This window comes from Actinomycetota bacterium, assembly GCA_030774015.1.
In the GTDB taxonomy this organism is placed as follows: Bacteria; Actinomycetota; UBA4738; order UBA4738; family JACQTL01; genus JALYLZ01.
Map to the genome: position 1 here is coordinate 1 of JALYLZ010000034.1, position 41,721 is coordinate 41,721.

Below are 41,721 nucleotides of genomic sequence, written 5' to 3' on the forward strand. Positions count from 1 at the left end.
AAGCGAGGATGTCTGAGCAGGCGGCCGCCCCCGCCCGGGCCCCAACCACCGACCGGGTCTTCGCCACAGCAGTCAAGGTCCACGGCAACCCTCCCTGCCAGCTGGGCCAGCGCATGGAGATCGGCCCAGGCGGCCCTCTCGAAGGAACCCTCGGCTGCGCGGAGTTCGACGCGGCGGCGGTGGCCGACGCCCCGGAGATCCTGCGCACCGGCCGTCCCGAGACCCGCACGTACCACCACGACCTGGGAGACATCGAGGTGTTCCTGGAACCGCACCTGGCCCCTCCCACCCTGATCGCCGTGTCGGCCACGCCGATCGCCCTGGAGCTCCTGCGGCTCGGTCACGCCCTCGGCTACCGGACGGTGCTGGTGGAGTCCCGGCCGGAACGGATCACCCCCGAGCACCGCGGCGCCGCCGACGAGACCCTGGCCAGCCTGGAGGGCGTCGAGCCGAACGGGCGGACCGACGCCGTCCATACCGACCACGACGCGCCCGGCGTGGCGGAGTCGGTGGCGCGGCTGCTGAAGTCGCCGGCCCACTTCGTGGGGGTGCTGGGGAGCCGCCGCCACGTCGGGCCTCACGTCGAAGCGCTGAGGCAGATGGGGTTCTCCGAGGAGGACCTGGCCCGGGTCCGCTCACCGGTGGGGCTGGACATCGGCGCGAAGAGCCCCGCGGAGATCGCCGTGTCCATCGCCGCCGGCCTGGTGGCGGCCCGGTCGGAACGCGTCGGCGGCTGGCTGGACCGTTGAGCCTTCCATCGCGCCGCGCCACGCGCCCATGAGCATCGCCCTGTCCGTGTTCGGCGTGATGTGCTGCCTCACCGGCGGCATCTGGATCTTCCAGGGCGTCGGCGTGCTGCACGGCAGCTTCATGACCGGCCAGTCCCTGTGGGCCTGGATGGGGCTCGTCACGCTCGCGGGGGGCCTCGCCTTTCTGGCCCTCGGGCGGCGAAGCGCGCGCGGTTCCTGACGTTCCCCCTGGGCGGACGGGGCGGCCCCACCCGCAGCCGCTCCAGCAGCAGGCCCGCGCCCCGCACGACGCAGGTCATCGGCTCCGGGTCCACGCGGACCGGCACGCGGGTCTCCTCGGCGAGCCGCCGGTCCAGCCCCACCAGGAGGCTCCCGCCGCCGGTCAGCGTGATGCCGCTCCCCGCCAGGTCCGGGACGACCTCCGCCGGGACGCGCTCCGGAGGCATGACGAAGCCACATGCGTATCGGATACTTGACCGGTCGTGCAGTCGCCCGGTCCCCTCTTCCGACCCCCTGCCAGCCGTGGCTTCGGGGCCAGGCGCCGCCGTCAGCGCTTCCGGCGCGGCTTCGCCGCCTTCCTGGTGGTCGTGCTGGCCCTCATCGTGTGGGAGGTCCACCCGTTCTTCGGCGGCAACAGCGAGAAGGCGGCGGGCGGCCAGGACAGCCCCTCAGGGGGTGCCTCGGGCGGGCCCAGCTCCGGCCCCACCCGGCTCCCCTCCGTGAACCCGATCAAGCACATCGTGTTCCTGATCAAGGAGAACCGGACGTTCAACAACTACTTCGGCCTGTACGGACACGGCGCGGTGGGTACGGACACCGGCGGCACGCTGGAGTGCTCGGGCAGCCCCAAGCACTGCGTGCCCGGCCCGCCGTACAAGCTGGCCTGGGCGCGCGACCAGCAGCCCCACGACATCACCCACGGTTTCTCCTCCGGCCTGTACTCGATCGACGACGGCCGGATGGACGGCTACAATATCATCGGGGCGGGCACCGACATGTCCGGCTACGTCGTGATGCACCGCGATTGCAGCCCCCCGAAGGGCTGCGTCCCCAACTACTACGCGTACGCGGACCGGTTCGTGCTGGCCGACCACTTCTTCACGTCGATGTACGGGCCGACCTTTCCGGAGCACCTGTACACCGTGGCGGCCCAGGCCGACGGCATCGTCGACAACAAGTCGACCACCGATCACCCGGGGAGCTACTGCACGGACCCCACCGAGTACACGCCGCATTTCAAGCCGAACCTCAGCCCCTCCGACATCAAGCAGATCCTGTATTACGAGGACCACGTCACGGCCGCCATCCCGGACAACCTCTACCGGATCTCCCGGTACTGGGAGGACATCCGGACCTGCATCAGCATCAAGACCGTCCCCCAGGAGCTCGAGCAGGCGGGGATCAGCTGGAAGTACTACGCGGACACCGACCAGTGGCAGAACGCCCTCCAGGCCATCCGTCCGGTATGGGACAACCCGAAGCTGCACGCGAACATCCAGCCGCCCGAGCAGTTCATCACCGACATCAAGGCCGGGAAGATGCCGGCGGTGTCGTGGCTGATCCCGCCGGAGCCCTACAACGAGCACCCGGGAAGCGGCGTCTCGGTGTGCGGCGGCGAGAACTGGACCGTCCAGCACATCAACGCGGTCATGCACAGCCCGTACTGGAAGAGCACCGCGATCGTGGTGGTGTGGGACGACTTCGGCGGCTTCTACGACGGGGTGCCGCCACCGCACTACGACATCATGGGCCTCGGTCCGCGCACGCCCGCGCTGATCATCTCGCCCTACACCAAGCAGGGGAACAACCCCGACGGCGGGTACGTGGACCACACCACGTACGAGTTCTCCTCCGTGCTGGCCTTCATCGAGAAGACCTTCGGCGTGGCGCCTCTCACCGACCGCGACCGCAAGGCCAGCCCGCTGGCGGGCGCGTTCGACTTCGCCCACCCGAACTTCGATCCGCTGGCCCTGAAGTACCGGCCGGACTGCCCCTACGGGAGCGACCTCACGCCCGAGTAGATCCCGCGAACCGCCCCATCAGCCTGCCCCGGCGCATCGGCAGCTTGACCTGGTAGTTCCCGTGGGTCCGGATCCGGCCCGCCGGCCAGCCCCACCACGGGCGGCCCGGCGCCGGGTACCGGGGGAGCAGCACCGGCGGACGCGGCGTCTGGTCGAAGTCGAAGTCCCGGCGGAGGTCGCCCAGGACGGGCGCGTTCTCCCGGACGTCCGGGCGCGAGTCCGGCCTGCCGTCAGTCCGCGGGTCCAGCCTCTGCCCGCCCAGGAAGTCGTCCTCGATGAACTTCAGGTAGGCGTCGAACGACAGCGTCTGGTGGTCGATGAAGCCCTTCCGGGCGTACGGGCTGATGACCATGGCCGGAACCCGGAGGCCGTAGCCGGCGCCGTCCACCCGGGGAGGGAGGACGTGGTCGTAGAACCCGCCCCAGTCGTCCCACGCCAGGAAGATGGCGGTGGAGTCCCACTCCGGGCTTTTCATGGCGGCGTCGATCACCCGGGTCACCCAGGCCTGGCCGGCCCGGATGGAGGCCGGGGGGTGCTCGCTGTCCCGGCCGTTCGGCACGACCCACGACACCGACGGCAGCGTTCCGGCCCGGGCGGCCCGGAAGTAGTTGGTCACGCTCTGGACGTTCCCGAGCTGATGGTCCTGCTGGACCGTGGAGAAGTCCGGGAGCGGGTTCCAGATGTCGGGCGTCGACGGTCCCTGCGGCTTGGGCAGGCAGAACATCGCGTCGTTGTCGCAGTCCGGCTGGGTGCCCGGCGCCACGTAGTAGCCCCAGCTCACGCCCGCTTGGTGCAGGAGGTAGGTGATGTCGGTCCAGGAGAACAGCGGCCCGCCGCGGCCCCCCGGACGCTGCCGGCCAGGATGGCCGAGGTTCGTGCGGCACGTCATGGGGTCCGTGGCCTTGCGGCACCGGGCCGACCAGCCGGACACCATGTACAGGTGGGCCGGGAGGCTCCAGGACCGGACCGGCTCGAACATGTGGTCCTGGAGGACGAAGTCCTTCGCGTAGGTCCAGTAGTTGGGGATCTCCCGCGCGTCGTGGTATCCGACGACGTCGGGCAGACCCGGGCGCCCCACCCGCTCGGTGCAGTTGGGGTTGAACGGCTGCTGGACGCAGAAGTCGTGGCGTCCCACCAGCGCGCTCCGGATGAACCCGTCCATCCGTCCGCGATTGACGTCGGACACGGAGTAGCCCGCGCCGTGCGGCCCGCCCTCGTTCACGAACGAGGAGTCGTGGAAGGGGCGGATGCATGCATGGAGCGTGTGGTCGGGCACGCACACGGTCGGCACACCCCGCTGCGCGGGAATCCCGTCGGCCCCGGGGTAGGTCCCGAAGTACGAGTCGAAGGACCGGTTCTCCTGCATGACCACGATGACGTGCCGGATCTTGTGGATGCCGGCGGCCGCAGGGGCCAGCCCCGCCGCGACGGGCCGGCCGGGCGCGCCTCCCGATGGCGAGGTGATCCCGCACGCCGCGGCCACCAAGGCGACGGCGACGGCCGGGGCGGCCAGAGGAATGAAGCGGCGCATGTCCACCCTTGGTTCGCTCCGGCGGACGGGAAGGTTCGAGCGGGACGACGCGAAGGCTTATGCGGCCGGTCAGGAGACCGGCTGCGGCGAGCCCGTCCCGAACGGGGGCGGCCACCCCGCCGTATCGCGGTAGGCCTTGAACCGCTCGCCCTGGCACCCCGGGACCTGCGGGCGGGGGTCGGGGTCCCGGGGCTGCTGCTTGAAGTCGAACACCTGGCGGTAGTTGGTGGTCCGGCTGACCCGATCGGTCAGGTGGGCCAGGCCCCAGTTGTCGGCGATGAACCGGTTCACCGAGCAGAACTCGCCCTGCTCGTGGTCCACCAGGCCCCGCCTGGCCAGTCCGCCGATCACGAGGAGCGGGACGCGGATGCCGAGACCCAGGTCATCCACCTTCGGCGGCGCCACGTGATCGTAGAAGCCTCCCCACTCGTCCCAGGTCACGAAGATGGCGGTGTGCTTCCACATGGGGCCCTGCATCACGGCGTTGACCACCTCGGTGACCCAGTTCTGGCTGTAGCAGGTGCTCCACGGGGGGTGGTCGGACAGCTCGTAGCGCGGCGTGACCCACGTGACCGAGGGGAGGTTCCCGGCCTTGATGTCGCGGACCAGGTTGTCCACCGGCCGGATGTGCCGGTCGAACTGGTCGCTGTGGAAGACGTGGTCGATCGCGGCGTAGGCGTTCCAGATGTAGCCCACCTGGTAGTCCTGGGCCGCGTAGAAGGCCCAGTCGACGTTCTGGTCCGTCAGCTGCTCGCCCTGGGTCTTGAAGGTGAAGCAGGGCGGTACGCCGTCGTCCTTGCCGGGGCGCGGGACTCCATTCGCCACGGCCACCAGCACGCCCTCGGGGGCGTCGCAGCCCCACGTCTTGGCCAGGCCCTCGTCCTCTCGCTCCTTGAGCTGTGCCTGGGTCTGGCCCGGCGCGTCGTAGGTGCCCCCCGACTGTCCGGCGATCATGTACAGGTGCTGGGGGAACGAGTTCCCGAGGGCCGACGCGAAGAAGTTGTCCGCCAGCACGAACTCCCTGGCCCAGTGCCAGTAGTTGGGGAGGTCTTCCTCCAGGTGCTGCGAGTAGGCGAAGGCCTGGGAGACGGGGACGGTGTCGTTCTCGGCGAAGCCGTCCATCGCCCCCCCGTCGATGTGGCGGAGGGACGCTCCGTAGTCGTGCGGGAGGTCACCGGGGAGCCACTGCGGGGCCCGGACCAGGGGGACCTCCACGCCGTTGGAGACGCCCGTGCTGGCCCCGTTCGCGCCCGGGAACGCCCCGAACATGTGGTCGAAGCTGCGGTTCTCCATCATCAGGTAGATGACCCGCTTGATGGGCCACTGGGTGTCGACATCCAAGGGGTTGGGCGTCGGGAAGGGGGACGTGGTCGCGCTGGTGCCGTGCGTGCAGGCCGCCAGCGCGGCGGCTGCGGCGGCGGCCATCGACGCCTGGAGGAACTCGCGGCGCCCGATCTCGACGGGAGGCATGGGCCTTCGACCCTACCAAGGCAGGTTCGAAACGGGCTTTGCGCTTCCTTCGAGGCGCGCCTTAGTACTGCCCTTCAGAATTACAGTAACGTGATTCCGACCGTTTCTTGAAGGTACGGTATCCTCCGACGAAGGGGGGTGCCCATGCCGCGGAGCAGTCCGCTCACGGTCCGTCTACGGCCAGAGGAGCGAGCCATCCTGGAGGCCCGAGCCCGCAGGTACTCGTTACCGTACCGTGAAGTCATCCGGGCAAAGATCGTGTTGTTGGCTTGTGAGGACGTCCCGGTCGAGGAGATCGCCCGGCGTCTGGACACCCCCCGGGAGGTGGTGTGGAAGTGGCGCCGCCGCTTCCTGGAGGAGGGACTGCCCGGTCTCGAGGAGCGCCCCCGTCGGGGCCGGCCGACTGCCTTTTCCCCCTCAGGTGATCGTTGACGTCAAGGCCATCGCCTGTGAGCTGCCTGGAACCCTCGGCCTGCCCCTGTCCCGGTTGCATGTTCCCGACATCCGGGCCGAGGTGATCCGCCGGGGTCTCGTGGCCACGATCTCGGACGCCACCATCTGGCGGTGGCTGTCGGAGGACGCCCTCCGGCCCTGGGCCCACCGGAGCTGGATCTTCCCCCGAGATCCCCACTTCGAACACAAGGCGTCGCGGGTCCTCGATCTGTACGCCCGCCGGTGGGAGGGGAAACCCCTGGACGGAGCGGACTTCGTGATCTCCGCCGACGAGAAGACCTCCATCCAGGCCCGGTCCCGGCGCCACCCCACCCTCCTTCCGGCATCCGGTCGGGTGATGCGGGTGGAGCACGAGTACCGCCGGGGCGGCGCTCTGCAGTACCTGGCGGCCTGGGACTGCCACCGCGCCAAGGTGTTCGGCCGGTGCGAGGAGCGCACGGGGATCGAGCCGTTCGACCGACTGGTTCACCAGGTCATGGCGCAGGAGCCGTACCGCTCGGCCCGCCGGGTGTTCTGGGTGGTCGACAACGGGTCCTCCCACCGGGGACAGGCCGCCGTCGAACGGCTCGAGGGCCGCTACCGGAAGCTCTGCCTCGTCCACCTCCCGAAGCACAGCTCCTGGCTGAACCAGGTAGAGATCTTCTTCTCGATCGTGCAGCGCAAGGTGCTCACACCGAACGACTTCACCGACCTGGCTGAGGTGGAGCACCGGCTCCTCGCCTTTGAGCGTCGTTACGAGGAAGCCGCCAAACCGTTCGAGTGGAAGTTCACGAGATCAGACCTAGCGAGATTCATGAAGCGCTTGGCCGAGCGGGACGCTCTGCTGCCAGCGGCCTGACCGGAGAGGACTCGTTACCGAACTTCCGACCCAGAGCACTTAGCTTAGAGTGTGGGCTTCCCGACCGGAGGGGGGATCGCTCGTGGTGCACCCGAACGAGGACCTGCTGCGCAAGGGCACCGACGCGCTCAACAACGGCGACATGGACACGTTCCTCGGCCTGCACGCCGACGACGTCGTCATCCACATCGCCGGCCAGAGCCAGTTCGCCGGCGACCATGAGGGGAAGGAGACGGCCTTCGGGGTCCTCCAGCAGCAGATGGGGATGCTGGATGGGCCGCCGCAGTTCGAGATGCACGACGTGCTGGCGAACGACACGCATGGCGTGATCCTGGGAATCCAGCGGGCCAGCCGGGGCGGAAAGCAGTTCGACGACCGCCAGGTGGTGGTCCTGCACATCGAGGACGGCAAGATCAAGGAGGTCTGGGTGAGCTCCGACGACCAGGCGGCCGAGAAGGAGTTCTGGAGCTAGGGGACCCGATCAGGCCGGGGCCAGCTGGGGCTCGCCGGCCCGGACCTGGGCCCGCCAGTACTCCTGCCCGCCCTCGGGCAGCGTGGAGATCGGGTCGTAGTATGGATACCGGCGGGTGAGCGCCTCCGGGTCGTCGAACTCGATGCCCGTGCGGTAGTTCTTGGTCCAGGAGGAGATGCCGCGCACGCGGTCGTACTCGGCGACCTGGTGCACCCAGCGCTTGCCCACGAACGGGACGTCGCACACCACCCGCGGCGTGGCGAACCCGGGAAGGTAGCCCAGGATGGCGTGCTGGAGCTCCTGGGCCTCCCACACGGAGGTCCGCCAGTGCTCCGAGTTGGGGATCATGTCGCACATGTAGAAGTAGTAGGGCATGACCTTGGCGTGATCGAGGAGCGTGAAGCACAGCTCCAGCAGCGCTTCCGGGGTCGCGTTCACGCCGCGGAGCAGGACGCCCTGGTTGCGCACGTCGCGGAACCCCATGTCCAGCAGCTTCCGAACCGCCGCCGCCACGAGGGGAGTGACCTGCTGGGCGGCATTGATGTGGGTGTGCACGGCGACGTCGACGCCGCGATCCACCGCCTTTCGGGCGATGCGCTCCAGCCCCTGGAGCACCTCGTCCTGGAGGAAGTGCTGGGGGATGCCCATGAGGCCCTTGGTGGCCAGGCGGACGTCCCGGATGTTCTCGATGTCGAGGAGCTGGGAGACGAATGACTCCAGGCGCTTGATGGGGACGTTGGCGATGTCGCCGCCCGAGACCACCACGTCGCGCACCGAAGGTGTCCGGCGCAGGTAGTCCAGCATCGCGTCCCACCGTTCCTGCTGCTTTTGCTCGAACTTGTACTTCAGGATCTGGGGCGTGTCGTTGCCCACCAGGTCCATGCGCGTGCAGTGTCCGCAGTACTGGGGGCAGGTCGACAGGAGCTCGGCCAGGACCTTGGTCGGATAGCGGTGGGTGAGGCCCTCCACCGCCCACATGTCCGCCTCGTGCAGGCTGTCCCGCGACGCCATGGGGTGCGATGGCCACTCAGGATCGCGCTCGCTGTAGGCGGGAGCCATGTACCGCCGCACCGGGTCGCCCCGGAGGTTCCGCTCGTCCATGGTGTTCACCATCTGCGGCGGGATCAGCATGGACATGGTGGCCCGCTCCCGCTGGTCCCGGGCGATGTCCTCCAGGAGGTCCTCGCTGAGGAAGGTCCCGAGGACCTCGGCGAACTCCGACAGGTTCTTCACGCAGTGCGCCCGCTGCCACTGCGCGCTCTCCCACTGTTCGCGGGTGACGTCGCGGAAGCCGGGCAGGCGGGTCCAGTCGGGCTCGACGAACTCCCGCTCCAGCGGATAGCGAAACGCCTGGGGCGCCGCGTGTGCCTTCGGCTGGCGGTGCGCGGGACGGCCGGCGGTCGGCTGGTCGGCGATCGACTGGTCGGAGGCTGGGTGGTCGGCGGTCATGGTCCTCCCGGTCGGACGAACGAATCGGGGGTGCAGCGGTCAGTCTAACGGATGGCATGCGGGGAAAGCAGCGCTCTGACGAACGTGGTTCGGCCCGCCGTGGGGCGATTTCGGCGGTGGTAGCGTGTCCGGCGTGCGATGGGCGACCTTCCTCGGCGGGGGCTCGGAGCAGCGCGTCGGCGTGGTGCAGGACCAGGAGGTCCTGGCGCTGCCGGCCGGGACCACGCTCCTCGAGCTCCTCGGAGACACCGGCGAGCGGCTTCGGGAGGCGGCGCAGCGCGCGCTGGCCGGGCCGGACGAGGTGTTCCCGCTGGCGGCGGTGACCATCCTCCCACCGGTGCCCCGCCCGCCGTCCGTCCGCGACTTCTACGCGTTCGAGCAGCACGTCCGCACGGCCCGCCAGCGCCGGGGCCTGGAGATGGACCCCGACTGGTACGAGCTCCCGGTGTTCTACTTCAGCAACCCGGCGGCTCTGGTGGGGCCGGGCGCGGACGTCCCGGTCCCGCCGGGGTCCGCGCAGCTGGACTTCGAGCTGGAGGTGGCGGCCGTGGTGGGGAGGGAGGGTGCCGACCTCGATCCGGTGGAGGCCGAGGGGTACATCGCCGGGTTCTGCGTGATGAACGACTGGAGCGCCCGCGACCTCCAGCGCCGCGAGATGAAGCTGTCCATGGGCCCGGTGAAGGGCAAGGACTTCGCGACGTCGCTGGGCCCGCTCCTGGTCACGCCGGACGAGCTCGAGCCGTACCGGTCCGAGCGCGCCTACGACCTGGCCATGCGCGCCTGGGTGAACGGCCGGGAGTACAGCCGGGCGTCGCTGGCCGACATCTACTGGAGCTTCGGGGAGATGCTGGCGTACGCCTCGCGGGGCACCCGGCTCGTGCCGGGCGACGTCATCGGGTCGGGGACGTGCGGGACGGGCTGCATCCTGGAGCTGTCGCTGGTGCACGGCGAGGAGGCCTACCCGTGGCTCCAGCCGGGCGACGTGGTGACCCTGGAGGTCGAGCACCTCGGCCGCCTGGAGAACCGGGTGGTGGAGGGCCGGCCCCTCCGCCCGCTGCGGCCGTCGTGAGCTCGCCGCAGGAGCTGATCGCCCGGGTGGACGCCGTGGCCGAGCGGCTGGAGCGGCTGGCGCCTCACCCACCTCCGGCAGGGCTGACCGATCCGGACCAGCCCGGTGGGGAACGATGGGAATGGGGCCAGGTGTGGGCGCACGTTGCCGAGTTCCCGGAGTACTGGCTCGACCAGATCGACGAGGCGTTCGCGTCGCCGGATGAGGGACCGGTCTCGTTCGGCCGGACCAAGGCCGATCCGCACCGGGTCGAGGCCATCGAACGGGACCGTCGGACGCCCCCGGCCGACCTCATGGCCCGCATCGAGCCCCAGCTGGCCAGACTCCGGGCCGCCGTCGTGGGGTTCACGCCGGAGCAATGGTCCACCCGTCGGTTCGCCCATCCCACGCTTGGCCAGATGGACCTGTCGAGGATCATGGAAGATTTCCTGGTGGGTCATCTGGAAGCCCACGCCGACCAGCTGGAGTCGCTGGTTCGAGGAGGGGAGTGAACATGGAGTATCGGACGCTCGGGGCGACCGGGGTCAGGGTCAGCGCGTTCTGCTTCGGGGCCATGATGTTCGGCGGGTGGGGCAACACCGACGAGGACGAGTGCATCCGCATGCTGCATGCGGCGCTGGACGGCGGGATCAACTTCGTGGACACGGCCGACGTGTACTCCGAGGGCCGGTCCGAGGAGGTCGTGGGCAAGGCCCTGAAGGGCCGGCGGGACGACGTGGTGCTGGCCACGAAGGTCCACGGCGAGATGGGGCCGGGGCAGAACGAGCGGGGCAACTCGCGCCTGTGGATCCAGCGCGAGGTCGAGAACAGCCTGCGCCGGCTCCAGACCGATCACATCGACCTGTACCAGCTGCACCGGCCGGACCCGGACACCGACCTCGAGGAGACCCTCGGAGCGCTCACCGACCTGGTCCAGCAGGGCAAGATCCGGTACGCGGGGTGCTCGACCTTCCCGGCCTGGATGATCGTGGAGTCGCAGTGGATGGCAGAGCGCCGCGGCCTGGTCCGGTTCCGCTGCGAGCAGCCGCCGTATTCCATCTTCGTCCGGCAGATCGAGCTGGACGTCCTGCCGGTGGCCCAGCACCACGGGATGGGGGTCATCACGTGGAGCCCCCTGGCCGGCGGCTGGCTCACCGGCAAGTACCGTCGCGGCCAGGACGTCCCGGCGGGGTCTCGGGCGGAGCGCTACCGGGGACGCCCGGTGTGGTCCCGGTTCGACCCCGACCGCCCCGGGAACCAGCGCAAGTTCGACCTGGTCGAGGAGCTCGACAAGATCGCCTCGAACGCGGGTGTGTCGATGTCCCACATGGCGCACGCGTTCGTGCTGACCCATCCCGCGGTGACGTCGGCGATCATCGGCCCCCGGACCATGGAACAGCTCGAGGACGTGCTGGCCGGCGCGGACGTGCGCCTGGACGCGGCGACCCTGGATGCCATCGACTCGGTGGTCCCTCCGGGAACCGTCATCGAGAGCTTCGACCGGGGCTGGGGGCCTCCCTGGATGGAGCCGCAGGCCCGGCGACGCGCCGAGCCCTGAGGCTCAATCCGAACGCCTGAACGGCCGACCGTACGTACCAGAGATGGAAGGCCGTTCCCTCATGCCGTCCGACCTGACCGCTGGGCCCTCCGCGGGTACTCCCGGCGTGCTCGGCTTCCTGACGTCCGACCCCGAGTCGTTCGCCAGGCAGTGGCGCCGGGCCCTGGCGCTGCGGATCGTGGGAGTCGCGCTCTCGGTGACCCTCGTCCAGTTCCAGGTCCACGACCCCGTCGCCCGCCATCTGTTCACGGTCCTGGCTGCCGGGATCTACCTGCCCATCTCGGTGCTGCTGTATGTGCTCCAGCGCCGCGACCCCACGCCGCCCAACCTGCGGTGGCTCGCCGTGACCATGTGCGACATCAGCATCATCGGGGTGACCCAGGCGCTCTTCCCTCGTCTCTCCGTCGCCTTCCTCGGACTGACGGCCATCGTGATGGTCTCCGCGGTCCTGGTGGGGCGGCGCTGGGCGCTGTACGTGGCGGCGATGTCCGCCCTCACCCTGCAGAGCGCCATCCTGTGGGGCGGCCCGGGTCAGATGGGCGAGCTCCCCGCCACGGTGGGGGGGCTCCTGCTCCTGGGCATGGCCTACCTGCTGGGGAGCCTGTCCGACGTGCAGTGGCGGTCGGCGGACCGGGCTCGCCGGCTGGCAGAGGCCATCGCCTCGGTCGGGTCCAGCCTCGATCTGTCCGAGATCCTGGAACGCCTGTGCTCCTCGGCGCGCCTGGCCACGGATGCCCGCTTCACCATCATCTTCGTGGCGGAGGAGGATCAGCTCGTCGTCGGGGCCGGCAGTGGCATGCCGACGACATTCCCGGGCGGCGAGATGCCTCTGGGCAGCCTGCTGGGGGACGATGCGTATCTCTGGTCCCCCCCGGCCCGGGCCCTCCGGAGCATGGCACCCGTCCGCATCGAGGACGTCCGGGCCGACGACAGCCTGGCCCCGCTGCTCCCTCTGGCCGAGCACGTCGGCTTCCGGTCGATGATCTCGGTGCCCATCGAGCGGTCTGGGAGCGCCGTCGGCGTCCTGAACGCGTACTTCCCCGGGGCTCGCACGTTCCGGCGGGGCGAGGTCGAGTTCCTGGAGGCGCTCGCGGAGCACGCCGGCCTGGCCATCGAACGGGCTCGGTTGTACGCCGCGGAGCGGGAGACCGCGGAGGGGCTTCGCGAGCTGGACCGCCTGAAGTCCCAGTTCGTGGCCACGGTCAGCCACGAGCTGCGGACCCCCCTCACCGCCATCCTGGGGTTCGCCATGACCCTCCGGCGGCGGTGGCAGGACTTCCCCGAGGGCATGCGCAACGAGTTCCTGGACCGCCTGGGCGACAACGCCCGCAGCCTGGAGCACCTCATCACCCACCTGCTCGACTTCGGACGGATGGAGCGTGGGGAGTTCGAGATGCAGCTGCGGCCCCACGACCTGGCCGGTCTGGTCCGCCGGCTGCTCGGGAACATGGTCCACGAGCTCTCCCACCACGACGTGCGGGCCGACGTTCCCGAGGGGCTGGTCGTGATGACCGACCCGTACGCGTTCGACCGGATCCTCGGGAATCTCCTGTCGAACGCGGCGAAGTTCTCACCGGCGGAGACGGTCATCGAGATCGCCGCGCGGCGGGAGGGTGACGAGGTTGCCCTCTCCGTTCGGGACCACGGGAAGGGGATCCGGGCCGGCGCCCGGGACCGCATCTTCGAGCTGTTCTATCGGGGCCCGGAGCAGGTGCGCGGCACCGGGATCGGGCTGGCCGTGGTCAAGGACCTGGTGGCGCTGCACGGGGGCCGGGTGGAGGCCCGAAACGCCGACCCCGGCGCGATCCTGACCGTGCACTTCGTGGCCGCTCCGGGCGCGGAGGCACGCGAGGCGCCCGAAACGGTCCACGCACGAGCCCAGGCTCGGTAGCGCGTCCCACTGCCGCGGGTCGCTGAGGATGGGGAACCAAAGTACGCTGCACGGCATGGCCGTGCCCGGCACCATGCGAGCGCTGCGCAAGCTCCGCCCGGAGCCCGGCGCGGAGCTGGTGGAGGTCCCCGTCCCCGAGCCCGGACCCGGCGAGGTGCTGATCGAGGTCGCCGCGGCGTCGATCTGCGGGACCGACGTGCACATCCACGACTGGAATCCGTGGGCGGCCGGAAGGCTCCGAACGCCCATCACGTTCGGCCACGAGGTGGCCGGTCACGTGGCGGCGACGGGCCCCGAGGTGCACCACATCGCACCCGGGGCCTTCGTCTCGGCGGAGGGCCACGTGTTCTGCGGGTTCTGCCCGCAGTGCCGCCGGGGCCGCCGGCACACCTGCGAGCGGATGCGGATCCTGGGTGTCGACTTCGACGGTGGCTTCGCGGAATACGTGCTGGTCCCCGAGCGCAACGTGTGGGAGGTGGACCGGCGGATCCCGCCGGACATCGCCTCCATCCACGACCCCTTCGGCAACGCGGTCCACACGGTGTTCATCGACGGGGGCGGCGACGTCGTCGGCTCGACGGTGGTGGTGCTGGGGTGCGGCCCCATCGGGCTGTTCGCCGTCGGGATCGCCCGGGCGGCCGGGGCGCGGCAGGTGATCGCCGTGGAGCCCAACGAGTTCCGCCAGGGCCTGGCCAAGCAGATGGGGAGCGACGTCGTGGTCGATCCGGGACGCGAGGACCCCGTGGCCGCGGTGAAGCAGGCCACGGAGGGCCACGGGGCCGAGGTCGTCCTCGAGATGTCCGGTGTGCCCGCCGTGATCGCCCAGGGAACCCAGATGCTGACGGGCGGCGGCCGCATGGCGCTCCTCGGGCTTCCCACCGGACCGGTGGCGCTCGACCTGACCGACCAGGTGATCTTCCGGGAGGCCCGCCTGTACGGCGTGACCGGCCGGGAGATCTTCCGGACCTGGGAGCAGACGTCGGTCCTGCTGGCGACGGGGATGGTCGATGTCACGCCGGTGATCACGCACCGGTTCCCGCTGGATGGGTTCCGCGAGGCGTTCGAGGTGGTGGCCTCGGGCCGGTCGGGCAAGGTGATCCTTCTTCCGTAGCGAACGCATGGAGGTCGAAGCGACGATGGCGCAGGGAAGCCTGGACTACCTGAAGGGCGAGCTGGCGAAGCTGGAGGCCGACGGGCTGGCCATCCACCCGCGGACCCTCGAGGGCGAGCAGCGGGCCCGGACCCGGTTCGACGGTCGGGACGTCATCAACCTGGCCTCGAACAACTACCTGGGCCTGGCCGCGCACCCCCGGCTGAAGGAGGCCGCCTCGAAGGCCGCCGCCGAGCTGGGCGCGGGGTCCGGCGCGGTCCGGACCATCGCCGGGACCATGAGCCTGCACCGGGAGCTGGAGCAGCGCTTCGCCGAGTTCAAGGGTGCGGAGGCCGCCCTGATGTTCCAGTCGGGGTTCACCGCGAACGCGGGCACCGTCGCGGCCATCCTCACCCCGGACGACGTCATCGTGTCCGACCAGCTCAACCACGCCTCGATCATCGATGGCGCCCGCCTCTCCAGGGCCGAGATCAAGGTGTTCCCGCACAAGGAGGCGGCCGCCGCCGACCGGCTGCTCCAGGAGACCAGGCGCGAGGGCCGGCGCCAGCTGCTGATCACCGACGGCGTGTTCTCCATGGACGGCGACATCGCCCCGCTGCCGGACCTGGTGGAGGTGGCCGAGCGCCACGGCGCCATCATGATGATCGACGACGCGCACGCCTCGGGCGTGCTGGGGCCGGGCGGCAAGGGCACGGTCGCGCACTTCGGCCTGGACCCGCGGCGCGTCGACGTGCAGGTCGGGACGCTGTCCAAGGCCATCGGCGTGCTGGGCGGGTTCATCGCGGGGCCGCCGCACCTGATCGAGTGGCTGGTGAACCGGGGCCGGCCGTTCCTTTTCTCCACCTCGTGCCCGCCGGCCGTGGCCGCCGCGTGCATCGCCGCCCTGGAGGTCATGCACGAGGAGCCGGAGCGCATCGAGAGGCTGTGGGACCGCACGCGGTTCTTCAAGCAGGGGCTCCAGGCACTCGGCTTCGACACGGGCCAGAGCGAGACGCCGATCACGCCGGTCATCGCGGGCGAGGCCCAGACCGCCCAGGACCTGGCGCGCCTGCTGTGGGAGGAGGGTGTGTTCACCCCGGCTATCGTGTTCCCCACCGTTCCCCGAGGCCAGTCCCGCGTGCGCACGATCGTGACGGCCGACCACACGGAAGAGGACCTCAAGGAAGCCCTCGACGCCTTCGAGCGCGTGGGCCGCAAGCTGGGTCTGATCTAGCGGCCAGCCGCCCCGCCTGGGTCGCCGCGGCTACGGCGTGATGGAGACGAACCGCAGGCCGAGCTTGCGGATCCCCTTGATGATCTTGGGGAGGGCCTTCACCGTGGCGTCCTGGTAGCCGCCTCCGTCGTGCAGCAGCACGATGGATCCGGCGTGGACGCTCCCCAGCACGGCCTGGACGATCCCCTTCGCCTTGGCGTCGTTGCGCCAGTCCTGGGGATCGATCGACCACAGGACCACGCGCATGCCGAGCCTGGAGGCCATGCCCACCACCCGGTCCGAGAAGCTCCCGCCCGGAGGCCGGAACAGCTTCGCGGCGTCGCCGGCCTGGTCCAGGGCGATGTTGGCGTCCCGCATCTCGCTCCGCATCTTCTTCACCGGAAGCGACTTGAACGGGGGCGACGTGGGGTGGTCCCAGGAGTGGTTGCCCACCACCATGCCGGCGTCCAGCTCGTCCTGCACCAGCTCGGGGTGCTGGGCGACCTCGTAGCCGATGGTGAAGAACGTCGCCGGCACGTGGAACTTCTGGAGGATCGCCAGGATCTGGGGCGTGTAGACGGGGTTCGGGCCGTCGTCGAACGTCAGCGCCACGGCCGGAGGCGTGAAGGTCGGGCCCGTCGGCTGGAACACCGACGACACCAGCTTCCCCGACACCCGGCCCTTGACGATCACCTGCACGCCGGGGGTGGTGCCCAGGTAGAACTGGGGATCGCTGACGTGCCGCCCCGGGATGGGGATGTTCTCCTTGACCGTCCCCTCCCTGCGGTTGTGGCCGTTCACCACGCGGATCTCGTCTCCATCGTGGAGCTCGGTGCTGCGGCTGGCCGGGTGGCCGTCCAGCAGGATCTGGCCGGGGTAGGCGTGCCGGACGATGGTCTTGCCGGTCACGTCCAGGAAGTTCCCGGAGCGGGCCTGGAGGCCGTAGGAGGAGACGGCTTCACCGAACGTGGCGTGCAGGGGGAGGTAGCGCACCTCGCTCTTGATGGTCACCCCGATGGGAGGCGGCAGGTCGTGGACGTGCTGGGGCAATGCGAGCGGAACGACCACGGCGATGGACAGGACGACCGCCTGCACGCCATGGAACCTGCGTCGACGATGGCGACCACGCTTCATTGAATTCGGTTATCCCGACGGCCACGGGGATGGAACGGTTCCACCCTATCTTCCCCAGTCAAGGCCGTCCTGCCGGCCTTTCCCGCGGCGCCGCCGAGTGGCGCATAATTCCGCCCGACCGGTCTCGGAGGAGGGGTCCTCATGGAGAGTGCGTCCACCCCGCCCGCGCCACCCACGTCGCCCGCTTCCACATCCCTCGCCCGAGATGCCATCGGCCTCCGCGAGGTCCTGTTTCAGTCGATCACCCACATGGCCCCGGCGGCCGCCGTCGTGTTCTCCATCGTGGGCGGGATCGCCTTCGCCGGCGGCGCCACCGCCCTCGCCGTGCTCATCGCCCTGGTGGCGTGCCTGTGCGTGGCCGTCTCCATCGGGCAGTTGGCCAAGCACCTCCCGTCGGCTGGGTCGTTCTACACGTACGCGTCGAAAGGCCTGCATCCCGCCATCGGGTTCCTGATCGCGTGGACGTACGCGTTCATCGAGCCGCTGGTGGCGCCGCTGCTGTACCTGAACCTCGGGTTCGCCGCGGCAGACTTCTTCCATCGAGAGCCCCCGCACCTCGCCGCGGACCTGTGGTGGCCGTGGGTCCTGGTGGGTGCGGCGATCGTGTTCTTCCTCGGATACCGAGGGATCCGCGTGTCGGCCCGGACCGGTACCGTGCTCGGGTTGTTCGAGATCGGTGTGTTTGTGGCCCTGGCGCTGTTCCTGATCGCGCGGGCCGACCACAACACGCTGTCGGTGTTCACGACGAAGTTCGCGAACAACCCCGGCTTCAAGGGATTCTCTGGCGTGTTCGCGGCTTCGGTTTTCACCGTCCTGGCCTTCATCGGGTTCGAGGCGGCCGCCCCCTTGGCCGAGGAGGCCCGGGATCCCCGCCGGACCATCGGACGTGCCGTCGTGCTGTCCTGTCTGTTGATCGGCCTGTACTACGTCTTGACCACCTACGCTGCCACAGTGTTCTTCGGGCCGAACAGGATGATCAAGTTCGGCGCCGGGACGGGGTGGGAAGGCCTGGGCCGCGCCGTGTGGGGGAGCGCGTGGGTGTTCGTGTTCCTGGCCATCGTGAACTCGACCATCGCCAACTCCAACGCTGGATCGAACGCGGCCACCCGGACCTTCTTTGCCATGGGGCGGGTCCGCCTGCTCCCGGCGGCGCTGGCCGAGATCCACCCCAGGTTCCGGTCGCCGCACCGTCGCGGTGTGGGTGCAGCTGGTGATCGGTCTGGTGGTGCCATTCTGGCTGGGGTTCCAGTTCGACCCGCTCACGGCGTTCTTCCTGGTGGCCACCATCATCGTGGTGCTGTTCGTCCCCATCTACGTCGTGGTCAACCTTTCCTGCCTGTTCTACTACTGGCGCCATCAGCGGCAGGAGTTCAACCCGATCCTGCACGGGGTCATCCCCATCGCGGGCATCGTGGCGTTCATCCCTGCGTTCTTCGCTGGTGCCGGGCTGAAGCTGCCCGGCCTGCGGTTCATCACGCCCCTGACGTATCCCCTGTCCCGGGCCGGGCTGGTGGCAGGGGTCTGGGCGGTTCTCGGAGTGGCCTACCTGGTGTACCTGTACCGGACCAATCCAGGGCGCGTGCAGGCCACCGGACGCGTGTTCCTGGAACCCGACCCCGCCGGGGCGGCTGCCGCGCCACCGGCTCCCCCAGCGACGGCCTGACCGGATGAGTGATCTCCCGGTCGTCACGTACCGTCCGGAGCCGTCCGAGTTCGCCTGGACCTTCGGCGGCGCGCCGCCGGTTCGCCGGGTGAAGCCCGGCGACGTCATCGAGCTGTGGACGGAGGACGCCTTCGGCGGAAAGGTCCGAGGCCCGGACGACCTGGTCAGCCGGGTCATCGAGTTCCCGTACGTGAACCCGCAGACGGGGCCGTTCCACGTGGAGGGTGCCGAGCCCGGCGACACCCTGGCCGTCCACCTGGTCTCCGTGGAGCCGGCCCGGGACTGGGCGGCCTCCACCACCATCCCGTTCTTCGGCTCGCTGACATCGACGCACGCCACGGCCACGCTTCAGGACCCCCTGCCCGAGCTGGTCTGGATGTACGACGTGGACCGGACCCGTCGAACGGTCCTGTTCCAGGCCCGCCACGGCGAGTTCTCGGTCGAGCTGCCCCTGGCGCCCATGCACGGGACGGTCGGGGTCGCTCCGGCCAACCTGGAGGCGCGGTCGTCCCTGGTCCCCGACGCCCACGGCGGGAACATGGACACGCCGGAGATGCGGGCCGGGGCCACCTGCTACCTGGGGGTGAACGTGGAGGGCGCGCTGTTCTCGATCGGGGACGGCCACTACCGGCAGGGCGAGGGAGAGAGCTGCGGCGTGGCCGTGGAGGGCGCCATGGACACCGTGCTGGCCATCGAGCTGATCAAGGGCCGGATGACGGCGTGGCCACGCCTCGAGAACGACGCCCACGTCATGTCCACGGGCTCGGCCCGCCCGCTGGAGGACGCGTTCCGCATCTCCCAGGTGGACATGTGCACCTGGATGGGGGAGGACTTCGGCCTGGACCCCATGGACGCCTATCAGCTGCTCACGCAGGTGTCGGAAGCGCCGGTGGCGAACGTCGTCGATCCCAACTACACGTTCGTGACCAAGGTGGACAAGCGGTACCTGCCCGCCGTGGAGCCGTACGGCGGCGTCCACCGGCGGCTGGTCGAGCTGGGGGCGGCCTATCGGGCGGAGCGGGCCTGACGGCTGCGGTTCGGGCCGGTCAGTACCGCCAGCGGTGCGCGGCCACGATCTCGTCCGGCTCCTTGCCGGCGAACGCTTCCGCCTCCCCCCGGCGCACCGCCACGAACGGGCCGAACAACATGGGCCCCATCGCGTCGCGCAGGACGTCGGATGCCTCCAGGTGCGACACGGCTTCCTCCACCGACTGCGGGAGCCGCTTGATGCCCCGCTTCGACAGCTCGTCCTCCGACATGGCGCCCGGATCCGAGGTGACCTCCTCCGGCAGGGTGAGGTTCCGCTCCATCCCGGCCAGCCCCGCCGCGATCACCGCTCCGGCCACGAGGTAGGGATTCGCGCTCAGGTCGAAGCACTTGACCTCGGTGTTCGCGGCGGTCCCGCGGCTTCCCACCATCCCGGTGACGAATCGGACGGCGGCTTCCCGGTTCTCCCGGCCCCAGCACGCGAAGGCGCCGGCCCAGTGCTGGGGAACCAGGCGCAGGTAGCTCGGCACGCTTGGTGATCCGATGGCGACGAGGGCCGGTAGCTCGGCCAGCACGCCGGCCACGAAGGCCTGACCGGCGTCCGTCATGTCGTGTGGACCGTCGCCGCCAGCGAACAGGTTCGTTCCCTCCCGCCACAGGCTGAAGTGGACGTGGCCTCCGTTCCCGACGTGGCCCGCGATCACGACCGGGGAGAAGGACGCGCGCATGCCGTGTCGGGCCGCCATGGCCCGGATGGTCTGGCGCACCAGCACGGTGGTGTCCGCGGCGCCGACCGGGTCGGAGGGCTTCACGGAGAGCTCCAGCTGGCCCATCGCGTATTCCGGATGGAACTGCTCGACCCCAACGCCCGTCTCCTCCAGCGCGCCCACGAGGTCGCGGACGTAGTCGGAGATGGTGGCGAGCACCGGGAGCCCGTAGGCGGGCCCCCGGTGGATCGGGCGCTCGACCTCGGAGTCGGCGTCGGCCTGGAACCACTCCAGCTCGAAGGTCAGGCGCATCTCGATCCCGGCGTCGGCCAGCCGGCCGGCCATGCGCTTCGCGAACGTCCGCTGGCATCCCGCGTAGACCTCGCCTTCCTGCGTGTGCTTGTCCACCGGCGCCCAGGCCCACCCGGGCTGGGCCGCCATGGCCGTGAGGGCGAAGGGGTCGGGCATGAGCCGGAGGTCGCCCACCGGCCCGGCGACCTCGTCGCTGGCCGTGATGGAATCGTCCACCAGGAACACCTCGAACACCGGCGACATGCCGATCCCGAACCGCACCGCGCGCTCGAGCAGCGAGGACGGCACCGTCTTCACTCGGGTGACCCCCGAGTTGTCCACGTGGCTGAGCGCCACCATCCCGACGCCGCGGGCCGGCAGCGATTCCGCGAGCTCCCTGGCCTTGGCCAGCCGCTGGTCGGTCACGTCCGGGGTGTCGCCGGATCCCTCGGTCTGCACGTCAGCACCTCCCCTGCCGCGAGGAAGAACACGCCATGCGAGCAGGCGCATCATGCCATTGCATCGCCGGCCCTCGCGATGAGCCCCGCCAGGATGGCGACACGGGCCGGGACGCTCCCGAGGTCCACCCACTCGTCGGGGCTGTGGTCGTCGCCGCCCACGGGGCCGAGCCCGTCCAGGACCGGCGTCCCCACGGCCGACACCAGGTTGGCGTCCGAGACGCCGCCGGTGGACGCGTCCCGGATGTCGAGCCCCAGATCCCGGGCACACCGCTGGGCCGTCTCCACCAGTCGCACCGTGGCGGGACTTCGCTCCATCGGCCCGTGCTCGGTGTTCGGCTCGACCGTGGCCCGAACGCCCGGCACCCCGGGAAGCTCGAGGATGCTCCGGATCAGCTCGACGGCCTCGCCGAGCGCCGCCGTCTCCCACCCCCGCACGTCGACCTCCATCTCGCACCGGTCGGGGACGACGTTCGGGCGCGTTCCCCCGCACAGCACGCCGACGTTCACGGTGATCCCCGGGAACCGGCCGTTCAGGGCCTGTAGCTCCACCGCCTTCATGGCGCCGTCCAGCACGGCGTGGCGGCCCTTCTCCGGCTCCACGCCGGCATGGGCGGCCCGACCGAGCAGCTCCACCCGGATGGTGGCGACCCCCTTGCGCGCCGAGACGATGTCGCCGTTCTCCCGGCCGGCCTCGAGGACGAACGCCACGTCGCTCTCCTGGGCGATCTCCCGGATGAAGGGGCCGGAGAACGGGGAACCCACCTCCTCGTCCGGGTTGCACACGAAGGTCAACCGGCCGAACGAGTCCATGCCCAGGCGACGCAAGGCATCCACGGCCTCGACGCCGGCCAGGAGCCCGGACTTGGCGTCCGACACGCCCGGGCCGTAGCCGCGGTCACCGTCCAACCGGAACGGCCGCTCGGCGACGGTCCCTTCCGGCCACACCGTGTCCATGTGGCAGACCAGCAGCACCCGGTGCCGGCCCGATCCTTCGACCCGGGCCACCAGGAGGTCTCCCAGCTCCGCGTTCTCCGGCGCCGGGGAGCGCCGGTCGACCGCCCAGCCCGAATCCCGGAACCGCCGTTCCATGAGGTCGGCGACGCGGTTGACCCCGGCGGGCGTGTACGTGCCGCTGTCGATCTGGACGAGCTCGTGGAGCGCGTCGGTGAACGCGTCCCGACGATCCTCCACGGCTTGGGCCACGGCCCGGACGTCCATCGCGGCAGGATAGCCGGGACCGTCCCGCCGGTGGCAGCAGCTCGCCGTCCGGGCGCGGTGGCGTGCGGACCGCCCGGGCCGGTAGCATCGCGCAACCTTCGGGAGGAGACCGGCCATGGCCATCGAGGACGTCGGGCTCATCGACCACCACTGCCACGGACTGGCCCGGGGCGATCTCGACCGTCCTGCCTTCGAGAGCCGGATCACCGAGAGCTTCGACCCGGCGCCGAAGGGGGCGAGCCACTTCGACCAGCCCCTCGGCCTCGCCATACGCCGGTGGTGTGCGCCGCTGCTCGACCTGGAGCCATTCGCCGAGGCCGATGAGTACGTGGCGAGGCGCCGGGAGCTGGGGGCCGAGGAGGTGGCCCGGCGGTTCCTGGAGGAAGCGGGCCTGGCCGAGCTCCTGATCGACACCGGCTACCGGTCGGACGAGCTGTACGACCTCGCCGGCATGGCGAAGCTCGCGGCGATCCCAGCCCGCGAGGTGGTCAGGCTGGAAGCGGTCGCGGAGGCCGTGGCCCGCTCGGGCGTCGAGGCGGCGCGGTACCCGGAGGCCTTCTCCGGCGCGCTGGCCGAGGCCTCGTCGGATGCGGTGGGGTTCAAGACCATCGTGGCCTACCGGGGCGGCTTCGCCTTCGACCCGGCCCGACCGTCGCGCGACGAGGTCGTCCGGGCCGCCGGCGCGTTCCTGGAAGCCGGCGCGACGGGCTCCGCGCGAATCGCGGACCCCGTCCTCCTCCGCCACGGCATCTGGGCGGGGGCGGACCTGGCCCGGGAGCGGGGGATGCCCATCCAGTTCCACGTTGGCTGGGGCGACCCCGATCTCGTCCTGCACCTCACGAACCCGACGCTGCTCACCGGGCTGATCCGGGAGCTGTCCGCCCCCGGGGTCGACGTGGCGCTCCTGCACTGCTACCCGTTCCACCGGGAGGCCGCGTACCTGTCCGTGATGTATCCGAACGTGTACTTCGACGTCGGCTCCGCGCTGCACTACCACGGGCCGAGCGCGCCGCGCCTGCTGGCGGAGGCCATGGAAGTGGCCCCGTTCACGAAGCTGCTGTTCTCGACCGACGCGTTCGCGGTGGCCGAGCAGTACTACCTGGGGTCGATGCTGTTTCGCCGGGCGCTTGGGGGCATCCTCGACGGCTGGATCGCGGCGGGGGAGTGCGACGCGAACGAGGCGGACCGCATCGCGGAGCTCATCGGGCGCGGCAACGCCATGCGCATCTACCCGCTCGAGGCGCGCCAGAACGCCGGATGACGCTCGCCGGCCGGGACGCCGCGGCCATCGCGGGGGTCGAGAAGCTCAGGTTCTTCCCGCTCGCCGTGGTCGGCGGCCAGGGCTCGTACCTGGTCGCGGAGGACGGCCGCCGGCTCCTGGATCTCTCCGCGTCGTGGGGAGCGGCGAGCCTCGGCTACGCGCATCCCGCGGTCGTCCGTGCGGTCACCGAGGCCGCATCGAACATGCCGGCCGCCAGCATCCTCTCGTCGATCAACGAGCCGGCGGTGGCCCTGGCCGAGGAGCTGCTCGATGCCGTGCCGGGGGCGGGGACGCGGCGGGTGTGGCTGGGCCATTCCGGATCGGATGCCAACGAGACGGCGGTCCGGTCCATCGAGGCCGCCACCGGCCGGCGCCGCTTCATCTCGTTCGTGGGGGCGTACCACGGCGGCACCTTGGGATCGATGGGGATCTCCGGGCACTCGTCGCAGGACCCGGCGCTGGCGAGGCCCGGCCTGGTCCAGCTGCCCTACCCGGACCCCTACCGCCCGTTTGCACCGGATCCCGGGGCGGGCGTCCTGGAGCGCCTCGACCGGCTGCTCGCCACCGAGGTTTCGCCCCACGAGGTCGCCGCCCTCTTCCTCGAGCCCATCCAGTCGGACGGCGGCATGATCGTCCCGCCCGCCGGCTTCCTCTCCGGTCTCCAGGAGCGGTGCCGTCGCCACGGCATCTTGCTGGTCTGCGACGAGGTCAAGGTCGGCCTGGGCCGCACCGGATGGCTGCACGCTTTCCAGGCCGAGGGGATCGCGCCGGACGTGGTGACCTTCGGGAAGGGCCTTGGTGGAGGCCTTCCGGTGTCGGCAGTGGTCGGACCCGCCGCGGTCCTCGACGTCCACCCGGCGTTCGCCATGCAAACCACGGCGGGCAATCCCGTCTCGGCCAGCGCCGGACGGGCCGTCCTGCGCACCATCCAGGAGGAGGAGCTTCCCTCCCGCGCCGCGAAGGTGGGCGCCGACCTGGCGGACGGGCTGATGGAGCTCGCCGCCCGCCACCAGCTGATCGGCGACGTGCGCGGCCGCGGGCTGGCCCTGGGCGTCGAGCTGGTCCGGGACGCCGGCACCAAGGAGCCCGCGCCGTCCGAGACGGCCAAGGTCGTGTACCGCGCCTTCGAGCTCGGCGTGGTCCTGTACTACGTGGGCCCGCGCTCGAACGTCCTGGAGCTCACCCCGCCCCTCACCCTGGCCCCGGCGGAGGTGGACCAGGCCGTCTCGGTCCTCGACCAGGCACTCGCGGACGTGGAAGCGGGCCTCGTCCCGGACGAGGCCGTCGCGGGATTCGCCGGCTGGTAGTGAAGAACCGGTCGCTCAGAAGAGGTCGACGTACTCCTGGCGTTCCCAGTCCGTGACCCAGTCGGCGAACCGCGACAGCTCGTGGCGGCGCATGGCCGTGTAGGCCTTGAGGAACTCCTCGCCGAAGAAGTCCTTGGTGGCCGGTTCGCCCTCCAGCTCGGCCAGGGCTTCCGGCAGCGAGGCCGGCAGCGGCTCGAGCGACGGATCCTCCTCCGCGGGGCTCCCCTTCGAGGGCTCGGGCGGCCTCAGGCCCTCCTCGATCCCCGCGAGACCGGCCGAGAGCAGCGCCGCGCCGGCCAGATACGGGTTCGACAGGGCGGTGGGGCCGCGGTTCTCCGTGTGCGTCGACTCCGGCCTCCCGCCCTTCACCCGCACCAGCGCGGAACGGTCCTCCAGGCCCCAGGAGATGTTGGTCGGGCTGAACGTGTGCTTGCGGCGGCGGCGGTGGCAGTTCACGGTCGGAGCGATCAGCGCGTCGACGGCTTTCGCGTATCGAAGCTGCCCGGCGATGAACGACCGGCACACGTCCGTGATGCCCTGCGGGTCGTCGGCGTCGCCGAACGCGTTCCGGCCGCCGTCCGCCTCCACCAGCGAGATGTGCGTGTGGCAGCCGCTCCCGGCGGAATCGGGGAACGGCTTGGTCATGAACGTGGCGATGTAGCCGTCCTGCCTCCCGATCTCCTTCACCCCGTTCTTGAAGGTGAAGGCCTGGTCCGGGGCGGCCATGCCCTCCCCGGGCGCGAAGTTGATCTCCCACTGCGACCCGGCGTACTCGCAGTTCGACGTGATGATGTCCACGCCGATCCGCGGCATCAGCTCGAGGATGCGGCCGATCGTGGGGACCCAGTCGTTTCGGACCGTGTTGAAGATGTGGTAGCCGCTGAAGAGGGGCTGCCGGGTCTCCGGGTCGAGCAGATAGAACTCGTACTCGAACCCCATGACCGGCTCGAACCCCATGGAGCGGCACCGGTCCAGCACCCTGCGGAAGACGTGCCGGGGCGTGGCCTCCAGCGGTGTCCCGTCGTACCACCGGGCGTCGCAGATGAACCGGGCCGTCCGGTCGGCCCACGGGACCACCGCGGCCGTGTCGGGGTCCGGGAACAGGAGCTGGTCCCCGTACTGGCGTTCCTCGTTGTACAGCGTGCCACCCACCACGTCCGAGCGGGTGTCCAGCACGCTGACGCCCCCGTACATGTTCAGCCCTCGCTCCGCGTAGTCGGCCGCGTGGCGGATGGGGACGGTCTTCGACCGCGACGTCCCGTGCAGGTCTGGCAGCTCGAACCGGACCCACTCGATGCGATCCTGCGACTGCCACGTCTCGAGGATCTCGTTGATGGTCGCCACGCTGGCCTCCTTCCCGGGCGTGCGGATCGGGCGACGCGAACGGTAGCCTACGATTCGACCATGCCGCGAGCCGCCCGGGCCAGGGGGTGAGATGGAGGCGCTGATCGCCAGCACCCAGACGCACGTGCTCCCGCTGGAGCTCGACCACCGCTACCCGGTGGTCGTCCGGGGCGAGGGCGCATGGGTCGAGGATTCGGCGGGGCGCCGGTACCTCGACGCGATGAGCGGTGGGTCGATGGCGGCCACGCTCGGCCACGGGCGCCCGGACATCATCGCGGCCGCCCGAGCCCAGGCCGAGCAGCTCTCGTACGTCCACAACGAACGGCTCACCAACCCGGCCCAGGAACGCCTGGCGCGGGAGCTCGTCGAGGTCGCGCCGGAGGGCTTCACGCGAGCGCGCTTCGTGACCAGCGGATCCGACGCCAACGAGATGGCCCTCCAGCTGGCCCGCAGCTACCACGTCGAACGTGGCGAGCCGGAGCGCTGGCAGGTGATCTCACCCGCCCAGGCCTACCACGGCCCGACCTTGGAGACCCTGGCGTTGACCGGGCGTCCGGGGCTCCAGGGACCCTTCGGGCCCTACTTCCCCCACCACCTGCACATCCCGCCCTCGACCTGGCTCTTCGACCCCACCGGCGAGGCGGCCCTCGAGGCCTTGGACCGGGCGCTGGACGAGGCCGGCCCGGGTACCGTCTCGGCGTTCTTCTGCGAGCCCATCAGCGCGGCGGCGCTTCCCGCCTCCACCCCGCCGAGGCGTTTCTGGGAGGGCCTGGCCGAGCGGCGTGCGCGGCACGGCTTCCTGGTCCTGTTCGACGAGGTCGTCACGGGCGTCGGCCGGACCGGGCACTGGTTCGCGGGGTCGGCGACCGCGTGTGCCCCCGACATCATCGCCACGGCGAAGGGGCTGGGCGCGGGATACACGGCCATCGGCGCGGTGCTGGTGCGTGACCACGTCTACGAGGCGATCGCCCGGGGGTCCCGGCGGTTCACGCTGGGGCACACCTGGGACGGCGCGCCGCTCGCGTGCGCGGTGGGGCTGGCCGTCCTTCACGCCATGCGCTCCGAGGGCCTCGTCGAGCACGTCCGGGAGCGGGGGGCAGCCCTCCGCGACGAGCTGGAATCGGCGCTGGGTGGCATCGCCATGGTCCGCGAGGTGCGGGGACACGGCTACCTGCTCGGCGTGTCGTTCGTGGACCCTCGCGACGGCGAGTCGCTCCTCCCCCGAGAGCTCCGGGTGGCCGCGCGGATCGACGACGCCGCGTTTGGCCGGGCCCTGATCACGCTCTCCACCCAGCCCACCCGCGACGGGTACGCGGGCGATCAGACGTTGTTCGCGCCACCGTTCACGACCACCGACGGCGACCTGGAGGAGATGGTGTCGCGGTTCGCCGGCGCGGTGCGGGAGGTGGCGGCCGAGGTCGACGCCGAGCTCGCCGCGACCTCCACCGGGGCGACGCGGTGAGACGGGCGGCCAACCCGGACGCTCCCAGCCTGCGGGCCGTGATCCTCCAGCACGAGGACCCCACGCCTCCTGGACACGTGACCGAGTGGCTCGACCAGCACGGCGCGGAGTCCGAGGTGTTCCGGATCGACCTGGAGGACCGCGAGCTCGATCCGACCGGCTACGACCTGATCGTCTCGCTCGGCTCCGAGTTCGCCGTCTATGACGACTCCCACGAGTTCGTCGGGCGTGAGGCACGGTTGATGCGAGCGGCCGTCGACGCGGACGTCCCCATCCTGGGCCTCTGCTTCGGGGGACAGATGCTGGCCCGGGTGCTGGACGGGGAGGTGTTCCGCGGCTCGGAGTCCGAGATCGGCTGGATGCCGGTGCGGACCCGCGACCCCGACCTGGTGCCGGAGGGGCCGTGGTTCCAGTGGCATTTCGACGTCATCCGGCCGCCCGCCGGCGCCGACGTCGTCGCCGAGACCGATCTGGGGGCGCAGGCCTTCGTGGCCGGCCGGAGCCTCGGCCTCCAGTTCCACCCCGAGGTGACGCCCCAGATCATGGACGAGTGGGTCCGTACGTATCGCCACGAGCTCGACGCGGAGGGCGTGGACCCCGATGCGCTGCTGGAGGAGACCAACCGGCGCGCGCAGGAATCCAAGCGAACGACCTGGCAGCTGTTCGAGCGCTTCTGGGACCGGATCGCCGGACTCGACCGGCGGGTCGCGACATGAAGGGGACCGTCCGCTCGGACGAGACCGCCGTGTTCCCCCGCTTCCTGGACCTGGAGTACCCGAACGTCGAGCGCGGCGAGGGCGTCTGGCTCACCACCACCGACGGGCGGCGCGTCCTCGACGCGTGCTCCGGCGGCGCCATGGTCACGTGCCTGGGGTACGGCGTCCCCGAGCTGATCGCGGCGGCCGAGGAGCAGGCCAACCGCATCGCGTACTTCTACAACCACCACTTCACCAGCGAGCCGCAGGAGCGGCTGGCGGACCGGGTCATCGAGGTGGTGGCGCCGGAGATGGCGCGGGTGCGGTTCGTGTCCGGCGGCTCGGAGGCCGTCGAGACCGCGCTGCAGGTGGCCCGAACCTACCAGGTGGACCGAGGCCAGCCCGACCGCTGGAGGGTCATCTCGCCGGCGCAGGCCTACCACGGCTCCACCATGGGGACCCTGGCGCTGAACGGGCGGCCGAGGTTCCAGGAACCGTACGGGCCGTATCTCGCTGATCACCTGCACATCCCGCCCTCGACGTGGCGGTTCGATCCCACCGGCGAGGCCGCGCTGGCGGAGCTGGACCGGCTGCTCGACCAGCACGGCGACACCGTGGCGGCGTTCCTCTGCGAGCCCGTGAGCGCTGCCGCGCTCCCCGGGTACTCGCCGCCCGAGCGGTTCTGGGAGGGGCTGGCCGAGCGCCGCGACGAACACGGGTTCCTGGTCTGCTTCGACGAGGTCGTCAGCGGCGTCGGGCGCGTGGGGACGTGGCTGGCCGCCCACCAGCTCCCCATCGAGCCCGACATCGTGGCGGTGGGGAAGGGGCTCGGCGCAGGCCACGCGCCGCTCGGAGCCGTGCTCTGCCGGCAGCACGTGTACGACGCCATCGATCAGGGGTCGCGCGAGTTCGACCTGGGGCACACGTGGGACGGCGCGCCGCTCTCGTCGGCCGTTGGATTGACGGTTCTCGACCTCATGGTCTCGCAGCGGCTGGTGGAACGGGTCCACGAGCGCGGGCCCTTGTTCCTGGCCGACGTCGAGAAGGCGTTGTCCGGATCGGACATCGTGCGGGAGGTCCGGGGACGCGGGTTCCTCGTGGGCGTGGAGCTCGTGGACCCGCGGGACGGCGAGTCCTTCCTCCCCGTCGAGATGGACGTGGCGGCGCTGGTCGACGACACCGCGTTCGAGCGCGGGCTGCTGGTCACCTCGACGCATCCCCAGGCCGACGGCTTCGCGGGCGACCAGGTCCTCCTGGCCCCCGCGTTTACCAGCACGGACGAGGAGCTGGCGCAGATGGTCGAACGCCTCGCGGCCACCCTCGAGGACGTCGAGGGTGCGGTCACGAAGGCGCTGGCGACGCCGTGACCGGCGCGGTGGCCGACCACCCGGAGTTCGTCCTCCTGGGGATCCCGGACGTCAACGGCTCGATCCGGGGCAAGGCCCTCCGCCCCGAGGCGTTCGAGGCAGCGCTCGAACACGGGACGGTGATGACCGACCTGATCCTCGGTCTGGACCCGGTGGACGCCCCCATCACCGACTACGAGCGCTTCGGGATCCGGACCGGGGCCGCGGACCTCGTCGTCCACCCCGACCCCGAGGCCCTGTACGGGCTCACGTGGCGACCCGGCTGGCGGGTGTGCCTGGCCACGCCGAGCTGGCCGGACGGACGCCCCTGTGAGTTGGCATCCCGGGAGGTGTTCCGGCGGGTCCTGGACGGAGTGGGGGAGCTCGGCTACGAGGTCCTGGCCGCCATCGAGTACGAGATCCGGCTGTGGGACGCGGCGGGGCAGCCGCTTTCGAGCGGCATCAGCTACAGCCTCACCGAGATCGGACGGTACGACGCGTTCGTCTCCCGGCTGGTCCCCGCGCTGGAGGGACTGGGGATCCAGCTCCTGGCGGTGCACACCGAGGCGGGGCCCGGCCTCCTCGAGGTGAACCTCGGAGCGCGCCGCGGGCTCGGCGCCGCGGATGACGCCGCGTTGCTGAAGTTCGCGGTGAAGGAGCTGGCGTCGTCGATGGGGTTGCGGGCGAGCTTCATGGCGAAGACGAATCCGGGCGAGGAGGGCTCCAGCGGGCACGTCCACATGTCGTGCTGGAGCGGCGACGCGAACGCGTTCGCGGGTGTGAACGCGGGCGACGAGCTGCCGTCACCGTTCAGCGCGGCCATCGCGGGCGTCGTGGACCACCTGCCCGCAGCCTCGCTCCTGCTCAACCCGACGGTGAACTCGTACAAGCGCCTCGTCCCGGGGTGGTTCGCGCCGATCAATGCCACCTGGGGGTACGAGAACCGCTCCTGCGCCGTTCGGGCCATCCGGTCGGAGAGGCCCGAGCTATGGCGCTTCGAGTGCCGCCGCCCCGGCGCGGACGCGAACCCCTACCTGGCCCTGGCGGCCGTGGCCGCATCGGCGGCCGACGGCATCCGTCGCCACCTGAAGCCCCCTCCACCGGTGGAGGGCGACGCCTACGACCGGCCCGATCTCCCGGCGCTCCCCGGCTCCCTCGAGTCGGCCCTCCAGGCCTTCCAGGCCGACGACGTGCTCCAGCAAGCCCTCGGCCAGGCCTTCAGTGACTACTACGTCACCAGCAGAGCCTGGGAGCTGAAAGCCTGGCGCGAGACCGTCACCGACTGGGAACGGGATCGGTACGAGCGTTCCGTCTAGCCGGGGCGACGTCCGGCTGCGTGACGTGAGGGACGAGGACCTCCCGATCTTCTTCGAGCACCAGCTCGACCCCGAGGCGACGAGGATGGCCGCTTTCGAGTCTCGAGACCGGGAGGCGTTCATGGCCCACTGGGCCAAGATCCTGCGCGACGAGACCGTCCTGGTGAAGACCGTGGTGGTCGACGGGGAGGTCGCGGGGAACGTCGTGAGCTTCGAAAGCCCGGTGACGGGCAAGCGAGAGATCGGCTACTGGATCGGACGGGAGCATTGGGGACGGGGCGTCGGTACCAGGGCGCTCTCGCAGTTCCTGGATCAGGAGGCGACGCGCCCGCTGTATGCGGGCGTCGCCACGCACAATGCCGCCTCCATCCGGATCCTCGAGAAGTGTGGATTCGTGCTCTGGGACGAGGATCTCGGCCCGTCGAACAAGCCCCCCGACGAGGTCGAGGAAGTGCTCCTGCGGCTGGAGTAGCGCCTACGACTCCGAGAAGAAGATGTTCTTCACCTCGGTGTACAGGTTCACGGCGTGCATGCCCATCTCCCTGCCGATGCCACTGCGCTTGTAGCCGCCGAAAGGCGCCTCGGTGTGCACGCTGTGTGACGAGTTCACGCTGATCACCCCGGTGCGGATGCCCTTCGACACGCGGATGGCCCTGCCGATGTCGCGGGTCCAGATGGACCCGGAAAGCCCGTACTGGGAGTCGTTGGCCAGGCGAATGGCTTCCTCCTCGGTGTCGAAGGGGATCACGCACACCACCGGGCCGAAGATCTCCTCCTGGGCCACCCGCATGTCGTTGCGCGCGTCGGCCAGCACGGCCGGCCGCAGGTAGAAGCCGTTCTCGCCCCCGGCCACGGTGGGCACATCTCCTCCGGTGACCAGCCGCGCGCCCTCCTTCTGGCCGAGCTCCAGGTAGTCGAGGGACGCCTGGCGCTGGCCGGCCGAGATCATCGGGCCGAGGTTGGTACCGTCGTCGAGCGGCGGGCCGACCCGTAGCTCCTCCGTCCGCCGGGACATGGCGTCCACGAACGAGTCGTACGCCGGCCGCTCCACGAACACCCGCGACCGGGCGCAGCAGTCCTGGCCCGTGTTCGCGAACACCGCCCACACCGACCGCTCCACGGCCTGGTCCATGTCCGCGTCCGCGAACACCACGTTCGCCGACTTGCCGCCCAGCTCCAGCGACACCCGGGTGATGTTCCGGGCCGCCATGGCCATGATCTTCGAGCCGACCTCCGTGGACCCGGTGAACCCCACCTTGGCCACGCGAGGATCCCCGACCAGGGCGTTCCCCACGGATGAGCCCGGGCCCGGCAACACCGACATGGCGTCGGGAGGCAGCCCCGCCTCCAGCAGCACGTCGGCCAGGCGCAGCACCGACAGCGGCGTGTACGACGCCGGCTTGACGATGATCGTGTTCCCGCACGCCAGCGCGGGGGCGATCTTCCACGTGGCGATCACGAGCGGGAAGTTCCAGGGCGTGATCAGCGCGCACACCCCGACGGGTTCGCGCAGCGTCACGTCGAGGCCGGGATCCTGGACCGGCACGGTCTCGCCGAAGATCTTGTTCGCGGCCCCGCCCCAGTACTCGAGCGTGTTGGCCACGATGCCGATCTCGTCCCGGGCGTCGCGGATGGGCTTGCCGACGTTCCGGGCCTCCACGCGTGCCAGGTCCTCGAGGCGCTCCCGGACCAGGAACGAGGCCCGCAGCAGCACGCGTCCCCGCTCGGTGGCCGACGTCCGCGGCCACGGTCCCTCCTCGAAGGCCCGCACCGCGACGTCGACCGCGCGCCGGGCGTCCTCGGGGCCGGCCTCGGCGACCTCCGCCATCGGCGCACCCGTCCCCGGCTCGATCACGCTGAACGTGGCGTTCTCGGCGGCGGGCGTGCGCTCCCCTCCCAGCACCAGCAGCTCGGCGGCCATGGTTTCTCCCCAGGCCGGGCTCCGGGTGGAGCCCACGACCGCCTCGATGCTAGCTCAGACCGATTGCGCCGGGCCCGAGAGCTACGTGCCGCCGGTCTCGGGTCCGATAGGCGCCGCCACCTGGGCCTCCAGCTCGGCCAGCAGGTCGGCTTCCGACTTGCCCCGCCGAGACTGCTGCGAGATCAAGTAGATGACGATGCCTGCCAGGACCGACACGCCGGTGATCGCGATCATCCAGTAGTTCCACTGGGACAGCTTCGGCCATCCCGGCGGGTACCAGGTCCCCGTGAAGATGAAGAACACCGCGAGGATGTTGACCACCGTGCCCACGGCGCCTGATGCGTACAGGACCCACATCGGAGCCCGGCGCGCCTCCTCGAACTTCACGGGGTTCGCCCGCTTGGCGAAGAAGACGTCCAGGAACAGCAGGGCTGTCGAGATGCACCAGACGATGGTGAGCCCCGCATACAGCGCGTAGAAGTACTTGTACGGGTCGCTGGTCCCGGCTCCGTAGACGAAGAAGACCAGTGCGGCGATGATCGACGCGATCACCGTCTGCACCAGGATGGCGTTCGCCGGAACCTTGTTCTTGTTCACCCTGCCGATCTGGTGGGGGAGCCGCTTCTCCAATCCCGACACGAACAACAGGCGGGCGAACGCGTAGTTGTAGACGACGGCCGCGGTCAGGAAGACCCACGCCAGGATCAACGCGACGATCACCCCCAGTGGCTTGCCCATCGCGGCACCCACCGACTGCGCGCCACCCGTGGTGCCGTTGAGCTTGTCGACCGGCACCGTGACCATGTTCCCCCACGTGGTCCACAGGTACGCAGCGACCACGATGATCGAGCCCCAGAACAGGTAGGTCCGGATGGCTCGCTCGCCGCCTCGAACTTCGACGCCCATGTTCATCGGCGTCTCGATGCCGAGTAACGCGAGGATGGCGAACGAGAAGAAGGTGAGGTTGTACGGGATGCCGAGCGCCGCGTTCCCCAGGTCCTTCCGGAATGGGTTCCATTCGGCCGCCGCGAACGAGTTCGAAACAGGGTGCCCCTTCAGGAGCCACACCACGCCCGACAGGCCGATCAGGAAGATGACAGCCCCGTAGAAGAAGAACTGGATGTTCACGTAGTTCTGGGTGACCCGGAGCTTGATCAGCGACATCGCCGCGCTGAACCAGATCACGGCGAGGACGACCAGGCCGAGCTGCCAGCCCTTGGTGAGGATGGCGTGGTCTCCGAACGCGGCCACCTGCTGGATGAAGTTCGCCACCAGGATGCCGGCGGCGACCAGCACCAGCGGTCCCGGCCACCAGGCCACGAAGCCCGCGAAGAACCCCCAGAAGGGCCCCAGGACCTTCTGGGTCCACACGTACAGTGACCCCTCCTCGGGGAACATCCGTCCGAGCTGCGCAGTGACGAACGCGCCGGTGATGAGGAACGTCGCGAACGCGACGAGCCAGAAGACGTACATGGATGGCCCGGCGAACTGGACGCCGGACGAGTTGTTGATGAACAGCACGATCGCGACGAAGACCACCACGAGGTCGAACGGGCCCAGCGTTCTCGCGACGAGGGCCGGTGCGATCCTCTCGGAGAGCATCACCTGCTCGTCGGGCTGTCTTGCCATCGGTCACCCCCTAGCCGAGTCTCGAACCCCAGTGCGGCTGGCGAGCCCGATAGCTCGTCGCCGCGAATCTTGCAACGGCGTGGGGCGACTGTCCAGTTGCGTCTCAGGTCAGCTAACGTTGCGGGCGATGGCACGCGCGGACCTCGGGATTGAGCAGCCTCCGGTCGAGGAGCAGGTGATCCGGTGGACCGACGCGTTCGCGGCCCGCACGCACGCCGACGTGGGTGGCGCGATCGCCGAGATCCTGGCTCAGTCCGGCGCGGCCGACGTGATCTCGTTCTCCGGCGGGTTTCCCGATCCGTCCACCTTCCCGGGTACGGTCCTGGCCGAGCTGCTTCGCGAGCTGATCGAGCTGGGGGACCCCTCGGCCTTCCAGTACGCGCCCACGCCCGGCCTGCCGGGACCGCGGGCCTTCATGGCGTCGCGACTGGAAACGCTGGAAGGGGCCGGGCCGGCCGACGACGAGCTCCTGATCACGAGCGGCGCCGTGGAGTGCCTGGAGCTGGTGGGGAAGTCGTTCCTGGATCCGGGCGACGTGGTCCTGGTGGAGGGACCCACCTACCTGGGGGCCATCATGGCCTTCCGGAGCTTCGAGGCCGAGGTCCGTGCGGTCGCCATCGACGACGAGGGGCTCGACGTGGAGGCCCTGGATTCGGCCGTCCGGCGGCGGCCACCCAAGTTCCTGTACACCATCCCGGACCACCAGAACCCGGCCGGGGTCAGCCTCTCGGTGGAGCGGCGTGCCGCCCTGGTGGGCCTGGCCCGACGCCACGGGTTCCTCGTCGTCGAGGACGTGGCCTATCGGGAGCTGGGGTTCGAGGGGGCGCGCCCGCCCAGCTTGTGGTCGCTCGGCCCCGACGTCGTCCTCCAGTGCGGGACGTTCTCCAAGACCTTCTTCCCCGGGGTCCGCCTTGGCTGGGCAGCCGGGCCGGTGGACATCGTGCAGCAGCTCACCGCGGCCAAGCAGCTGACGGACCAGTGCGCCTCGCCCCTGGCCCAGCGCCTGCTCGAGGAGTACGGTCGCCGCGGCCATCTCGATCGAGGGATCGCCGGCGCCCGCGATCTCTACGGACGGAGGTGCGCCCTGCTGATGGGTGCCCTGGAACGGAACATGCCCGAAAGGGTGGCATGGACCCGGCCTCGGGGCGGTTTCTTCTCCTGGCTCACGCTGCCGCCGGGTGCGGACTCGGTCGAGGTCGCCCGGCGGGCCGCGCAGGAAGGGGTCGCCGTCGTCCCGGGCCTGCCCTTCTACCCCGACGGACGGGGCTCCCGGAACGTTCGGCTGTCGTTCAGCAGGGTGGCCGACGGGGACATCGAGGACGGGGCGATCCGCCTCAGCGCAGCACTGAACGCGTTGGCCTAGTGGTCCGTCGGTGAATTGACCTGGGACAAGGCGGCCCGTCCCCGCTGGACCTTCTCGATCATTTCGCTCGCGGTCTTGTGCCATACGAACGGCTTGGGGTCGTCGTTCCAGTGCTCGGACCAGATAGCGATGGCCTCGATGAGATCGGGCACGCTGGTGAAGGTACCGCGGCGCAGGCGCTTGTCGGTCAGCTCCTTGAACCAGCGCTCCACCAGGTTCAGCCATGAGCTCGACGTTGGGGTGAAGTGCAGGTGCCACCGGGCGCGGCGGGGATGGGCCAGCCACGCGGTGATCTCAGGGGCCTTGTGGGCGGACAGGTTGTCCAGCACCACATGGATCTGCAGGCTCCGGGGGACGCTCGCGTCGATGTGCTTGAAGAACCGCAGGACGTCCGTGGCGGTGTGGTGGCTCTGGCAACCGGTCAGAACCTCGCCGGTTGCCACGTTGAGGGCCGCGAACAGGTCGGTCGTGCCGTGGCGGCGGTAGTCGTGGGTCATCGTGCGCGCCCGACCGGGACGCATCGGCAGGCTGGGCTGGGTGCGGTCCAGGGCTTGGCACTGGGTCTTCTCGTCGAAGCTGAACACGACCGCGCGCTCCGGCGGGTTCAGGTACAGACCGACCACGTCGACGAGCTTTCTCTCGAAGTCGGGGTCGTTGGAGATCTTGAACGTGTCGAGCTTCCACGGCTTGAGGTTGTGATCAGACCAGATCCGAGCGACGGCATCCTTGCCGATCCCAAGGCGGCGGGCCAGCGAGCGCGTCGTCCACTGCGTCGATCCATCACCGGGGGACTCTTGGCAGGTGATCCGAACGACCTCGGCCACCATGCCGGGCGGCAGGCCGGGCTTGCGTCCTCGCCCCTTCGCGATCGCACCGACCCCGGCGATCCCGCGCTCGACGAACCGGCTACGCCAGCGTCTGACCGCGTCGGAATCCACCCCCGAGCGCCGAGCGATCTCCTCGTTGCTCACCCCTTCGGACGCCAGCAGCAACGCCCTGGCTTGAACGACCGTGCGATGCGGCAACGCCGTCGATGCTGCCATCCGGACAAGCTCAGATCGTTGTTCCTCGGTGACCGGCAGCGCGAGCGCGATCGTGATTGGCATGCATTCAACACTACCAGACTATTTCACCGACAGACCACTAGCTCCGGCGCCTCGCGTGCTTCATGGGCGCACGGGCGGCCCGGCTTTCGGCAGCCACACCGAGAACGTGCTCCCGCGGCCCGGCTCGCTGTCCACCTCGATCCGTCCTCCCAGCGCCTCCGCCACCCGCGCCACCAGGTGGAGGCCGAGCCCGACCCCTTCCATGTGCCGGCCGTCGGGCGTGTCGAGCTGGCGGAACCGCTCGAACACCGTGGCCAGATGCTCCGGCGGGATGCCGACGCCCTGGTCGCGAACGTCGATGCGGATCTCCGCCCCCTCCGGGCGCGCTTCCAGCTGCACCGGCCCTTCCGAGTACTTCAGGGCGTTGTCCCCCAGGTTGAACAGGATCCGATACAGCAGCGTCCGGTCCGTGACCAGGTCGAGGCCGGCGGGACACGAGGTGTCGACGATCCGGGCCGGGGCCCGGAACCGCATGGTGTCGGCGACCTCCTCCAGGAACGGGGCCAGGTCCACGGGGACCAGGGCCATGGCGGGGTCGTCGCCGGCCAGCCGGGACTCCGCCAGCAGGTTCTCGAGCAGCTCGGCCAGGCGCTTGGCCTGCCGCTCCGCCACACCGAGGAGCTGGCGCCGCTGGTCGGCCGCCAGCATGTCGCCCAGCCGCGACACCGTGGCCACACTGCCGATGATGGCGGTGAGCGGCGTGCGGAGCTCGTGCGACACACCCGCCACGAACTCGTCCTTCAGCCGGTTCAGCCCCTCGAGCTCTTCCACCTGGTCGGCCAGGAGGCGGCGCTTCTCCGCCAGCTCCATGAGCAGGAACGCGGACGCCAGGTGCTGGCCGAACAGCTCGGCCCGGCGGGCGTCCTCGGGCAGGAACGGCGGTTCGGTGGCGAACCGGCGAAGGGTCAGCGCCACGTTCACCCGTTCCTCCACCAGCACCGGCACGGCCAGGACGTGCTCCGGGACGTCGGGAGTTCCGGGGATCACCTTGACCAGGTCCGCGTCGGTCTCGTCCTGGTTGGCGATGACGCTGTGCCCTTCCCGCACCGCCACGCCGGTCGCGCCGACCCCGAACGGGAACTCGTACGCCATGACCGCGTCGGCGACGGGGCCCGGCTCGGAGTGGTACAGGGGGCGGATCAGCCCCGCGTCGTGGTCGACCATCCAGATCGTGAGCGACTTGATGGGAACCACGAAGGCCAGGCGCTCCGCGACCAGCGGAAAGATGTCGCTGGACGCCGCGGCGGACGCGGCCCCGATGCGGCCCCCGACCTCCAGCAGCGAGCGTCGCAGCGCCACCTCTTCCTCCAGCTCCCTGCGGAGCTGATGCCTCTCGCGTTCCTCTTCCAGCCCGGCGATCTCCCGGACCAGCAGGACGTTCTCGACGGCGTTGGCGCCGACCATGGCGAACAGCCGGAGAACCTCGAAGCTGCGCACGTCGGGGATGGGACGGTCGATGTCCGAGTCCACCGATAGCAGCCCCAGCACCTCGCCCCGGGAGGTGCGCATCCGGACGATGCACATGTCCATGGGGTGCCAGTACCCGGGGCCGGGCCAGCCGTGGGCCGGGGTGTGGATGGCCCCCAGCTTGCCCAGGTCGACGTCGCGGTCGTGCGGGATGAAGGTGACGTCGGGGACGATCTCGTCGCCGTGCAAGAGGAGGTCGTCGAACGCGCCCCGTGGGGTGGAGGTCCCCATCAGCTCGGCCTCGCCTTCCCCCACCACGGCCCGGACCAGGTAGCGGTCCAGCTCGGCGTCGTAGAGGTTCAGGACGACCTCGAGCCCGAACGCGTCCTGGACGCCCTGCACGATCGCCGTGAGCACGGCGTCGAGGCCGCCGCCATGGGCAGCGGCGCCCGCCACGCGGGCCAGCGCCTCCAGCCGTGCGAGCTCCGGCTGTGGGTCCGCCAACTTCTCCGGTTGGGTCGCCACCGTGTTCCCCATCTCCCAGTATGAACAGATCGACCGGCCCGCCGAAACCCTTGAGCCCCGCTCACTCAGGCCGCGGTGGTCGAACTGCGCGTAGGCGCGGGCGAGGGCGACCGGTGGTAGCGTCCGCAACCTTGGGGGGCGCCAGGACGATCCACGAGCTTCGAACGCCCGCGTTGCTGGTCGACGCGGAGGCGTTCGACCACAACCTCTCGACGATGGCGGCGGCGCTTCCCGGACCGCGGCTCCGGCCCCACGTGAAGGCCCACAAGTCCACCGCGCTGGCTCGCAGGCAGGTGGAGGCTGGCCATCGTTCGTTCACCTGCGCCACCGTCCGCGAGGTGGAGGGGATGGCCGCGGCCGGCCTCGGCCAGGACCTGTTGCTGGCGAACGAGACCCTGGAGACCGAACGGCTGGCGGCGGTCCGGGACGCCGAGGTGATGCTGGCGGTCGATTCGGACGCCACGGTTGAGGCCGCGGCGGCGGGTCGCGTTCGTCGCGTGGTCATCGACGTGAACGTGGGGATGCCCCGGTGCGGCTGCCCGCCCGACGACGCGGGACGGCTGGCGGACCTGGCGCGAGCGAAGGGGCTGGAGGTTCGCGGCGTCATGGGCTACGAGGGGCACGTCGTCGGCCTGCCGAACCGCGCCACCCGAACGGCGATGACAGAGGATTCCATGAAGGCGTTGCTCCGGGCGCACGACGCGGTGGGAGGCGACCTGATCTCCGCGGGCGGCACCGGGACGTTCGACATCAACCCCTGGGCCACCGAGATCCAGGCCGGTTCGTACATCCTGATGGACAACGCGTACGCCGAGCTCGACCTCCCGTTCCGGCGGGCGCTGTCGATCCTCGCCACTGTCATCTCGGCGTGGCCCTCGCACGCCGTGGTGAACTGCGGCCTCAAGGCGCTGGGGATGGACCACGGCAACCCGACGATGGAGGACGGGCACCAGGTGTGGTTCGTGTCCGACGAACACATCACGTTCACCTCCGCCACCCAGGTGAAGGTCGGCGACCGGTTGCGCGTCCTGCCCGCCCACGTGGACCCCACCGTCGCGTACCACGAGCGCATGTTCGTCGTGGACGGCGAGACAGTCGTCGACGAGTGGCCGGTGGACCTCCGAGGCTGGTGAACGAGGCCGCAATCGTGTTTGACGGCATCGAGGGCTCCGGCGGATAGTCGCCGGTGCACCCGGGAAGTCGCCGGTGCACGGGAGGACGATCACAGGAGGTGCGGCGGTGAGCGATCGGATCGTGTTCAACCTGGGGCCCGACGACATCCCGACGGCCTGGTACAACATCCTCCCGGACCTCCCGGTCCCGCCGCTGCCGCCCCTGCACCCAGGCACCGGCGAGCCGGTCACGCCGGACCTGCTCGCGCCGCTGTTCCCGGAGTCGCTGATCCTCCAGGAGGTCTCCACGGAGCGGTGGATCGACATCCCGGGGCCGGTGATCGATGTGTACCGCCTGTGGCGGCCCACCCCCATGTACCGGGCCCGCCGCCTGGAGCAGGCCCTGCAGACTCCCGCCCGGATCTATTTCAAGTACGAGGGAGGCTCGCCGGCCGGCTCGCACAAGCCGAACACCGCGGTGCCCCAGGCCTACTACAACAAGGAAGCGGGCAGGAAGCGGCTGACCACCGAGACCGGCGCAGGGCAGTGGGGCTCCGCGCTGTCCATGGCCACCCAGTTCTTCGGGCTGGAGTGCCTCGTGTTCATGGTCAGGGCCTCCTTCGAGCAGAAGCCGTACCGGCGGATCTTCATGGAGACCTTCGGCGCGGAGGTCCGCCCCTCGCCGTCGTCCACCACGGAGTCCGGCAAGAAGATCCTGGAGCAGAACCCCAACTCCACCGGCTCGCTCGGCATCGCCATCAGCGAGGCCAGCGAGGTGGCCGCACAGGACCCGGACACGAGCTACTCGCTGGGGAGCGTGCTGAACCACGTACTGCTGCACCAGACGGTGATCGGGCTGGAGGCACAGAAGCAGATCGAGATGGCCGGCGAGCAGCCCGACGTGATCATCGGTTGCGTCGGTGGGGGCTCGAACTACGCCGGGTTCTCGTATCCGTTCATGGCCGACAAGCTCGCCGGGAAGTCGCAGGCCCGGTTCGTGGCGTGCGAGCCGACGGCGTGCCCCACGCTCACCCGCGGGAAGTTCGCCTACGACTTCGGGGACACCGCCGAGACCACGCCGCTGTTCCCCATGTACACGCTGGGGCACACGTTCGTGCCGGCGCCGGTGCACGCGGGCGGGCTCCGCTACCACGGCGACGCGCCCTCGCTCTCGCTGCTGGTCCGGGAAGGCCACATGGAGGCCAAGGCCTTCACCCAGAACCAGATCTTCGACGCGGCCGTGCAGTTCGCCCGGACCCAGGGCATCGTGCCGGCTCCCGAGCCGGCCCATGCCATCCGGCAGGTCATCGACGAGGCCATCGAGGCACGGGAGGCCGGGCAGGAGAAGGTCATCCTGTTCAACCTGTGCGGGCACGGGCATTTCGACATGCAGGCCTACGACGACTACATGAACGGCCGGCTCCCGGAGTTCGAGCTGTCGGAGGACGCGCTCACCGACGGCCTGGCCCACATCCCTCCGGTGGCGGTCCCCGGCTAGAGCGGCGGTTCCTCCCCAGTGCCCGGGGAACCGCCCACCTCGGCCAGGCGGCGTGCCAGGAAGCGGCGCTCGGCCGGATTCGTGGCCAGGTCGAGGGCCCGCCGGTAGGCGTCGGCGGCCTCGTCGCGGCGGTCCAGCCGCCGCAGCAGGTCCGCCCGGGTCGAGTGGAGCAGGTGGTACCGGTC

The 41,721-nt window shown here is 70.4% G+C and carries 37 protein-coding genes and 1 pseudogene; 25 read left to right on the plus strand and 13 right to left on the minus strand.

Annotation, left to right across the window (positions count from 1 at the left end; genetic code table 11):
* Together M3Q23_03015 and M3Q23_03020 are read left to right on the plus strand one after the other, a co-directional pair.
* Positions 1-749, plus strand: a 749-nt coding sequence (locus M3Q23_03015; protein ID MDP9341082.1) for an XdhC/CoxI family protein, incomplete at its 5' end; no start/stop codon positions are given.
* 28 nt (positions 750-777) lie between these two features.
* Entirely contained in the window at positions 778-969 is a 192-nt protein-coding gene (locus M3Q23_03020; protein ID MDP9341083.1) for a hypothetical protein, read from the plus strand.
* Here the strand turns inward: M3Q23_03020 and M3Q23_03025 are convergent.
* Positions 908-1,195: a rod shape-determining protein gene (locus tag M3Q23_03025; GenBank protein MDP9341084.1), complete on the minus strand. Its 288-nt coding sequence runs from the start codon at positions 1,193-1,195 to the stop codon at positions 908-910. The genes M3Q23_03020 and M3Q23_03025 overlap by 62 nt on opposite strands.
* Positions 1,196-1,231: 36 nt before the next feature.
* On the opposite strand from M3Q23_03025, the gene M3Q23_03030 reads away from it, so the two are divergent.
* Positions 1,232-2,770 carry a hypothetical protein gene (locus tag M3Q23_03030; GenBank protein ID MDP9341085.1) on the plus strand — a complete coding sequence of 513 codons (1,539 nt, stop codon included), beginning with the start codon at positions 1,232-1,234 and terminating at the stop codon, positions 2,768-2,770.
* Here M3Q23_03030 and M3Q23_03035 read toward each other — a convergent pair.
* On the minus strand, positions 2,757-4,301 hold the full coding sequence (locus M3Q23_03035) for a phospholipase (protein MDP9341086.1): 1,545 nt from the start codon (positions 4,299-4,301) through the stop codon (positions 2,757-2,759). The two genes, M3Q23_03030 and M3Q23_03035, sit on opposite strands and share 14 nt — an antisense overlap.
* 69 nt (positions 4,302-4,370) lie before the next feature.
* Positions 4,371-5,771 carry a twin-arginine translocation signal domain-containing protein gene (locus M3Q23_03040; protein MDP9341087.1) on the minus strand — a complete coding sequence of 467 codons (1,401 nt, stop codon included), beginning with the start codon at positions 5,769-5,771 and terminating at the stop codon, positions 4,371-4,373.
* Positions 5,772-5,915: 144 nt separating this feature from the next.
* Here M3Q23_03040 and M3Q23_03045 point away from each other — a divergent pair, with 144 nt between their 5' ends.
* The 3 genes from M3Q23_03045 to M3Q23_03055 all read left to right on the plus strand — a co-directional run bounded on the left by M3Q23_03045 (position 5,916) and on the right by M3Q23_03055 (position 7,534).
* On the plus strand, positions 5,916-6,203 hold the full coding sequence (locus M3Q23_03045; GenBank protein ID MDP9341088.1) for a helix-turn-helix domain-containing protein: 288 nt from the start codon (positions 5,916-5,918) through the stop codon (positions 6,201-6,203).
* Positions 6,193-7,062, plus strand: a complete 870-nt coding sequence (locus M3Q23_03050) for an IS630 family transposase (GenBank protein MDP9341089.1) — start codon at positions 6,193-6,195, stop codon at positions 7,060-7,062. The genes M3Q23_03045 and M3Q23_03050 overlap by 11 nt, the downstream gene beginning before the upstream one ends.
* A gap of 82 nt (positions 7,063-7,144) precedes the next feature.
* Positions 7,145-7,534 carry a nuclear transport factor 2 family protein gene (locus tag M3Q23_03055; GenBank protein MDP9341090.1) on the plus strand — a complete coding sequence of 130 codons (390 nt, stop codon included), beginning with the start codon at positions 7,145-7,147 and terminating at the stop codon, positions 7,532-7,534.
* A gap of 9 nt (positions 7,535-7,543) precedes the next feature.
* On the opposite strand, the gene M3Q23_03060 is transcribed toward M3Q23_03055, so the two are convergent.
* A complete protein-coding gene (locus M3Q23_03060; GenBank protein MDP9341091.1) occupies positions 7,544-8,983 on the minus strand; it encodes a lysine 2,3-aminomutase in 1,440 nt (479 codons plus the stop codon).
* Positions 8,984-9,116: 133 nt separating this feature from the next.
* Between M3Q23_03060 and M3Q23_03065 the strand changes: the two genes are divergently transcribed.
* The 6 genes from M3Q23_03065 (at position 9,117) to M3Q23_03090 (ending at position 15,804) form a co-directional block, all read left to right on the plus strand.
* Entirely contained in the window at positions 9,117-10,052 is a 936-nt protein-coding gene (locus M3Q23_03065; GenBank protein ID MDP9341092.1) for a fumarylacetoacetate hydrolase family protein, read from the plus strand.
* Complete coding sequence (locus M3Q23_03070) at positions 10,049-10,543, plus strand: hypothetical protein (GenBank protein ID MDP9341093.1); 495 nt, start codon at positions 10,049-10,051, stop codon at positions 10,541-10,543. The genes M3Q23_03065 and M3Q23_03070 overlap by 4 nt, the downstream gene beginning before the upstream one ends.
* Positions 10,544-10,545: 2 nt before the next feature.
* Positions 10,546-11,589, plus strand: coding sequence for an aldo/keto reductase (locus M3Q23_03075; protein ID MDP9341094.1), 1,044 nt, complete (start codon positions 10,546-10,548; stop codon positions 11,587-11,589).
* A 61-nt stretch (positions 11,590-11,650) separates the two neighbouring features.
* On the plus strand, positions 11,651-13,480 hold the full coding sequence (locus M3Q23_03080; protein MDP9341095.1) for a GAF domain-containing protein: 1,830 nt from the start codon (positions 11,651-11,653) through the stop codon (positions 13,478-13,480).
* Positions 13,481-13,535: 55 nt separating this feature from the next.
* Entirely contained in the window at positions 13,536-14,591 is a 1,056-nt protein-coding gene (tdh, locus tag M3Q23_03085; protein ID MDP9341096.1) for an L-threonine 3-dehydrogenase, read from the plus strand.
* A 7-nt stretch (positions 14,592-14,598) separates the two neighbouring features.
* Positions 14,599-15,804 carry a glycine C-acetyltransferase gene (locus tag M3Q23_03090; GenBank protein ID MDP9341097.1) on the plus strand — a complete coding sequence of 402 codons (1,206 nt, stop codon included), beginning with the start codon at positions 14,599-14,601 and terminating at the stop codon, positions 15,802-15,804.
* A 30-nt stretch (positions 15,805-15,834) separates the two neighbouring features.
* Here the strand turns inward: M3Q23_03090 and M3Q23_03095 are convergent, their stop codons facing one another.
* A complete protein-coding gene (locus tag M3Q23_03095; protein MDP9341098.1) occupies positions 15,835-16,878 on the minus strand; it encodes a polysaccharide deacetylase family protein in 1,044 nt (347 codons plus the stop codon).
* A 288-nt stretch (positions 16,879-17,166) separates the two neighbouring features.
* Here M3Q23_03095 and M3Q23_03100 point away from each other — a divergent pair.
* The 3 genes and pseudogenes from M3Q23_03100 to M3Q23_03110 all read left to right on the plus strand — a co-directional run bounded on the left by M3Q23_03100 (position 17,167) and on the right by M3Q23_03110 (position 19,607).
* Positions 17,167-18,048, plus strand: a pseudogene (locus tag M3Q23_03100) (APC family permease).
* Positions 18,049-18,112: 64 nt separating this feature from the next.
* Complete coding sequence (locus tag M3Q23_03105) at positions 18,113-18,580, plus strand: hypothetical protein (GenBank protein MDP9341099.1); 468 nt, start codon at positions 18,113-18,115, stop codon at positions 18,578-18,580.
* A 4-nt stretch (positions 18,581-18,584) separates the two neighbouring features.
* Positions 18,585-19,607, plus strand: coding sequence for an acetamidase/formamidase family protein (locus tag M3Q23_03110; protein MDP9341100.1), 1,023 nt, complete (start codon positions 18,585-18,587; stop codon positions 19,605-19,607).
* 19 nt (positions 19,608-19,626) lie between these two features.
* Here the strand turns inward: M3Q23_03110 and M3Q23_03115 are convergent, their stop codons facing one another.
* Complete coding sequence (locus M3Q23_03115; protein ID MDP9341101.1) at positions 19,627-21,024, minus strand: glutamine synthetase family protein; 1,398 nt, start codon at positions 21,022-21,024, stop codon at positions 19,627-19,629.
* A gap of 50 nt (positions 21,025-21,074) precedes the next feature.
* Positions 21,075-22,244: a M20 family metallopeptidase gene (locus M3Q23_03120; GenBank protein MDP9341102.1), complete on the minus strand. Its 1,170-nt coding sequence runs from the start codon at positions 22,242-22,244 to the stop codon at positions 21,075-21,077.
* A 115-nt stretch (positions 22,245-22,359) separates the two neighbouring features.
* Between M3Q23_03120 and M3Q23_03125 the strand changes: the two genes are divergently transcribed.
* Positions 22,360-23,505: an amidohydrolase family protein gene (locus M3Q23_03125; protein MDP9341103.1), complete on the plus strand. Its 1,146-nt coding sequence runs from the start codon at positions 22,360-22,362 to the stop codon at positions 23,503-23,505.
* Positions 23,502-24,812, plus strand: a complete 1,311-nt coding sequence (locus M3Q23_03130; GenBank protein MDP9341104.1) for an aspartate aminotransferase family protein — start codon at positions 23,502-23,504, stop codon at positions 24,810-24,812. Before M3Q23_03125 ends, M3Q23_03130 begins: the two co-directional genes overlap by 4 nt.
* 15 nt (positions 24,813-24,827) lie before the next feature.
* Here M3Q23_03130 and M3Q23_03135 read toward each other — a convergent pair whose 3' ends face one another.
* Positions 24,828-26,156 carry a glutamine synthetase family protein gene (locus tag M3Q23_03135; protein MDP9341105.1) on the minus strand — a complete coding sequence of 443 codons (1,329 nt, stop codon included), beginning with the start codon at positions 26,154-26,156 and terminating at the stop codon, positions 24,828-24,830.
* A gap of 91 nt (positions 26,157-26,247) precedes the next feature.
* Here M3Q23_03135 and M3Q23_03140 point away from each other — a divergent pair, with 91 nt between their 5' ends.
* Genes M3Q23_03140 through M3Q23_03160 form a run of 5 tightly spaced genes read left to right on the plus strand, consistent with a single transcriptional unit; the run spans position 26,248 to position 31,447 of the window.
* Positions 26,248-27,618, plus strand: a complete 1,371-nt coding sequence (locus M3Q23_03140) for an aminotransferase class III-fold pyridoxal phosphate-dependent enzyme (protein ID MDP9341106.1) — start codon at positions 26,248-26,250, stop codon at positions 27,616-27,618.
* Positions 27,615-28,334 (plus strand): type 1 glutamine amidotransferase, encoded by a 720-nt coding sequence (locus M3Q23_03145; protein ID MDP9341107.1) that lies wholly within the window; start codon positions 27,615-27,617, stop codon positions 28,332-28,334. The genes M3Q23_03140 and M3Q23_03145 overlap by 4 nt, the downstream gene beginning before the upstream one ends.
* Positions 28,331-29,680 (plus strand): aminotransferase class III-fold pyridoxal phosphate-dependent enzyme, encoded by a 1,350-nt coding sequence (locus tag M3Q23_03150; GenBank protein MDP9341108.1) that lies wholly within the window; start codon positions 28,331-28,333, stop codon positions 29,678-29,680. Before M3Q23_03145 ends, M3Q23_03150 begins: the two co-directional genes overlap by 4 nt.
* Entirely contained in the window at positions 29,677-30,975 is a 1,299-nt protein-coding gene (locus tag M3Q23_03155) for a glutamine synthetase family protein (protein ID MDP9341109.1), read from the plus strand. Before M3Q23_03150 ends, M3Q23_03155 begins: the two co-directional genes overlap by 4 nt.
* A gap of 25 nt (positions 30,976-31,000) precedes the next feature.
* On the plus strand, positions 31,001-31,447 hold the full coding sequence (locus M3Q23_03160; protein MDP9341110.1) for a GNAT family N-acetyltransferase: 447 nt from the start codon (positions 31,001-31,003) through the stop codon (positions 31,445-31,447).
* Positions 31,448-31,450: 3 nt separating this feature from the next.
* Here the strand turns inward: M3Q23_03160 and M3Q23_03165 are convergent, their stop codons facing one another.
* Positions 31,451-32,932, minus strand: a complete 1,482-nt coding sequence (locus tag M3Q23_03165; GenBank protein MDP9341111.1) for an aldehyde dehydrogenase family protein — start codon at positions 32,930-32,932, stop codon at positions 31,451-31,453.
* Between the two features lie 45 nt (positions 32,933-32,977).
* Positions 32,978-34,525, minus strand: coding sequence for an APC family permease (locus M3Q23_03170; GenBank protein MDP9341112.1), 1,548 nt, complete (start codon positions 34,523-34,525; stop codon positions 32,978-32,980).
* A 127-nt stretch (positions 34,526-34,652) separates the two neighbouring features.
* Between M3Q23_03170 and M3Q23_03175 the strand changes: the two genes are divergently transcribed.
* Positions 34,653-35,888 (plus strand): PLP-dependent aminotransferase family protein, encoded by a 1,236-nt coding sequence (locus M3Q23_03175; GenBank protein MDP9341113.1) that lies wholly within the window; start codon positions 34,653-34,655, stop codon positions 35,886-35,888.
* On the opposite strand, the gene M3Q23_03180 is transcribed toward M3Q23_03175, so the two are convergent.
* The gene (locus M3Q23_03180) at positions 35,885-36,994 is read right to left on the minus strand and encodes an IS630 family transposase (GenBank protein MDP9341114.1); all 1,110 of its coding nucleotides are present in this window, start codon (positions 36,992-36,994) and stop codon (positions 35,885-35,887) included. The two genes, M3Q23_03175 and M3Q23_03180, sit on opposite strands and share 4 nt — an antisense overlap.
* 60 nt (positions 36,995-37,054) lie before the next feature.
* Positions 37,055-38,926 carry an ATP-binding protein gene (locus tag M3Q23_03185; protein MDP9341115.1) on the minus strand — a complete coding sequence of 624 codons (1,872 nt, stop codon included), beginning with the start codon at positions 38,924-38,926 and terminating at the stop codon, positions 37,055-37,057.
* A gap of 131 nt (positions 38,927-39,057) precedes the next feature.
* Between M3Q23_03185 and M3Q23_03190 the strand changes: the two genes are divergently transcribed.
* Positions 39,058-40,059: an alanine racemase gene (locus tag M3Q23_03190; GenBank protein ID MDP9341116.1), complete on the plus strand. Its 1,002-nt coding sequence runs from the start codon at positions 39,058-39,060 to the stop codon at positions 40,057-40,059.
* 106 nt (positions 40,060-40,165) lie between these two features.
* Positions 40,166-41,536, plus strand: a complete 1,371-nt coding sequence (locus M3Q23_03195) for a TrpB-like pyridoxal phosphate-dependent enzyme (GenBank protein MDP9341117.1) — start codon at positions 40,166-40,168, stop codon at positions 41,534-41,536.
* Here M3Q23_03195 and M3Q23_03200 read toward each other — a convergent pair.
* A partial coding sequence (locus tag M3Q23_03200; GenBank protein ID MDP9341118.1) for an RNA polymerase subunit sigma-24 occupies positions 41,533-41,721 on the minus strand: 189 nt, incomplete at its 5' end. The genes M3Q23_03195 and M3Q23_03200 overlap by 4 nt on opposite strands.

Excerpts from the sequence above, each read along its gene's own strand:
- M3Q23_03045 (MDP9341088.1), top strand. The coding sequence starts at position 5,916 with ATGCCGCGGAGCAGTCCGCTCACGGTCCGTCTACGGCCAGAGGAGCGA.
- M3Q23_03180 (MDP9341114.1), bottom strand. The coding sequence starts at position 36,994 with ATGCCAATCACGATCGCGCTCGCGCTGCCGGTCACCGAGGAACAACGA.
- M3Q23_03025 (MDP9341084.1), bottom strand. The coding sequence starts at position 1,195 with ATGCCTCCGGAGCGCGTCCCGGCGGAGGTCGTCCCGGACCTGGCGGGG.
- M3Q23_03060 (MDP9341091.1), bottom strand. The coding sequence starts at position 8,983 with ATGACCGCCGACCACCCAGCCTCCGACCAGTCGATCGCCGACCAGCCG.
- M3Q23_03035 (MDP9341086.1), bottom strand. The coding sequence starts at position 4,301 with ATGCGCCGCTTCATTCCTCTGGCCGCCCCGGCCGTCGCCGTCGCCTTG.
- M3Q23_03140 (MDP9341106.1), top strand. The coding sequence starts at position 26,248 with ATGGAGGCGCTGATCGCCAGCACCCAGACGCACGTGCTCCCGCTGGAG.
- M3Q23_03130 (MDP9341104.1), top strand. The coding sequence starts at position 23,502 with ATGACGCTCGCCGGCCGGGACGCCGCGGCCATCGCGGGGGTCGAGAAG.
- M3Q23_03020 (MDP9341083.1), top strand. The coding sequence starts at position 778 with ATGAGCATCGCCCTGTCCGTGTTCGGCGTGATGTGCTGCCTCACCGGC.
- tdh (MDP9341096.1), top strand. The coding sequence starts at position 13,536 with ATGGCCGTGCCCGGCACCATGCGAGCGCTGCGCAAGCTCCGCCCGGAG.
- M3Q23_03175 (MDP9341113.1), top strand. The coding sequence starts at position 34,653 with ATGGCACGCGCGGACCTCGGGATTGAGCAGCCTCCGGTCGAGGAGCAG.
- M3Q23_03040 (MDP9341087.1), bottom strand. The coding sequence starts at position 5,771 with ATGCCTCCCGTCGAGATCGGGCGCCGCGAGTTCCTCCAGGCGTCGATG.
- M3Q23_03150 (MDP9341108.1), top strand. The coding sequence starts at position 28,331 with ATGAAGGGGACCGTCCGCTCGGACGAGACCGCCGTGTTCCCCCGCTTC.
- M3Q23_03075 (MDP9341094.1), top strand. The coding sequence starts at position 10,546 with ATGGAGTATCGGACGCTCGGGGCGACCGGGGTCAGGGTCAGCGCGTTC.
- M3Q23_03090 (MDP9341097.1), top strand. The coding sequence starts at position 14,599 with ATGGAGGTCGAAGCGACGATGGCGCAGGGAAGCCTGGACTACCTGAAG.
- M3Q23_03120 (MDP9341102.1), bottom strand. The coding sequence starts at position 22,244 with ATGGACGTCCGGGCCGTGGCCCAAGCCGTGGAGGATCGTCGGGACGCG.
- M3Q23_03125 (MDP9341103.1), top strand. The coding sequence starts at position 22,360 with ATGGCCATCGAGGACGTCGGGCTCATCGACCACCACTGCCACGGACTG.
- M3Q23_03110 (MDP9341100.1), top strand. The coding sequence starts at position 18,585 with ATGAGTGATCTCCCGGTCGTCACGTACCGTCCGGAGCCGTCCGAGTTC.
- M3Q23_03170 (MDP9341112.1), bottom strand. The coding sequence starts at position 34,525 with ATGGCAAGACAGCCCGACGAGCAGGTGATGCTCTCCGAGAGGATCGCA.
- M3Q23_03080 (MDP9341095.1), top strand. The coding sequence starts at position 11,651 with ATGCCGTCCGACCTGACCGCTGGGCCCTCCGCGGGTACTCCCGGCGTG.